49 protein-coding genes (2 of these 49 cut by a window edge) are annotated in these 57671 nt (G+C 63.9%); 25 read left to right on the top strand and 24 right to left on the bottom strand.

Annotated features, from left to right (window positions below; genetic code table 11):
- Positions 1-301 carry the end of a malate synthase G gene (locus tag NKJ37_RS16370; protein WP_352774345.1) on the top strand. 1868 nt of this gene lie to the left of the window's left edge, so 301 of the gene's 2169 nt are visible here — the last part of the coding sequence; its start codon lies off the left edge, out of view; the stop codon is at positions 299-301.
- Positions 302-418: 117 nt separating this feature from the next.
- On the opposite strand, the gene NKJ37_RS16365 is transcribed toward NKJ37_RS16370, so the two are convergent.
- The 4 genes from NKJ37_RS16365 to gshB form a co-directional block, all read right to left on the bottom strand.
- Positions 419-958 (bottom strand): DnaJ domain-containing protein, encoded by a 540-nt coding sequence (locus NKJ37_RS16365; RefSeq protein ID WP_127296986.1) that lies wholly within the window; start codon positions 956-958, stop codon positions 419-421.
- Between the two features lie 270 nt (positions 959-1228).
- Entirely contained in the window at positions 1229-2761 is a 1533-nt protein-coding gene (locus NKJ37_RS16360) for a YifB family Mg chelatase-like AAA ATPase (RefSeq protein ID WP_127296985.1), read from the bottom strand.
- Between the two features lie 240 nt (positions 2762-3001).
- Positions 3002-3592 (bottom strand): NAD(P)H-dependent oxidoreductase, encoded by a 591-nt coding sequence (locus NKJ37_RS16355; protein ID WP_128305158.1) that lies wholly within the window; start codon positions 3590-3592, stop codon positions 3002-3004.
- A gap of 234 nt (positions 3593-3826) precedes the next feature.
- On the bottom strand, positions 3827-4771 hold the full coding sequence (gene gshB / locus NKJ37_RS16350) for a glutathione synthase (RefSeq protein WP_352442625.1): 945 nt from the start codon (positions 4769-4771) through the stop codon (positions 3827-3829).
- A 230-nt stretch (positions 4772-5001) separates the two neighbouring features.
- On the opposite strand from gshB, the gene NKJ37_RS16345 reads away from it, so the two are divergent.
- From NKJ37_RS16345 to NKJ37_RS16320, 6 genes are all read left to right on the top strand, one after another.
- Complete coding sequence (locus NKJ37_RS16345) at positions 5002-6351, top strand: putative bifunctional diguanylate cyclase/phosphodiesterase (protein WP_023814197.1); 1350 nt, start codon at positions 5002-5004, stop codon at positions 6349-6351.
- 165 nt (positions 6352-6516) lie between these two features.
- Positions 6517-7284, top strand: a complete 768-nt coding sequence (locus tag NKJ37_RS16340; RefSeq protein WP_023814196.1) for an SDR family NAD(P)-dependent oxidoreductase — start codon at positions 6517-6519, stop codon at positions 7282-7284.
- On the top strand, positions 7281-8240 hold the full coding sequence (locus NKJ37_RS16335; protein WP_352442624.1) for a 2-dehydro-3-deoxygalactonokinase: 960 nt from the start codon (positions 7281-7283) through the stop codon (positions 8238-8240). Before NKJ37_RS16340 ends, NKJ37_RS16335 begins: the two co-directional genes overlap by 4 nt.
- Positions 8237-8878 carry a 2-dehydro-3-deoxy-6-phosphogalactonate aldolase gene (locus tag NKJ37_RS16330; RefSeq protein ID WP_352442623.1) on the top strand — a complete coding sequence of 214 codons (642 nt, stop codon included), beginning with the start codon at positions 8237-8239 and terminating at the stop codon, positions 8876-8878. Before NKJ37_RS16335 ends, NKJ37_RS16330 begins: the two co-directional genes overlap by 4 nt.
- Positions 8875-9756 (top strand): SMP-30/gluconolactonase/LRE family protein, encoded by an 882-nt coding sequence (locus NKJ37_RS16325; RefSeq protein WP_352774343.1) that lies wholly within the window; start codon positions 8875-8877, stop codon positions 9754-9756. The genes NKJ37_RS16330 and NKJ37_RS16325 overlap by 4 nt, the downstream gene beginning before the upstream one ends.
- Before the next feature lie 126 nt (positions 9757-9882).
- Positions 9883-10950 carry a D-alanine--D-alanine ligase family protein gene (locus NKJ37_RS16320; RefSeq protein WP_128305151.1) on the top strand — a complete coding sequence of 356 codons (1068 nt, stop codon included), beginning with the start codon at positions 9883-9885 and terminating at the stop codon, positions 10948-10950.
- 36 nt (positions 10951-10986) lie between these two features.
- Here the strand turns inward: NKJ37_RS16320 and NKJ37_RS16315 are convergent, their stop codons facing one another.
- The 9 genes from NKJ37_RS16315 to dnaK form a co-directional block, all read right to left on the bottom strand.
- On the bottom strand, positions 10987-11403 hold the full coding sequence (locus NKJ37_RS16315; RefSeq protein ID WP_128305150.1) for a GFA family protein: 417 nt from the start codon (positions 11401-11403) through the stop codon (positions 10987-10989).
- A gap of 2 nt (positions 11404-11405) precedes the next feature.
- Positions 11406-11888 carry an SRPBCC family protein gene (locus NKJ37_RS16310; RefSeq protein ID WP_128305149.1) on the bottom strand — a complete coding sequence of 161 codons (483 nt, stop codon included), beginning with the start codon at positions 11886-11888 and terminating at the stop codon, positions 11406-11408.
- The gene (locus tag NKJ37_RS16305; RefSeq protein ID WP_056592605.1) at positions 11885-12205 is read right to left on the bottom strand and encodes an ArsR/SmtB family transcription factor; all 321 of its coding nucleotides are present in this window, start codon (positions 12203-12205) and stop codon (positions 11885-11887) included. Before NKJ37_RS16305 ends, NKJ37_RS16310 begins: the two co-directional genes overlap by 4 nt.
- A gap of 582 nt (positions 12206-12787) precedes the next feature.
- Entirely contained in the window at positions 12788-13075 is a 288-nt protein-coding gene (locus NKJ37_RS16300; protein WP_023762651.1) for a DUF1330 domain-containing protein, read from the bottom strand.
- 32 nt (positions 13076-13107) lie between these two features.
- Entirely contained in the window at positions 13108-13821 is a 714-nt protein-coding gene (gene pyrF / locus NKJ37_RS16295; RefSeq protein WP_352442646.1) for an orotidine-5'-phosphate decarboxylase, read from the bottom strand.
- An 11-nt stretch (positions 13822-13832) separates the two neighbouring features.
- Entirely contained in the window at positions 13833-14429 is a 597-nt protein-coding gene (locus NKJ37_RS16290) for an NADPH-dependent FMN reductase (RefSeq protein ID WP_023814188.1), read from the bottom strand.
- A gap of 316 nt (positions 14430-14745) precedes the next feature.
- Positions 14746-15351 (bottom strand): phospholipid N-methyltransferase PmtA, encoded by a 606-nt coding sequence (gene pmtA / locus NKJ37_RS16285; protein ID WP_128305147.1) that lies wholly within the window; start codon positions 15349-15351, stop codon positions 14746-14748.
- 166 nt (positions 15352-15517) lie between these two features.
- A complete protein-coding gene (dnaJ, locus tag NKJ37_RS16280) occupies positions 15518-16648 on the bottom strand; it encodes a molecular chaperone DnaJ (RefSeq protein WP_023810873.1) in 1131 nt (376 codons plus the stop codon).
- Between the two features lie 212 nt (positions 16649-16860).
- On the bottom strand, positions 16861-18777 hold the full coding sequence (dnaK, locus tag NKJ37_RS16275; protein WP_023810872.1) for a molecular chaperone DnaK: 1917 nt from the start codon (positions 18775-18777) through the stop codon (positions 16861-16863).
- 492 nt (positions 18778-19269) lie between these two features.
- On the opposite strand from dnaK, the gene NKJ37_RS16270 reads away from it, so the two are divergent.
- The 5 genes from NKJ37_RS16270 (at position 19270) to NKJ37_RS16250 (ending at position 28853) form a co-directional block, all read left to right on the top strand.
- Positions 19270-21255 carry a hypothetical protein gene (locus tag NKJ37_RS16270; RefSeq protein ID WP_502895373.1) on the top strand — a complete coding sequence of 662 codons (1986 nt, stop codon included), beginning with the start codon at positions 19270-19272 and terminating at the stop codon, positions 21253-21255.
- A gap of 10 nt (positions 21256-21265) precedes the next feature.
- Entirely contained in the window at positions 21266-25117 is a 3852-nt protein-coding gene (locus tag NKJ37_RS16265) for a DUF7929 domain-containing protein (RefSeq protein ID WP_352774339.1), read from the top strand.
- 216 nt (positions 25118-25333) lie between these two features.
- Entirely contained in the window at positions 25334-26011 is a 678-nt protein-coding gene (rpe, locus tag NKJ37_RS16260) for a ribulose-phosphate 3-epimerase (protein WP_023810869.1), read from the top strand.
- 409 nt (positions 26012-26420) lie between these two features.
- The gene (locus NKJ37_RS16255; protein ID WP_128305144.1) at positions 26421-27161 is read left to right on the top strand and encodes a GntR family transcriptional regulator; all 741 of its coding nucleotides are present in this window, start codon (positions 26421-26423) and stop codon (positions 27159-27161) included.
- Positions 27162-27338: 177 nt separating this feature from the next.
- The gene (locus NKJ37_RS16250; protein ID WP_352720939.1) at positions 27339-28853 is read left to right on the top strand and encodes a malonate--CoA ligase; all 1515 of its coding nucleotides are present in this window, start codon (positions 27339-27341) and stop codon (positions 28851-28853) included.
- Between the two features lie 21 nt (positions 28854-28874).
- Here the strand turns inward: NKJ37_RS16250 and NKJ37_RS16245 are convergent, their stop codons facing one another.
- The 5 genes from NKJ37_RS16245 to NKJ37_RS16225 are packed head-to-tail and all read right to left on the bottom strand — an operon-like array spanning position 28875 to position 34859.
- Entirely contained in the window at positions 28875-30914 is a 2040-nt protein-coding gene (locus tag NKJ37_RS16245; RefSeq protein ID WP_352774337.1) for an ABC transporter ATP-binding protein/permease, read from the bottom strand.
- Positions 30915-30947: 33 nt separating this feature from the next.
- Positions 30948-32153 carry an N-acetylglucosamine-6-phosphate deacetylase gene (nagA, locus tag NKJ37_RS16240; protein WP_352774335.1) on the bottom strand — a complete coding sequence of 402 codons (1206 nt, stop codon included), beginning with the start codon at positions 32151-32153 and terminating at the stop codon, positions 30948-30950.
- Complete coding sequence (locus tag NKJ37_RS16235; RefSeq protein ID WP_352774334.1) at positions 32150-33202, bottom strand: SIS domain-containing protein; 1053 nt, start codon at positions 33200-33202, stop codon at positions 32150-32152. Before NKJ37_RS16235 ends, nagA begins: the two co-directional genes overlap by 4 nt.
- Positions 33199-33981 (bottom strand): GntR family transcriptional regulator, encoded by a 783-nt coding sequence (locus NKJ37_RS16230; protein ID WP_027040192.1) that lies wholly within the window; start codon positions 33979-33981, stop codon positions 33199-33201. Before NKJ37_RS16230 ends, NKJ37_RS16235 begins: the two co-directional genes overlap by 4 nt.
- Positions 33978-34859 carry a glucosamine kinase nucleotide-binding domain-containing protein gene (locus tag NKJ37_RS16225; RefSeq protein WP_128305138.1) on the bottom strand — a complete coding sequence of 294 codons (882 nt, stop codon included), beginning with the start codon at positions 34857-34859 and terminating at the stop codon, positions 33978-33980. The genes NKJ37_RS16230 and NKJ37_RS16225 overlap by 4 nt, the downstream gene beginning before the upstream one ends.
- Positions 34860-35057: 198 nt before the next feature.
- On the opposite strand from NKJ37_RS16225, the gene NKJ37_RS16220 reads away from it, so the two are divergent.
- From NKJ37_RS16220 to NKJ37_RS16195, 6 genes are all read left to right on the top strand, one after another.
- A complete protein-coding gene (locus NKJ37_RS16220; RefSeq protein ID WP_352440653.1) occupies positions 35058-36017 on the top strand; it encodes an N-acetylmuramic acid 6-phosphate etherase in 960 nt (319 codons plus the stop codon).
- 2 nt (positions 36018-36019) lie between these two features.
- The gene (locus tag NKJ37_RS16215) at positions 36020-37279 is read left to right on the top strand and encodes an ABC transporter substrate-binding protein (RefSeq protein WP_352774332.1); all 1260 of its coding nucleotides are present in this window, start codon (positions 36020-36022) and stop codon (positions 37277-37279) included.
- Between the two features lie 249 nt (positions 37280-37528).
- Positions 37529-38458 (top strand): carbohydrate ABC transporter permease, encoded by a 930-nt coding sequence (locus NKJ37_RS16210; protein WP_352774330.1) that lies wholly within the window; start codon positions 37529-37531, stop codon positions 38456-38458.
- Positions 38459-38681: 223 nt separating this feature from the next.
- Positions 38682-39521 (top strand): carbohydrate ABC transporter permease, encoded by an 840-nt coding sequence (locus tag NKJ37_RS16205; RefSeq protein WP_127380895.1) that lies wholly within the window; start codon positions 38682-38684, stop codon positions 39519-39521.
- A complete protein-coding gene (locus tag NKJ37_RS16200) occupies positions 39518-40579 on the top strand; it encodes a Gfo/Idh/MocA family protein (RefSeq protein WP_352440650.1) in 1062 nt (353 codons plus the stop codon). Before NKJ37_RS16205 ends, NKJ37_RS16200 begins: the two co-directional genes overlap by 4 nt.
- A 58-nt stretch (positions 40580-40637) precedes the next feature.
- Positions 40638-41636: an ABC transporter ATP-binding protein gene (locus NKJ37_RS16195; RefSeq protein WP_352774328.1), complete on the top strand. Its 999-nt coding sequence runs from the start codon at positions 40638-40640 to the stop codon at positions 41634-41636.
- Positions 41637-41784: 148 nt separating this feature from the next.
- Here the strand turns inward: NKJ37_RS16195 and NKJ37_RS16190 are convergent, their stop codons facing one another.
- The 5 genes from NKJ37_RS16190 to NKJ37_RS16170 form a co-directional block, all read right to left on the bottom strand.
- A complete protein-coding gene (locus tag NKJ37_RS16190; protein WP_352440648.1) occupies positions 41785-42630 on the bottom strand; it encodes a fumarylacetoacetate hydrolase family protein in 846 nt (281 codons plus the stop codon).
- A gap of 218 nt (positions 42631-42848) precedes the next feature.
- Positions 42849-43580 (bottom strand): SDR family oxidoreductase, encoded by a 732-nt coding sequence (locus NKJ37_RS16185; protein ID WP_352440647.1) that lies wholly within the window; start codon positions 43578-43580, stop codon positions 42849-42851.
- Between the two features lie 271 nt (positions 43581-43851).
- Positions 43852-46224, bottom strand: coding sequence for an aldehyde dehydrogenase family protein (locus NKJ37_RS16180; protein ID WP_352774326.1), 2373 nt, complete (start codon positions 46222-46224; stop codon positions 43852-43854).
- Positions 46225-46296: 72 nt separating this feature from the next.
- Positions 46297-47346, bottom strand: a complete 1050-nt coding sequence (deoC, locus tag NKJ37_RS16175; protein ID WP_352628937.1) for a deoxyribose-phosphate aldolase — start codon at positions 47344-47346, stop codon at positions 46297-46299.
- Between the two features lie 153 nt (positions 47347-47499).
- Positions 47500-48327, bottom strand: coding sequence for a ferredoxin--NADP reductase (locus tag NKJ37_RS16170; RefSeq protein WP_127294708.1), 828 nt, complete (start codon positions 48325-48327; stop codon positions 47500-47502).
- A gap of 220 nt (positions 48328-48547) precedes the next feature.
- Here NKJ37_RS16170 and NKJ37_RS16165 point away from each other — a divergent pair, with 220 nt between their 5' ends.
- From NKJ37_RS16165 to NKJ37_RS16150, 4 genes are all read left to right on the top strand, one after another.
- On the top strand, positions 48548-50632 hold the full coding sequence (locus NKJ37_RS16165) for a hydantoinase/oxoprolinase family protein (protein WP_352774325.1): 2085 nt from the start codon (positions 48548-48550) through the stop codon (positions 50630-50632).
- A gap of 16 nt (positions 50633-50648) precedes the next feature.
- A complete protein-coding gene (locus NKJ37_RS16160) occupies positions 50649-52391 on the top strand; it encodes a hydantoinase B/oxoprolinase family protein (RefSeq protein WP_352774381.1) in 1743 nt (580 codons plus the stop codon).
- Positions 52392-52515: 124 nt separating this feature from the next.
- The gene (locus NKJ37_RS16155) at positions 52516-53292 is read left to right on the top strand and encodes an ABC transporter substrate-binding protein (protein WP_352553253.1); all 777 of its coding nucleotides are present in this window, start codon (positions 52516-52518) and stop codon (positions 53290-53292) included.
- Positions 53293-53344: 52 nt separating this feature from the next.
- On the top strand, positions 53345-54475 hold the full coding sequence (locus NKJ37_RS16150) for an aminomethyl transferase family protein (protein WP_352553252.1): 1131 nt from the start codon (positions 53345-53347) through the stop codon (positions 54473-54475).
- An 88-nt stretch (positions 54476-54563) separates the two neighbouring features.
- On the opposite strand, the gene hpaR is transcribed toward NKJ37_RS16150, so the two are convergent.
- Positions 54564-54959 carry a homoprotocatechuate degradation operon regulator HpaR gene (gene hpaR, locus NKJ37_RS16145; protein WP_127276380.1) on the bottom strand — a complete coding sequence of 132 codons (396 nt, stop codon included), beginning with the start codon at positions 54957-54959 and terminating at the stop codon, positions 54564-54566.
- Positions 54960-55170: 211 nt separating this feature from the next.
- Between hpaR and NKJ37_RS16140 the strand changes: the two genes are divergently transcribed.
- The 3 genes in view from NKJ37_RS16140 to hpaD are tightly spaced (at most 14 nt apart) and all read left to right on the top strand, a layout consistent with a single transcriptional unit that may run on beyond the window.
- Positions 55171-55557 (top strand): 5-carboxymethyl-2-hydroxymuconate Delta-isomerase, encoded by a 387-nt coding sequence (locus NKJ37_RS16140; protein ID WP_352774323.1) that lies wholly within the window; start codon positions 55171-55173, stop codon positions 55555-55557.
- An 11-nt stretch (positions 55558-55568) separates the two neighbouring features.
- Positions 55569-57086, top strand: coding sequence for a 5-carboxymethyl-2-hydroxymuconate semialdehyde dehydrogenase (hpaE, locus tag NKJ37_RS16135; RefSeq protein WP_352774321.1), 1518 nt, complete (start codon positions 55569-55571; stop codon positions 57084-57086).
- 14 nt (positions 57087-57100) lie between these two features.
- Positions 57101-57671, top strand: partial view of a 3,4-dihydroxyphenylacetate 2,3-dioxygenase gene (gene hpaD, locus NKJ37_RS16130; RefSeq protein WP_352774320.1) — the 5' portion only. The gene runs 410 nt beyond the window's last position; the window shows 571 of its 981 coding nt (coding positions 1-571); it begins with the start codon at positions 57101-57103; its stop codon lies off the right edge, out of view.

Genomic DNA, 57671 nt, shown 5'->3' with positions numbered 1-57671 from the left:
TGTCGGCCTGATGGAAGACCGCGCCACGCTGCGTATTTCCTCACAGCATATCGCCAACTGGCTGCACCACGGCGTGTGCAGCGAGGACCAGGTGATGGCGACGATGAAGCGCATGGCTGACATCGTCGACCGCCAGAACGAGGGCGACCCGCTTTACCAGCCGATGGCGGCCGACTTTGACAAGTCGATAGCCTTCCTCGCCGCCTGCGACCTGGTCTTCAAGGGCCGCGTCCAGCCCAACGGCTACACCGAGCCGGTGCTGCACGCGCGGCGGCTGGAACTGAAGGCGCAGCAAGCCTGAGGCAACGGATCGGTTTTGTCGTATTTCGCTCGACGGTGGTGAAATCGCCAGCGGCGTTGAAGGCGCGTCCGTGACTGGTGCGGCGGATGCTATTTGCTTCCGGCCACAGACAAGGCGTCAGGAAGCCGTATGGTCCAGGAGCCGGATGGTGGGATCGCGACGGTGTTCGGAGTTGACCCGATCGACGCCTTCCACCGTAATCGCGATCGTCCCGTTTTCCACTCTTGCTATCCAGCCCTTCGCTTTCAAATACCAGAGATGAAATTCGAGATGCTCTCGCGGACAGCCTGACAAGCGTTCGAGCTCCACATCTCCGATCCCGGGATTGCTGACGTCGTGCCGGCGCTTCGCGTAAAGCAGCGACAGCAGCCTGGCCTGGATCACGACATCCCGCTCGACGCCCTTGGTGCTGCTGGCTTCCTCGGTCAGCTCGCGGCGAAGGCCGGCATGGTCCTTGTACGCGATGTCGTATTGAGCGCGTTTGACCGGATCCTTGAGCGTGTTGTGGGCTTCCACGATTTCACTGAAGCGGGCTTCATCGCCGGTTTCGCGATTGTCGGGATGATAGCGCATCGCAAAATAGCGAAATATGCGCTCCAGCGTTTCCGAATTGGCGTTCGGGCTAACTTCCAAAACTTCGTAGTAGTCAATGAACATAGCGGGCTCCCCGACCGCAACCATATTCGCATTGTCTAAATAAGGAATGTCCAATGCAGAGACCAAGACTTTGGTCCGGCGTCGATGACATCCACGCTTCTGGAAGAGGAAGAAAATGGCCGGCGCCCGCTCGGTGAGGCCGTTGGGTGGTGAGGACGCCGGCCAAGCGGACAATCAGGTCCGCCGCACCGTGGAGATGATCGATTCGCGGAGGCCGGGTTATGGCGTGATCGCGGAATGCAATGTGGCGAGGCCGGCTTGTCGGCGGACCTACGCCGCCTGCGCCATCCGCTCCGAGCTCATGCGGTAGGAGATCGCTTCGGCCAGATGGATTCGGCCGACGGTTTCGCTGGCGTCGAGATCGGCAAGCGTCCGTGCCACCTTCAGCACACGGTGATAGGCCCGCGCCGAAAAGGCGAGCTTTTCGCTGGCGTCCTTGAGCAGCGACAGGCCGGCGGCGTCCGGCATGGCGATCTCCTCGATGACCGAGGGCGCGCAATGCGCGTTGGTGGTGGCGCGGGTGGCGCCGAGCCGCTCGAAACGTTCGCGCTGGATGGTGCGGGCGCGTGCCACACGCAGCGCCACATCGGCACTTTTCTCCGCCCGATCGGGCCGGATCAAGTCGCTGGCCGACACTGCGGGCACTTCGATCCTGAGATCGATGCGGTCGAGCAGCGGACCCGAAATGCGCGCCTGATAGTCGGTGCGGCAACGCTCGCCGCGCAGGCAGCGATAGCCCGGCTCGCCGGCCATGCCGCAACGGCACGGGTTCATCGCCGCCACCAGCTGGATACGCGCCGGATAGGTGACGCGATGGTTGGCCCGCGCGATCATGCAGTCGCCGGTCTCCAGCGGCTGGCGCAGCGCATCGAGCGTCTGCGGCGTGAACTCGGGAAACTCGTCGAGGAACAGCACGCCGTGGTGGGCAAGCGACACCTCACCCGGCCGTGCGCGGATGCCGCCGCCGACCATCGCCGCCATCGAGGCCGAATGATGCGGGGCGCGGAACGGCCGCCGGTCGGTCAGCTTGCCTTCGCCGAGCTCTCCCGCCACCGAGGCGATCATCGAGACTTCGAGCAATTCCTTCGGCGCCAGCGGCGGCAGGATCGACGGCAGCCGCTGCGCCAGCATCGATTTGCCGGATCCAGGCGGTCCGATCATAAGCAGATTATGACCGCCGGCCGCCGCCACCTCCAGCGCCCGCTTGGCGGTCTCCTGGCCCTTGATGTCGGCGAGGTCAGGCAGATCCAGCGCCGCGGCGTGCATACCGGCCTCGGGGCGCGACAGCACCTGCGTGCCACGAAAATGATTGGCGATGGCAATCAGGCTGCGCGGTGCCAGAATGTCGATATCCTTTCCAGCCCAGGCCGCTTCCGGCCCGCATGCGAACGGGCAGATCAGGCCCTTGCCCTCGGCATTGGCGGCGATCGCCGCCGGCAAGGAGCCGGCGACCGCGGCAATCGTGCCGTCGAGTGACAATTCTCCAAGCACGACATAGCCGGCCAGCATGTCGCCCGGAATGGCGCCCAGCGCGGCCATTAGGCCGAGTGCGATCGGCAGGTCGTAGTGGCTGCCTTCCTTCGGCAGGTCGGCCGGCGCCAGATTGACAGTCACCTTCTTCGACGGCATCGACAGGCCGGAAGCATGCAGTGCGGCCTGCACCCGCTCGCGGCTTTCGGCCACCGCCTTGTCGCCCAGGCCGACGATGTGCATGTTGACCTTGCCGGGCGCGATCATCACCTGCACGTCGACCGGCACGGCCTCGATGCCTTGGAAAGCGACCGTGCGAACCCGCGCCACCATTTTTTGTACCCCCGGACAGTAGTTCGCCCATGCCCTGGCGATCAGGGTGTGAGCGAAGTCAAAGAAGACAACCACAGATTTCGGAGTTAAGCAAGAACATTACGAGAACATATAGCTTCACCACGGTGAGGAATTCTGCCGGCAAGGAGCGTCCATAAGCTAGGCTTTGATCGGAAGCTTGAGCGCCCGCTCCGTCAAAGGCTCGCTGGCATCAAAGATGACATACCCGAGCATAGATGGCTAGAATTTGTCGAACAGGCGCTCCACCTTGCGGGCGAACATTTCCCTCTGGTCATCAGAGATGTTTTCGACGGAATATCTCGTCAGGTAGAGGTGCCTCACGTTGCGGCCGCACATAGTCTTGAGACCGCGCAGCAGCACCTTCCTTCCCGGGTTTTGCATGTACAGTTCAGTATACCACCACGGCGACCCGCATGTGGTAACAACGCCCATCCGCCGGATGTTCAATAGCGCCGGCTTGATCACGCCACCGTCTGCCGGCAACTCGTAAGCCACCCCCGGTCGCCAAACTCGATCAAAATAACCCTTCAAGATTGCGGGCATGCCTGACCACCATGTCGGAAAGCAGAAAACGCATGCCTCCGCCCATCTCAACGCGTCGATGTAAACCTGCAAGTCGCTGGGTGCCTGGGCAGGGTCAAAGTGGCCATGTCTTTCTTCGGCATGCATCACGGGATCGAACTTCATCTGATGGAGATCGAAATCAACGACCTCGTCACCCCTGGCTTTGAGGGTCTGAACGACCCGTTTGTGGAGCGCCGCCTGGTAACTGTCGGCTAGTGGATGCGCGTAGACGACATTGATTTTCATGGCGCGGGCCTTCAGGCTTCGAATTACACGCACATATTAGCCGTCGCGCAACCAAGTGGAAACAGCAAGGTCAGTGGCGGGGAGGGAAGCCCATCGCCGGTGTCGATCCGCAGCGGGCTTATACAATCGCCTGATCAAATGAGGAACATTACAAGAATATGCAGCCGCGCCGGTCGCGGCTGGGTTGTGGCCGGTTGCAGAAACCGGAACATGGTTAAGACAAAGTGAAAACGGTTACGTCCGCCGCTTGTCCTCGACCGCGTCCCAGAACAGGCTGGCGATGTCGGCGCCGCCGAAGCGCTTGACCTCGCGCACGCCGGTCGGCGAGGTCACGTTGATCTCGGTCATGTAGTCGCCGATGACGTCGATACCGACCAGGATGAAGCCGCGCTCTTTCAGCGAGGGCCCGATGCGGGCGCAGATCTCGCGTTCGCGCTCCGTCAGTTCGGTCTTTTCGGCGCGGCCGCCGACATGCATGTTGGAGCGGGAATCGTGTTCGGCCGGCACCCGGTTGATGGCGCCGACCGGCTCGCCGTCGATCAGGATGATGCGCTTGTCGCCCTTGCGCACGTCCTTGAGATAGCGCTGCACGATATAGGGTTCGCGGAACATCTGGCCGAACATTTCCAGCAGCGAGGCAAGGTTGCGGTCGGCCTCCAGCATGTGGAAGATACCGGCGCCGCCATTGCCGTACAGCGGCTTGATGATGATGTCGCCGAACTCCTTGCGGAAGGCGGCAACTTCGAGTGGATCCTTGGTGATCAGCGTGTCCGGCATCAGGTCGGCAAATTCGGTGACGAAGATCTTTTCGGGGCTGTTGCGCACCCATGCCGGGTCGTTGACCACGAGCGTCTTCGGATGGATGCGTTCGAGAATGTGCGTGGTGGTGATGTAGTTCATGTCGAAGGGCGGATCCTGGCGCAGCAGGACGACATCCATTTCCGACAGATCGGTGCGCACCTTCTCGCCCAGCGAATAGTGGCTGCCCTTCTCGTCGCGCACCTGCATCTCCTCGATGCGGGCAAACACCTTGCCGTCGCGCAGCGACAGCCGATCCGGCGTGTAGTGGAACAGCTCATGGCCGCGCCGCTGCGCTTCCAGCGACAGCGCGAATGAGGTGTCACCGGCGATCGACACGGTGGAGATGTGGTCCATCTGGACGGCGATTTTCAGCTTCATGGCGGGTCTCCGGCGGCTCGGATGGACGACTGTCTTGCCTGTACAGGCTCACTGCCCGTCTGCCAATCGCGACATTCCTAGGATTGGCATCCGACACCCGAATGCGCTGCTTTCATCGATCCTTCGAAACAGTCGCGGTTGCCCGTGGAAAATCGATCTCGCGATACGTTTCCTAAAGGGTTTGCTGCCAGTCTGAAAATAAATTCCGACGTCACAAAACAGGGACACCGATGCAAACTTCGTTTGGCACCGGTCAGGCAAACAGGGAGAGCACGGATCTGGCATTCACCGATCCGTTGACCGGGCTTGGCAACCATCGCCGCTTCTTCGACAAGGTCGATCGGCTGATCGCCGATCGTGCCGACGATCCCGCGCCCTTTACCGTCGGCATTCTCGACCTCGACGGCTTCAAGCCGATCAACGATCTGTTCGGCCACAAGGCCGGCGACGACATCCTGATCCAGGTCGCGATGCGGCTGCGCGCCTCGATGGACGGCCATTCCACGGTCTGCCGCATCGGCGCCGACGAATTCGCCTTTCTCTATCCCCTGGTGTTCAGCGAGGATGCAGCGGCCGAAAAGTCCCGCATGCTGATCGAGATCCTGTCGGCGCCCTATGATGTCGGCGAACGCACCGCCAGGCTTTCGGCCTCGGTCGGCTGCTCGCTGTTCTATTCGGGCGACGAGACCACCGAGATCCTCATCAACAAGGCCGAGACGGCGCTCTATCACGCCAAGCGTTCCGGCCGTGGCCGCGTCGTCGTCTACACCCGTGAGATGGAAGAAGCGGCCAAGCGCGTCACCCGCATCGAACAGGCGCTGCGCCGGGCTGTCTCGGCCGGCGAGGTGGAGCCGCATTTCCAGCCCATCGTCGACCTCAACACGCGCCGCACCATCGGCTTCGAGACGCTGGCGCGCTGGACGGATCGCGACCTGGGTTCGGTGCCGCCGACCGTCTTCATTCCCATCGCCGAGGAGCGTGGCATCATCGGCCCGTTGTCGCAGCTGGTGCTGCGCAAGGCGACCGAGGCCGCCAGAAGCTGGCCGAAGGATCTGTTCCTGTCCTTCAACCTGTCGCCCTCGCAGCTCGTCGACCAGAACACCGGCCTGCACATACTGGCGATCCTCGATCGCACCGGCTTCGATCCGCGGCGGCTGGAGATCGAGATCACCGAGACCGGCCTGATGAACGACCCGGCCTCTGCGGCGCAGATCGTCGAGGATCTGCGCCGCGTCGGCATCCGCGTCTCGCTCGACGATTTCGGCACCGGCCAGTCCTCGCTCGGCCGTCTGCGCGAATTCCATTTCGACAAGCTCAAGATCGATCGCGCCTTCGTCTCCTCCATTCTCGACGACCGTCCCTCGGAGCACATCATCCGGGCTATTCTCGCAATGTGCGAGGGGCTCGGCATGGACGTCGTCGCCGAAGGCATCGAGCAGGAAGCGCAGGCCGACCGCCTCGTCCAGTTCGGCTGTGCCGGCGGGCAAGGCTATCTGTTCGGCAAGCCCGTCGATGCCGACGCCACGCTCGGCTATCTCCGTGATTCCTTCCGCGGGGCCCTGCGCGCCAAGGCGATCTGACCGGCGATCTCGAAGCGGTTTGCGATCCTGGTGACTTCACCTCGGGTGTCCAGCGCGGCGTATTGTCGTTTTGTCTGACATAAGCCCTGAAATCCGGCGGTTCGCCCTTGCCCGCGCGCCTTGCGTGGCTAGGATGCGCGCCGATCACGCTGGGAGACAGGAACGATGATGCCATCGGCGCATTTTGCCGACCTCGAAGGAGCCTCGGTGCTGATCACCGGCGGCGGCTCCGGAATAGGTGCTGCACTGACCGAGGGGTTTGTGCGCCAGGGCGCCAATGTCGCCTTCATCGACATCGCCGACGGCCCAAGCACGGCCCTCGCCGACCGCATCGAGAAGGCGTTCGGCAAGCGGCCGCTCTATCTCAAGACCGATTTGCGCGACGTCGAGGCTCTGCGTGCGTCCGCCGCGAAGGCCGCCGAGGCGCATGGCGATGTCACCGTGCTGGTCAACAATGCCGCCTGGGATGAACGCCACGCCGTCGAGGATGTGACGGTCGAGTTCTGGGACAACAACCAAGCCATCAATCTGCGGCCGCATTTCTTCACCGCGCAAGCGGTGGCGCCGGGCATGAAGCGGGCCGGCGGCGGTTCGATCATCAACTTCACCTCGACATCCTATCTCATCAACCACCCTGACATGCCATCCTACACGGCCGCCAAGGCCGGTATCCTCGGCCTGACCAAGGGGCTGGCCGGCAAGCTCGGTGTCGACGGCATCCGCGTCAACGCCATTGCGCCTGGCTGGGTGATCACCGAGCGGCAGAAGGAGCTCTGGGTGACCGAACAGGGGCTTGCCGCCCATGTCGCCAAGCAATGTATCAAGCAGGTGATGCAGCCCGACGACATCGTCGGCACCGTGCTGTTCCTCGCTTCGGACGCGTCGCGCATGCTGACCGCGCAGATGCTGGTCGTCGATGGAGGTTTCCTGTGAGCCAAGGGTTTGCCGGCAACGCACCGGCGGTCGCCGCCGTCGACTGGGGCACGACCCGCATGCGGGTCTGGCTGATCGACGGGCAAGGCAAGGTGCTTGCCGAACGCCGTGGCGATGATGGCCTGATCACGGCGCAGCAGAAGGGCTTTTCGACCATTCTCGAAGGACATCTGGCAGCCATGGGAGCGCCGCAAGCGTTGCCCGTCATCATCTGCGGCATGGCCGGATCCCGCCAGGGCTGGCTCGAAGCGCCCTATGTCACCGTGCCGGCGCCGCTTAGCGCCATCCTTGCTGGTGCTGCCAGCGTGCCCGGCCAGAGCCGCGACATCCGCATCGTTCCGGGCCTTGCCCAGCGGCTGGCCGATGCGCCCGACGTCATGCGCGGCGAGGAAACCCAGCTTGCCGGCGCCGGCCTGCCGCCCAAGGGGCGCCAGCTGGTCTGCATGCCCGGCACCCATTCGAAATGGGTGCTGGTCGAGGACGGTACTGTCACCGGCTTCGGCACCTGGCCGACCGGCGAGCTGTTTTCGGTGCTTGCCGCGCATTCGATCCTGCGCCATTCGCTCGGCGAGCAACCCAAGCCGGTCACATCGGACAATCCGTTCTTCCGCCGCTGGTGCGAAACCGCATTGGCCGATGGTGGCGATGTCACCTCGCGGCTGTTTTCCATCCGCGCCGCCGGCCTGCTGCAGGATTTGAAAGCCGACGATGCCGCCGCCTGCCTGTCCGGCCTTCTGATCGGCGGCGAGATCGCCTCCGCCAGCCGCCGGCATGGCGCCGGCGCCGAACCCGTGGTGCTGATTGCGTCCGGCGCGCTGGAAACGCTGTACAGCGAGGCACTTGGCCTTGCCGGCCTCGAGGTTCGGGCCGTCGACGCCGACGAGGCTGTGCGTGCAGGTCTCGTCGAGGCGGCGCGTGAGAACGGCATGATCGCTAGAATTGGAGCAGCCCGATGAGCCAGACCGCACCGTTTCCAAAACTCAAGCGCGGGCTGGTCGCCATCCTTCGCGGGCTCAAGCCCACCGAGGCGATGGCCATGGGCCAGGCGCTGTTCGACGCCGGCATCGAGGCGATCGAAGTGCCGCTGAACTCACCGCAACCGTTCTCGTCGATCGCCCGCATCGTCCAAGTGCTGCCGAAAACGGCGCTGGTCGGCGCCGGCACAGTGCTGACGCCAGCCGATGTCGATGGTCTGCACAAGGCGGGCGGGCGGCTGCTGGTCAGTCCCAACATCGATGCCGAGGTCATGGCGCGCGCCATGCATTACGGCATGGTGACGATGCCCGGCGTGTTCACGCCGACCGAAGCCTTGCTGGCGATCAAGCTCGGCGCCTCAGCCCTGAAATTTTTCCCGGCGAGCGTGCTGGGTGCCGGCGGCATTTCAGCGATGCGCGCTGTGTTGCCGGCGCAGACGCTGGTCGGTGCCGTCGGCGGCGTCTCCGAAAAAGATTTTGCCGGCTACAAGGCGGCCGGCGTTACCGCCTTTGGACTGGGATCCAGCCTGTTCAAGCCGGGCATGAGCGTCGACGAGGTGGCCGCGCGGGCCGAGGCGGCGGTGACAGCCTGGGATGCGGCGTTCGGAGAAGCAGGATGAGCGAAGCGATCGTTTCGGTTTTTTCCGACCACGTCTGCCAGCTCGGCGAAGGGCCGAGCTACGATCCCGCCACCGATACGCTGTATTGGTTCGACATCGTCAACAGCCAGCTCCTGGAAAAGCGGCTGTCCGGCGGCGCGACCACCGTCCATGAGCTTGGCCAGATGGCGAGCGCCATCGCCGTCATCGACGACAAGCGCCAGCTTATCGCCGCCGAGACCGGCCTTCATGTGCGCGACGTCGCGACCGGCAAACTGACGCTGCACACGCCTGTCGAGGCCGGCAATCCGGTTACGCGCTCCAACGATTCCCGGGTCCACCCCTGCGGCGCCTTGTGGATGGGCACCATGGGCAAGGGCGAGGAAAAGGGTGCGGGTTCGATCTACTGGTTTTTCAGAGGCGAACTGCGCCGGCTGTTTTCGGACATCACCGTCTCCAATTCGATCTGTTTTACCGAGGATGGCGCAATCGCCTACTACACCGACACCTCGACCGGGCTGCTGATGCGCGTCGCCTGCGACCCGGCGACCGGCCTGCCTGCCGGTGAGCCAAAGCTGTTCGTCGATCACCGCTCGGCCAAGGGCTATATTGACGGATCCGTGCTCGACCGCGACGGCATCCTGTGGAACGCCGTCTGGGGCGGCAGCGTCATCGAAGCCTACGGACCCGACGGCAAGCTCGTCCGCACGGTCGCCATGCCGGTGACGCAACCGTCCTGCCCGGCCTTTGTCGGCGCCAAGGCCGACCGGCTGGCGGTCACCTCCGCCTGGTCGGGCAAGGATGAGAAGCAGCGTCTGCTGGATCTGCAGGGCGGCATGACCTTTCTGCTCGACATTCCCGTCAACGGCCGCTTCGAGCCGCGCGTGCTGATCGCCTGAGCGAACTGGATTCTGCGGTTGGACGGTGCGTTGTCACGCAACCGCCCGCGCCATGTCGGTTTCACGAGAGCCTGACGCCTTGACCATGCGATGGTAGGCAATCCTACTGCCGGGGATCGTCATCTCATGCCCAGCCGCAAGCCGAAACTGATCCTCGTCCATGAGCCGGAAAAGGCCTGCCTGGACCGTCTGGTCGCCGACGGTCATGCACCGCAGCGCGCCGGCGAAATCGCGTCCTATCTGGCGCAGTCGACCGACCTCGCCCCCGAATTCGACGTGCTTGGCCGTGCCTGCCAGGCACGCGGCCTGTCGTTCAGGCCGGTGGCGCTGGACGAGGCCACCGGCGTGCTCGCCGGCGAGCATCCCAGCACAACGCTGGTCTGGACGCTGACCGACGGCATCGCCTATTTTCGCGGCGGCGCGGCGCCCGCTCTGGCGCGATTGGGCGGTTTCAAGACGATCGGCGCAGATGATGCGCTGTTCGCGCTCTGCCAGGACAAGTTCCGCTCCGGCGCCGTGCTCGGCGCACTCGGCCTGCCGGTGCCGCAGGCCGGGCTTGCGCGCGACGGCCAATGGCTGGTCGAGCCGCCGGCCTCGCCCGCCGGCTGGTTCGTCAAGCCCAACCGGCTCGGCGCCAAGATCGGCATCTGGCCGGATTCGCGCTGTTGCGATCTCGCCCACGCTTTGGAACTCAGCCGGCGCGTCTTTTCGGCCTATCGCGACGATGTCGTCGTCCAGCCCTATGTCGCCGGCCGCAACGTGCGCGCCAGTTTCCTCGGCCTGGTGCCAGGCGCCGGGGTCGAAGCGCTTGGCGTGGCTTTTGTCGATTCAGGCGCCGATTTCCAGACCATGGCGGACAGCCTGGCGCTCTACGGCGACACCGGCGAGGCAGCGAAGGCGGAGGGACATTACGCCGAACCGGAGCTCGTTGCGGTTGCCGACAGCCAGCCGGCCGCCGACGCCACGATACGTGCGATCGCCGGGCGGCTGATGAGCGGGCTCGGCCTGCGCGATGTGTTTTCCATCGATCTCAGGGTCGAGGCCGACGACACCGTCCACCTCATCGAGTTCGAGGTTTGCCCCGGCCTGCCCTGCTTCGATTTTCGCGCCTATTGCCGCCAGCAATGGGGCCTCGATCTGGCCGACGCCATGGCCGAAACTGCGGCCAGCCGGCTGACCGGTGTCGACCGATAGCTGTGCGCCTTGTGTCGGCGGGCTAACCAGCAGACGCTACCCGCCAGGCATTCGCTCGGCCGCCTGCAAGGACGGATCCATCTTGTCCCAGGCATGGCCGTGGCTCGTGTAGGTCACCATCTGCGGGCTGAACTGTTCCGGATCGTCGAGGCTGGCCGCGTGGACCGCTATGAATTCCGGCATGGCGACGGATATCAAAAAGACCGGCGTTCCGCAGGTTGGACAGAAGGTGTGGATTTTTTCATTGCCGCTGGCGCCCGCCACGCGCCAGGTGCTCACCTCCCCGGTAATTGCCATATCGGTGCGCTGGCCGAAGGTCAGGTAGGATCCGTGGCCGGTGCCTGAGCGCTTCTGGCAATCGCTGCACTGGCAGTGGTTCTGGAAGATCGGCTCGTCATTGGTTTCGTAACGGATCGCGCCGCATGCGCAGCCGCCGGTATAGCGTTTGGTCATCGTTATTCTCCCGCGGCGATCAGGGCTGATTTCGGCTTGGCGAAAATGTCGATGCCGCTGCCGGTTTCGAGGAAGGATTTCATGCTCGACAGCACCGCCGGCCAGCCCTGGCTGACGCCTTTCGCCATGCCGCTACCGGCTTCGAGTTCGTCATGGCTGACGGTCAGCCGCACCATGGTGTCGTATTCCTCGATGGCGAACGTCACCCGGCTCGTTTTTGACGGATCGTCGGCCTGCGAAGCGTTCGCCCAGGTGATGACGAGGCGGGTCGGCGGCGAAACCTCGACGACATTGCCGACGAGTTCGACGGTCCGTTCGTCATTGGCGCGGATATGCTCCCATTTCGAGCCCGGCGTCCATTCGGAGACGTTCTCGTGACCCCAGTAGCGCTTTGCGACATCGGGCTTGATTATGGCCTCGAACACCTTCTGCGGCGTCGAGCGGATATAGGTCACGTAGACAAAGCTGGTCGTTTCCCTGGTCATTGGTCTTCTCCTTCGAGTTCTTGCTTCAGGTCGTGCAGCAGGCTGAGCCGCTGCCGTTCGAATTTCCGTACCCAGCGCTCGTAGACTTCGTGCAAGGGCACGGGATTGATGAAATGCAGCTTTTCGCGGCCGCGCTTGACCGTGCTCACCAGATTGGCCGCCTCCAGCAGATCGAGGTGCTGGGTGGCGGATTGCCTGGCCATGTCCAGGTTTTCGCAAAGCTGACCGAGCGTCTGCCCGTTCTGCTCGCACAGAAGGTCAAGCAGCCTTCTGCGTGTCGGGTCGCCCAGCGCTTTGAAAACCTTGTCGGCGTCCATCTGCCTCACTCTGTTGTAAGGCATAATATGCAGGTAAATACCTGCATGTCAACCTACAGTTCGCCCCGCATCGCAAGACTGGATGCGGCTATTCGGACTCGGACGTTGATTGCGCGATGGGCCGCCCCGGCCATGTACCTGATGTCGGAGCCCTGCTTAGCGGCGCCAAACTGCGGACGTAAACCTGCAGGATTTCGTCTGAAGTCCTGCTACTAGCGCTGCAGCAGGGATTTGACAGGATGCCTATCGACGGCCGAGATTTCATCGTTCGTTGGTGGACCATCCTAAGCGTTCGAGATTGGCCGAAGCCTCCCAACTTCGTCATCCTAGGGCGAAGCAGGAGCGAAGCTCCGTCGCGGAGACTCTGGGATCCATGCCGCGACCTTGGCCGAAGAATGCAGCGGAGCAGAATTCTACACCGCTGCAACGCTTTGAAGTCGCGGCATGGATCCTCGGGTCTGCGCTGCGTCGCTACGCTCCTTGCTTCGCCCGTGGATGACGAAGGCGCTGGGCGTTTGCGGCAATCGCCAAGGTATGCCGTCCGTCACACCCGCGATTCGTCAAAACTGCTCGAGGCGGATTTTAGGCGCCCTCGACCAGAACGATCTCGCCGTCGGCGACCTTCTGACGGATGGCGACGGCGCGCTGGTATTCCGGCGAATGGTAGCAATCATGCGCGGCGGCGAGCGATTCGAACTCTATGATGACATTGCGTGCCCGGCCGGGGCCTTCGGCCTTTTCATGCTCTCCGCCGCGCGCCAGAAACTTCGCGCCGAAGCGCTCGAAGGCAGGCTTGGCGGCGGCGACGTAGTCCTTGTAGCCTTCCGCGTCGCGCACATCGACACGGGCGATCCAGTATCCCTTGGGCATTTTCTTGGTCTCCGAACTTGTTCTTGGAAATCTCAGGCCGAGCGCATCTCGTCGAGGATGGCTTCGGCCGCTTCCCGTTTGTTGGCCGCAGCAATGATAGGCCTGCCGACGACGAGGTGGCTGGCGCCGTTGCGGATCGCCTGGCCCGGCGTCACCACGCGCTTCTGGTCGCCATGATCGCTGCCCGCCGGCCGGATGCCGGGCGTCACCACCGCCATGTCGGGGCCGACGATGCGGCGCACCGCTTCGGCTTCCGCGGCCGAGCAGACGATGCCCCCCATGCCGGCATGCAGCGCCTGTTCCGAGCGCCGCAGCACCAGCGTATGCGGGTCGTACTCATAGCCGACGTCGATCATGTCCTGCTCGTCCATCGAGGTCAGCACGCTGACCGCAAGCAGGCAAAGATCGCTGCCTCTGGCCGCCTCTACGGCGGCCTGCATAGCCTTCGGGTAGGCGTGGATGGTCAGCATGGTCATGCCCATCTTGACGATGTTCTCGACGCCCTTGGCCACCGTGTGGTCGATGTCGAGCAGCTTCATGTCGAGGAAAACCTTGGTGCCGCCGCTGGCCAGTTCCCTGGCGAAATCGAGCCCGCCGGCGAAGGCAAGCTGGTAGCCGATCTTGTAGAAGGAGACGACGCTGTCGAGTTCGCGCACCGCCTGCTCGGCCTCCCTCACGGTCGGGACATCGAGGCCGACTATCAGTCTTTCCTGCATGGATCGTGCCTGTATGGATTGTGCCTGCATCGTCGTTGCGATCACGCCTCGATCCGGGTGGACAGCATGCGCGAGGTTTCGATCAGGGTGCGGCATAGGTGCTCCATCGATTTGTGCAGTCTTTCGTCACGGAAGTTTCCATCCTCGTCGAAGGCGCCGCCGCCGTCGGGCACCGAGCATTCCGGCGTCACCACCTCCATCTGGCAGCGCACCAGCACCGCGCGCAGATGGTTGATGCAGCGGATGCCGGCAAAGTGCCCGCTGGAGGACGAACAGAGGCCGGCGACCTTGCCGGCCAGCGGCCTCACCGGCCGGCCGCCATCCCTGCGCACCCGGCTCACCCAGTCGATCGTGTTCTTGAGCAGCGGCGGAATGGAGCCATTATATTCGGGCGTGGCGATCAGCAGCCCGTCATGGGCGATCACCAGACGGCCAAGTTTCTGGGCGTTTTCAGGAACGCCTTTTTCCTTTTCCAAATCCTCGTCCATGATCGGCAGGGGGTAGTCGGCAAGCGAGATGCGGGTCACCTCGGCGCCCTGCATGGCGAGTTCCTTCTGCGCCACGTCGGCGGTCCTGCCGCTATAGGCGCCGCTGCGAACCGAGCCGGCGAAGACGAGGATTTTCGGGATCACTGCCATTGGCCACCCTTGTTCCCGGACAGGTACAGCCAAGGATCGAGCAAATCAACGCCAACTTCGTCATCCTTGGGCGAAGCAGGAGCGAAGCTCCGTCGTGGAGACCCTGGAATCCATTCCGTGACAGCTATCCAGGAGTGCAGCGGAACAGAATTCTGCGCCGTAGCGGCGCTCGGAAGTCGCGGCATGGATCCTCGGGTCTGCGCTGCGTCGCTGCGCTCCTTGCTCCGCCCGTGGATGACGAAGCGAGGGACGTTCCCGCCATCGCCAAGGTATGCGGTGAGCACTGGCGATCCGCGAACAACCCTGCGCCGAGAAATTAATGCGCTTCGCGGCGGTAGATCCACAGCTGGGTCGGCGGGATGTTGCGGAGGATGAAATCGAAATGCTTGACCGTATAATTGCCACGGCCGGCCGGGATCGGCGACATCGGGCCGTAGGTCAGCTGCACGATCGGCCGTCCGGCCGGGATGCGGTCAAGCAGGCTTTCGATATAGGCAATGCGCTGGGCGACCGGGAAGTTGAGCAGCGGCACGCCGGAAACGACGGAATCGAAGATCATCCCGCTCTTGTCGCCAAGCGTGGCGTTGAGGTTGAAGGCGTCGCCCTCGATGACGTTGACGCCGGGATAGAGTCGCCGCAGGTGACGGACGAAATCCGTGGAATACTCGACCGCGTAGAGGTTCTCGGGCCGCACGCCCTGGGCGAGGATGGCGCGGGTGATGACGCCGGTACCGGGACCGACCTCGAGCACCGGCAGGCCGGATTTAGGATTGACGATCGACGCCATCTTGCGCGCGGTGACCGAACTGGTCGGCACGATCGAACCAACCGCCTTCGGCTTGTCGATCCAGCCCTTGAAGAATTTGAGTTCGTCGTCGAACTTTTCGACAAGCGCCTTCCGCAGTCCAGGGCCACGTGTCATGCAAGCTCTCCTCAGCGCTCCCCGCAAGTTACTTAGCACCTGAGCGGTGCTAGGCAAGGCGCGGCCGGACGCATGTCGTGGATAAGATAATTTTCGTCGCGTCTCAAGGGGTGACGAGATTCAAGGATTTACGCGTTGCAAATCGGCTTGGGCGGGCCAAAGTGCATCAACGTTCGCCGAACGACTCGAAGAAATCCTTCATGCGGGCGAAAAAGCCGCTCGATTGTGGCGAATTGTCCTGCGAGGAGAGCTGTTCGAACTCCTCCAGCAGTTCGCGCTGGCGGCGGGTGAGGTTCTGCGGCGTCTCGACCGCGGTCTGGATGTAGAGGTCGCCGATATTGGGCTGGCGCAGCACAGGCATGCCCTTGCCTTTGAGGCGGAACTGGCGCCCGTTCTGCGTGCCTTCGGTCACCTTGACCTTGGTCTGCGTCCCGTCCAGCGTCGTCACCTCGAAGGAGCCGCCAAGGGCGGCTGTGGTCATCGAGATCGGCACCTTGCAATACAGGTCGGCGCCGTCGCGTTGGAAGAACTCGTGCGGTTTGACCGCCAGGAAAATATAGAGATCGCCCGATGGCCCGCCGCGCAGGCCGGCTTCGCCCTCATTGGCAAGACGGATGCGGGTGCCGTCCTCGATGCCGGCCGGGATGTTGACCGACAGCGAACGCTCCTCGGTGACGCGGCCCTGGCCGGCGCATTTCGGGCACGGATCCTTGATCGTCTGGCCGCGCCCCTGGCATTGCGGGCAGGTCCGCTCGATCGAAAAGAACCCTTGCGTGGCGCGCACCTTGCCGTGGCCGTTGCACATCGAGCAGGTAACAGGCTGGGTGCCGGGCTTGGCGCCGCTGCCCGAACATTCAGAGCAGGAGATCGACGCCGGCACCCGGATCTGCGCGGTCTTGCCGGCAAAAGCCTCTTCCAGGGTGATTTCCATGTTATAACGCAGGTCGGCGCCGCGCTCGCGGCCGCCCGACGAGCGGCGCTGGCGCCCGCCCATCATGTCGCCGAAAATGTCCTCGAAGATATCGGCGAAACCGCCGGCGCCGAAACCTTGCGCGCCGCCATTCATTCCGCCCTGTTCGAAGGCGGCGTGGCCGAAGCGGTCATAGGCCGCGCGCTTCTGCGGGTCCTTCAGCGTCTCGTAGGCTTCGTTGATTTCCTTGAACTTGTGCTCGCAGGAATGATCGCCGGGGTTGCGGTCGGGATGGAACTGCATGGCGAGCTTGCGGAAAGCGCTCTTGAGCTCCTTCTCGTCGGCGCCTTTTTGGACGCCCAGCGTCTCGTAGAAATCAGCTTTCATTTTTTCCCGCTGTCCGGATGCTCAACGTCTTGAAGCATTGTTGCGTCTCTTGCCGGCACTGACGCTTCGATTTAGGTGCGATGGAAGGGGGATGCCAGTGTCGACGCGGCTTTGCCTGCATTTTTTCAGCAAGGCCCGCTGTTTTTCTGCAAGGGGTTGCAAAAAAGCCCGGCCTTCGCCGGGCTTTTCGCTTTATCTTGCCGTCAAACGGTTCAGGCCGACTTCTTCTTGTCGTCGTCCTCGTCGATTTCCTCGAAATCGGCGTCGACAACGTCACTGTCCTTGGCGGCGTCCGCCTTGGCGTCGGCTTCCGCCGCTTCCTTCTGCGAAGCCTCGTACATGGCCTGGCCAAGCTTCATCGAAGCCTCGGCAAGCGCCTGGCTCTTGGCTTCGATGTCGGCCGGGTCGTCGCCTTCGGTCGCGGTCTTAAGCGCCGCGATCGCGTCGGAAATCGCCGTGCGCTCGCCTTCCGAAACCTTGTCGCCATATTCCTTCAGCGACTTCTCCGAGGAATGCAGCAGCGCTTCGGCCTGGTTGCGGGCCTCGACCAGCGCACGCCGCTTCTTGTCGGTCTCGGCATTGGCCTCGGCGTCCTTGACCATCTTCTCGATGTCGGCGTCCGAAAGACCGCCCGATGCCTGGATGCGGATCTGGTGCTCCTTGCCGGTGCCCTTGTCCTTGGCCGAAACGTTGACGATGCCGTTGGCGTCGATATCGAAGGTGACCTCGATCTGCGGCACGCCGCGCGGCGCCGGCGGAATGCCGACCAGGTCGAACTGGCCGAGCGCCTTGTTGTCGGCGGCCATTTCACGCTCACCCTGGAAGACCCGGATGGTCACGGCCGATTGACTATCCTCGGCCGTCGAGAACACCTGGCTCTTCTTGGTCGGGATCGTCGTGTTGCGCTCGATCAGGCGGGTGAACACGCCACCCAGCGTCTCGATGCCGAGCGACAGCGGCGTCACGTCGAGCAACAGCACGTCCTTGACGTCGCCCTGCAGCACGCCGGCCTGGATGGCGGCGCCGAGAGCGACGACCTCATCCGGATTGACGCCCTTGTGCGGCTCCTTGCCGAAGAACTGCTTCACGATCTCCTGGATCTTGGGCATGCGGGTCATGCCGCCGACCAGGACGACTTCGTCGATCTCGCCGGCCTTCAGGCCGGCATCCTTGAGCGCCGCCTTGCAAGGGGCAATCGTGCGCTGGACCAGGTCGTCGACCAGCTGCTCGAACTTGGCGCGCGTCAGCTTCAGCGTCAGGTGCTTCGGCCCGGTCGCGTCGGCGGTGATGAAAGGCAGGTTGATTTCGGTCTGGGTCGTCGACGACAGCTCGATCTTGGCCTTTTCAGCCGCCTCCTTGAGGCGCTGCAGGGCGAGCTTGTCGTTCTTCAGGTCGATGCCCTGTTCCTTCTTGAACTCGGCCGCCAGGTATTCGACCAGGCGCATGTCGAAATCCTCGCCGCCGAGGAAGGTGTCGCCATTGGTCGACTTCACCTCGAACACGCCGTCGCCGATTTCGAGCACCGAAATGTCGAACGTGCCGCCGCCAAGGTCATAGACGGCAATGGTCTTGCCTTCCTTCTTGTCGAGGCCATAGGCAAGCGCTGCCGCGGTCGGCTCGTTGATGATGCGCAGCACTTCGAGGCCGGCGATCTTGCCGGCATCCTTGGTTGCCTGGCGCTGGGCGTCGTTGAAGTAGGCCGGAACGGTGATGACCGCCTTCTCGACCTTCTCGCCGAGATAGGCTTCCGCCGTTTCCTTCATCTTCTGCAGGATCATGGCCGAAATCTGCGAGGGCGACTGCTTCCTGCCGCCGGCCTCGACCCAGGCATCGCCATTGTCGCCCTTGACGATCTTGTAGGGGACAAGCTTCTTGTCCTTCTCCGTCACCGGATCGTCATAGCGGCGGCCGATCAGGCGCTTGACCGCGAAGATGGTGTTTTCAGGATTGGTGACCGCCTGGCGCTTGGCCGGCTGGCCGACAAGACGTTCGTCGTCGCCCGAGATGGCGACGATGGAAGGCGTCGTGCGCGCGCCTTCCGCATTCTCGATTACCTTCGGCTCCTTGCCATCCATGATGGCGATGCAGGAGTTGGTGGTGCCGAGATCGATACCGATTACTTTTGCCATTTTTCTAGTCTCTCCGCTAAGCAGGCTCTCAGGACCCGTACAGGCGTTCCGACGAAAGCCCCTGTTCACAAGAAATCCCGTTCCGGCAACCGGCATTCCGGCGCCGAACGGCTTGGCGCGTATATAAGAACAGGCGGCATCGCGCGCAAGCATTCTGCGCAAGGCTTCCATGAACCTTTCCACCTCCGCCCGCGACTGATCTCCAGGTGCCGCATGGTGCGGCCCGGAAAGGAAGCCCCCATGACCAATAACCCAGAGGCTCTGCGGTCTCCGGGAACAACAGGAGCTCGGCGCGACCACTGCCTTCGGGACGAGGTCGATGCGCTGGGCTTCCCGCTGGTTCCGTTGACCCTGCGTAAGAGCAGGCGTATCGTGATTTTGAGGAAAGCAGACAATTCGATCAGGGAAGAACGAGCCGGACCGCCGCGCCTTGCCCTGATTTGCGCGGCCAGACCCGACGTTCTCCCGTCGACTACGACGGGGGGTAGTGTCATGTCTCGCATCCGCGGCTCGTTCGTGTCGTCTCTTGATGGCGGCTTGCGCCGCGCTGTGCATCCAGGCGGGTTGCTGGCGCTGGCACTCGGCCTGTGGCTGGGCGCCGCCCAGGCGCAGGAAACCCGGATCATCTATCCCGGTTCGATGGCGGTGACTGGATTCTCCGGCACCGTCATTCCCAATTTCGACCCCCCTGATTCCGAAAAAGGGGGCCTGCCGCCCGGCGTCGATCCGGTCGACGAAACCTTCATCGACACCACGCGAGCCACCTTGCGCGTGTTCGACGTCTCGCATCTGGGCGGCCCAGCCTCCGGGCAACTGGTCAACACGCCGCCGCCCCTCGAGGTGACGGCGGAGCAGATCGGCCAGGTGTTCGGCGTCACCTATGATGACGGCGTGCGCGACGGCGTTCCATCGGGCATTCCCAATCTCTATGCCGGCGCCGCCTCGCTGCACGGCATCCGCATCGTCACCCCGGACGCCGATGATGACGGCCGCCCCGAGCGGCAGCGCCGCGGCGCGGCCGGCGCCACCTTCATGGACGGCCAGTTCGGCACCGAAAACGGTGGCGGGCCGGGCACCATCTGGAAAATCGACGGCATCACCGGCCAGGTCTCCAAGTTCGCCGACATCGACACCAACAGCGGTCCCGGTATCGGCAATCTCACCTTCGACGCCGCTCATCGCCAGTTCTTCGCCTCCGACCTCGATACCGGCCTGGTCCATCGCATCGATGCCACCGGTACGCTGATCGACAGCTTCGACCACGGCGTTGCCGGGCGCCCGGCGCATGGGCTAGCTCCGATCGCCGACGATGGTTCGGTGATGGACATACAGGGTGCGGCTTTCGACAGCGAAGACCCCGACAGCTGGGGCTACACGCAGGACGAGCGCCGCATCTGGGCCGTCTCCTATCATGGCGGCCGGCTTTATTATTCGGTCGGTGAAAAGTCTGAAATCTGGTCGGTGGGCATTGCCCGCAACGGCACCTTTGCCGGCGACCCGCGTTGGGAACTGACGGTCAAGGCCGACAAGGACTACGCCGTCACCGACATCGCTTTCGACAACACCGGCTTCATGTACCTGGCCCAGCGCGGCCCGGTCGAGAACCGCTACGATTACAGCCAGTTCGCCGATTCCGGCAAGGGCGAGGTCATCCGCTACTTCCGAGAGAACCCGGACGATCCGGAGACGGAATCGGTCTGGGTCGAAGTGCCGCAGGAATATGCGGTCGGTTTCCCTCAGGGCAACAGGCAGTCGGCCGGCGGTCTCGACCTGCAGTATGGTTATGATTCCGACGGCACTCTCGACACATCGGTCTGCACGCAGACGCTGGTCAACACCGGCGACAAATTGCGCGACAATCCGGCTCTCGCCGAACAGCTCGCCGCCGGCGGGCCGCTCGCCGTGCACGGCGTGCAGATCACGCCGAAAGAGCTGGTCAAGCCGGCCAATGTGCCGCCCTTCGGCTCCTGGTTCGTCGACTTCGACGGCTATTTCGAAGACCCGGAGGTCGAGGGTCATGTCGGCGACGTTGCCGTCTGGCATCCTTGTGAAGGCCGCGCCGGCTATTATGAAGAAATCCCGGGCGGCTACCTGCCCCCCTTCTACCCGCCGGACTTCCCACCGCCCGGCAATCTGCCTCCGTGCATCGATGTCGAGGATATCAGGTATTACTGTACGCCTCGCGGCCTCCAGGCCGATCTCTATCTCCATGACCGTGCCGGCTTCGGCGGCGATTCGATAAAGGCCCAACCTTCGAATGAGACAAAGTCCAGGACGCCAGGCGTCGGGGTGACGTCATTCCAGTCGCATGCGCCCGGCCAGCCTTACACGATCGACATTACCGGCCACTATCCGGGCGACAGAGTGGATGTTGGACTTTGCTTCTACAGGAAGTCCGACAAGGACAAGGGTGGCTACTACCCTTGCTGCAAGATGATCTTGCCGCTCCGAACCCCAGCCGTCAGCTGCGAACGTTGAGGAGGGGAAGATGAAAAATCTCGCACTCTCCCCATTCGCAACCAACACTCAAGAAACCGTCGTGGAGACGATCATGAAACCCCTGTCATACGCCAGGCGCGGCGCGCGCTGGCTGATGGCGGCCGGTATCGCGGTCGCCATGCTAACCCCGGTGCAAGGCTTTGCGGAAGGCGCTGCCCCGATCACCCCGGAGCTGAAGCTCGATCTCGACAGTTCGCGCGTCATCACTCCGAGGCCCGACCGGGTCGTACCCTTCTTCACCAAGAAAGGCACTCAACGAGGCTGCGACTACGTCGTCTATTCGCTGAGCTTCGGCCTGCGCGGCGATCCGCAGGGCCTTGCCGACCCAAGCCTTGAGGCCAGGCTGAAGAAGGTCCGGGTCGACTTCAAGGACCAGCTTCCGCACGGCCTTGAGATCGTCAACGTCAATGTGTCCGGCGACGGCACGGATTCATCCGGCGGACCACTGCCGGGCGCGACGATCAGCACCTCGGCGGGTCCCAACGATACCGCTGTTGTTTCAGACTTCCGCATCTCCACTTCCGATCTCGACGGCGCCGGCGCTCCCAACGAGCGCGTCATCAACTTCAAGATCACGGCCAAGATCGATCATGCGGCATTTCCCGCGCCGACGATCGTCGACAACCACGGGATGATCAAGGTGACCGCCAGACCGGGCACCGGGACCATCATCCCGTCGCAGGATCCGAGCAAGCCCGACGACGGCGACTTCAAGACCGGCGTGAAGACCTCGATCAAGATCGACGTCACCAAGTGCAACCCGCCGCCGCCACCTCCCGGCAAGGAATGCTTCAAGGTGGAGCGCGGCACCGTCGACTGCGTGCCCGGCGGCGGTGCCTTCATCTACCACATGCCGGTCGGCCCGGAGATGGGCGGCAAATGGGTGCAGGTTTCGACGACCACATCAGGCGTCACCGTCATCCCCGACACCCAACTGGTGCCGGCGGGCGGCGGTGTGCTCAACTGGAAGATCGTCGGCGCATCGCCCGGCGACGTCATCCACCTCATCGTCACCGGCATCGAAACCTATGCCGGTCCGAAGGAAGGCTGGGGCCTGTGCTGCACGCAGACCATCGACATCGTCATCCCGCGTGACCAGAGGTGCCCGCCCAAGGACAAGGAGCCGGACCTCAAGGTTGAGAAACGCGCCGACGTGACGCGTTGCACGATGGGCGGCGGCTGCGACTTCACCATCAGGGTCACCAATGTCGGCACCGGTGCCTACCACGGCAAGATCGTGCTCGACGAGGTGACGCTGCCGGCCGGCTCGACACTCGATTCAGGGCCCAATCCGCCCTGGGTCTGCGTACCCGGCACCACCCCTATGATTTGCACCCATCCGGTGACCACGCTCAATCCGGGGGCCTCCGTCGACCTCAAGCTCGGCTTCAAGCCGGCCGGAGGCTGGCAAGGCAGCGTCTTGCGCAACTGCGCCACCTATAATTACGGGGCCAGCGACAAGCCACTGTTCGGCAGCCAGTCGAACGACCGCGGCTGTGCCTCGATCCCGGTCTGCCGGCGTGGCGATCGCGACCGCGACTGCCGGCCGCCGGTCGAAAAGAAGGTCGACCTGATCCTGAAGAAGCGTGCCCGTATCCCGGTCTGCACGGCCGACGGCATCTGCTACTTCGTGATCGACATCATCAACAACGGCAGCGCCACCTACAATGGACCGCTGACGGTCATCGACAATTATCCCGGCGGCGCGCCAGCCTCCTCGACCTTCGGCCCGAGCCCGCCATGGACCTGCGCACCAACCGGCCCCGGGCTGTTCCGCTGCGACAATGCGGGCATCTCGCTGCCTCCGGGCGGCTCGACGCCGATCGTCGTCAAGGCGGTCATGCCGGCCGGCTACCAGTCGGATACTGTCGAGAATTGCGCGACGGTGAAGCCCATCCCCGGTGAAAACGATCTCACCAACAACAAGGCCTGCGCAAAGGAACGCTTCCGTCATCCCAATGGCGGCAAGCCGACCTTGCGCATCGCCAAGGTGTGCAACGGCTCGCTCGCCGGCGCTGCGGTCATCTCTTGCCGCATCACCGTCATCAGCCTTGGCACCGCTGCCCCCACCGGCCCGGTGCGGGTCAACGATGCCGCCACGCTGGTTGCCGGCGGCGCGCCTGTCCAGATCCAGACCGTCACCCCTGACGGTGCGGAATGGGCGTGTGGACCGGTTCCGGCCAACGCGCTGTCGTGCCAGATTCCCGGTGCCGTCATGGTACCTGGAACCAGCCGCCACTTCGACGTGACGGTCTCGGCCAATGGCGCGTTCGAAAACTGCGCGCGCGGCTCCTATGGGCCGGCACCGGGCGACGACGTCGTCTATCCCTTTGGCCAGGCCTGCGCCAAGGGCGGCGGTTCTTCGACCATCCGTGTCGAAAAGACCGGCGACCGTGAATGCAGGCTCGGCCAACCCTGTTCGTTCGAGATCACTATCACCAATGACGGAACGACCCCCTTCTCCGGGCCGGTCCGCATTGGCGATGCGATCGGCGTGGAGGGTCTCGGCAGGCTGGAAGGCGTTGAGATCACGTCGATCGATCCGCCCTTTGGCTGTTCGCCGGAACCGGCAACCTTGCCTGCGTCCTGCATTGCCAACCTGACGCTCGGCGCCGGCGAAAGCCAGGTGCACCATGTCACCGTGGTCATTCCCGACGACGGTCGCCTGGCCAATCTGCAGGGCAATGTCAGCGGCCAGAACTGCGTCGGCGTGCTCTCTCCCGAGACACGGGTGCAAGGCGGTGGCGAGGTGCTCGGCGGCGATCAGACCAATGTGCAGGGCGATCGTGGCAAGGCCTATGCCTGCCATCCCTTCACCATTAGCCAGGAGACGAAGAAGGAATGCTCGCAAGGCTTCGTCATGAACGATGCCGGCCGCTGCGTTTGCCCGGAAGGCACTACCTACCGCAACGGCCAGTGCTCGCCGGGCGGTGGTATCGTGCCGAAGCCGGAACAGCCGAAGCGCTGTGTGCTGCTCGAAGGCCAGATCCGCACCGAGGACGGACGTTGCGTCTGCCCACGCGGAACCGGGCTCGAGAACGGCAGATGTGTCAGGACCGACAAGCCCGAGCAGTGCACCATCCGTGGCCAGGTCCACAATGCGGATGGCGATTGTGTCTGCCCCAGGGGAACCGAGATCAGGGGCAATGCCTGCCGCCCGATCCAGCCAAAGCCTGAGCAGTGCACGATCCGTGGTCAGGTTCACGACGCCGATGGAGACTGCGTCTGCCCGAGAGGGACCGAGGTGCGCAATGGTGCCTGCCGCCCGATCCAGCCGAAGCCTGAGCAGTGCATCATCCGTGGTCAGATCCACGACGCGGATGGCGATTGTGCCTGCCCAAGGGGTACCGAGGTCAGAAACGGCGCCTGCCGTCCGATCCGGCCAAAGCCTGAGCAGTGCACCATCCGTGGTCAGGTCCACGACGCCAACGGCATTTGTGTCTGCCCGAGGGGTACCGAGGTGCGGGGCAATGCCTGCCGGCGCAAGCAGCCGACGCAGGAGCAATGCGACATACGCGGCCAGGTCCACAACAAGCGCGGCGAGTGTGTCTGCCCGCGTGGGACGCAGGTGATCAACGGCGCATGCCGCAAGCCCAGACAGGAGGTGGAATGCGCACCGGGCTCGCAGATGATCAATGGCCAATGCCAGCCGATCATCAGGCGGCGCTGCCCGGAAGGCACGATCGGGCGCTATCCGAACTGCCGGCCCGTCCGCGGACAACCGTCGCTGGAGCTCAACCCCGGCCTGCTGCTGCAGCAGGTATTGCCACGGCGCAGGCCGCAGGTCGAACAGCAACAGGATCCGGTTCCAGACAGAATCCTGAAACTCCAGCAGCAATAACCACTGCTCGACACGAGACCAGAAACCCGCCGGAGCAATTCGGCGGGTTTTTCTTCGTAGCTGTGGGGGCAAGCGGGAATTGGCCGCACGTGATCGGGGATGCTGGCACGTCAGCCTGCGCGGTGCCCGCGCCTGCACCCTCGACAAGTCGGCTGTGGCACATTAGGCAGTCGATAGGGTGGCCGAACGAGAAGGACACTCGGAAAGGCCGCACCCATGAGCAGAAAGACCCTGATTGCACCATCGGTGCTGGCGTCGGATTTTTCCAAACTCGGCGATGAGGTCGAAGCGGTGGCGGCGGCCGGCGCCGACTGGATCCATCTTGATGTTATGGACGGGCATTTCGTGCCCAACATCACCTTTGGCCCGCCGGTGATCAAGGCGATCCGCAACCGCACCAAGGCCTTCTTCGACTGCCATCTGATGATTGCCCCGGCCGACCCCTATCTGGCCGCTTTTGCCGAGGCCGGCTGCGACGGTTTGACCGTCCATGCCGAGGCCGGCCCGCATCTCGACCGCTCGCTGCAGACCATCAGGAACCTTGGCAAGAAGGCCGGTGTGTCGCTCAATCCGGCGACGCCGGAAAGCGTGGTCGAATACGTGCTCGACCGGCTCGACCTGATCCTGATCATGACCGTCAATCCGGGCTTCGGCGGCCAGGCCTTCATCCCGGCGGTCGTCGACAAGGTGAAGCGGGTCAAGGCCCTGATCGGCGGCCGGCCGATCCGCATCGAGATCGACGGCGGTGTTTCAGCCGAGACCGCGCCGCTGGTCACCGCTGCCGGCGCCGACGTGCTGGTGGCGGGCGCCGCCATCTTCAAAGGCGGCAGCGTCGAGGCTTATCGTCAGAACATCCAGGCGATCAGGACGGCAGCCGACAACGCAGCCGGCTGACCGGCGGTGTTCCCGCGGTCGGCCCGACATGCCGGCTAAGGTTCTGGTCCCGGGCGGGGCTTGTGAAGATCTGATGCGCAACGGCATCGGGCTGAGCGGTTGCCTGATTCGGTCTCAAGGTCCGCCGGCCTATGCCCAAAGCAGACAGTTGATCTCGCGCGCATACAAAAGAACAGAAAGACAGATTCTCCTGCGTGCATACAAAACATGTTAAGTTTCCACAGGTTGTGAAAATGCGCGGAATTACAGCATTGAGCTCCGGAATGCCGCATATTCCTTCGTGCTAAAGTACAATAGCGTGATCTTCTGCTTGAGCAGCGAATGCTCGCGCTGTATGGTACAAGTACGAGACGGCGAATGCTTTCAGACTCGAATCGCCCAGGCCAAGTCTTGGGGACAAGGAGTCGCTATGACATACGGAGCTGCCAATCTGAACGACGACGCTGCGGGACCGAAGAGCACGCTTGCGAGTACGGTCTATCAGCAATTGCGGGACGATCTTCTCGGCGGTGTCCTTGAAACCGAGAGCAAACTGCGGGTCGAATGGGTTGTCTCCAAATATGGGGCCGGCGCCTCACCTGTCCGCGAGGCTCTCAATCGCCTCGCCTCGGAAGGACTTCTCGGCCGGCACGACCAGCGCGGCTTCTTCATCATGCCGGTCAGTGCGCCGGAACTCGAAGAGCTGACGCGCACCCGCTGCTGGCTCGAGGAGCGGGCGCTTCGCGAATCCATCGTCCACCGCACCGCCGAATGGGAAGAACAACTCGTGCTGGCGCTGCATCGCCTGGGCCGTGCGTCACGTTTTTCGCCGCAGAACCTCGTCTCGCTCAATCCCGATTGGGAGAGGCTGCATCGCATCTTTCACAGGGTGCTGATTTCGGCCTGCCGGTCGCAATGGCTGGTGGGGTTTTGCGACCAGCTCTCCGATCACGCCTATCGCTACCGGCAAATGGCCAATGATGGCGAAGGCGTCCAGCGCGACGATTTCGGCGAGCATCGCCTGATCGCCGAATGTGCCCTGGACGGCAATGCCGACGGCGCCGTCGAGGCACTGCTCAACCACTACCGGTTGACTGCCGCCATGTGCATGAAGCGCTTCGAGCAGGACGACGAAACGAAGGAACTCGCCGGCAAACGCGCTCGGCGATAGCAGTCGTTTCCTGGCGGGTCTCTTGCGCTCGTTTCTTGCGCTCAGCCTGCGTGGAGAGCGGCCGGCGTGAACCGCTGTCGGCGGGCTTGACGGCGCGGCCAAGAACCGCGAACTCTCGCCGCCGGGGCATGCCGCGACAGGCGCATGCTCAGCGCCGTAGCACCCCAGGAAGTCTTCATGAGCAATCATCTGTTCGATGCGTTCCGGTCCCGGATGCCGGCGCCAGCGCGCTTGCTGATGGAGACCGATGATGGCCGCTTGCTCACCTATGGCGATATGCTGGCCCGCTCTGCGCAGCTTGCGCATGCGCTCTTGCAACTGGATGTCGAACCCGGTGACCGCATTGCCGTGCAGGTCGAGAAGAGCCCGGAAGCGGTCATGCTCTATCTCGCCTGCTTGCGAGCCGGCGCCGTCTTCCTGCCGCTCAACACCGCCTATACGCTGGCCGAGCTGGAGTATTTCTTCGGCGACGCGGAACCACGCCTGGTCGTCTGCGATCCGGCAAGAGCGGCCGATATCGGCGCGCTGGCGGAAAAGACGGGCGCCGTCACCGTCACGCTCGGCCGCGACGGCCGGGGATCGCTGACCGACCAGGCCTCGCGGCTGCCGACGGATTTTCATGACGTGGCGCGCGGGTCGGATGACCTCGCGGCAATCCTCTACACGTCGGGAACCACCGGCCGTTCGAAAGGCGCCATGCTCAGCCACGAGAACCTTGCTTCGAACGCGCGCGTGCTGGTCGAGCACTGGCGTTTCACTGGAGACGACGTGCTGATCCACGCATTGCCGATCTTCCACACGCACGGCCTGTTCGTCGCCACCAATGTCGTCCTGATGGCCGGCGCCTCGATGCTGTTCGAGCAGAAGTTCGATCCGGCCCGCATCGTCTCGCTGATGCCGCGTGCCACGGCCCTGATGGGCGTGCCGACCTTCTACGTGCGCCTGCTGCAGCAGGATGGGCTGGCCCATGAGGCGGCAAAAAACATCCGTGTGTTCATTTCCGGCTCGGCGCCGCTTTTGGCCGAGACGCACAAGGCCTGGCGCGAGCGCACCGGCCACGCGATCCTCGAACGCTACGGCATGACCGAGACCAACATGAACACCTCGAACCCCTATGAGGGCGAGCGGCGCGCCGGTACGGTCGGGTTCCCCTTGCCCGGCGTCACGCTTCGCATCGCCGATCCCGACAGCGGCGCAGCACTTGCGCAGGGTGAGGTCGGCATGATCGAGGTCAAAGGCCCCAACGTCTTCGGCGGCTATTGGCGTATGCCGGAGAAGACCAAGGCGGAATTCCGCGCCGACGGTTTTTTCATCACCGGCGATCTCGGTATGGTCGACGCCGACGGCTACGTCCACATTGTCGGCCGCGGCAAGGACCTGATCATATCGGGCGGCTACAATATCTATCCGAAGGAACTCGAAAGCGAGATCGACGCGCTCGACGGGGTTAGCGAAAGCGCCGTCATCGGCGTTGCCCATCCGGATTTCGGCGAAGGCGTCACCGCCGTCGTCGTGCGTGCGCCGTCATCGCCGATCACCGATGCCGAAATTCTCGGCGCCATCGCCGGGCGGGTGGCGAAATACAAGCACCCGAAGCGGGTGATCTTCGTCGATGAACTGCCGCGCAACACCATGGGCAAGGTACAGAAGAACCTGCTGCGCGACACCTACAAGGACATATACGCATCATAGTTGCGCTGGGGCAGGGGCGCCTTACTCCTTGCGCGGCCTTTCGGCCCGGCTGCCGGAACCCCACAAGGCGCGCTTCAGCAGGTTGCGCTTGCGTGGGGCGAGATTGATGTCGCTGACAAGCTTGGCGCCGCCCTCGCGCCGTTCGAGGGTGATCTTGCGGCTGTGGAAGGCTTCCAGCTCGGCCCGGTGCGCCACGCTGATGATGGTGACATCAGGCAATTCGCGGATCACCGTCGCCATCATGGTGTCCTGGCTCTTCTCGTCGAGCGCCGAGGTTGCTTCATCCAGCACGACGATATCGGGGCGGTGCAGCAGCAGGCGCGCGAAGGCGAGGCGCTGCTTTTCGCCGCCCGACAGCGTCTGGTCCCATGGCGCTTCTTCCTTGATCCTTTCGGCAAGATAGGCAAGGCCGACCTTGTCGAGGGCGGCCTTGATCTGTTTGATCGTCCACTTGTCCGCCGCCGCGGGATAGGCGACCGCGCGGCGAAGCGTGCCCGAGGGGATGTAGGGGCGTTGCGGCAGCATGAACAGTCGCCTGTCGGCGTGGAAATTGACGCTGCCGCCGCCCCATGGCCACAGGCCAGCAACGGCCCGCACCAGCGTCGACTTGCCCGAGCCGGATTCGCCAGCCACCAGCACGCGCTCACCCGGTTCGATCGCAACCTCGGTTTCCTTGACCACGGAGGTGCCGTCGTCGAGCGTGACGGAGAGATCGTCGAGGCTGAGCATCGCACCGTCTTCGGTTTTGCCGTGCTGGATGCGTCCGAGCGCGTCGCTCTGCTCCGCACGCTCGAGCCCGTCGAGCGACATCATCAGCGAGGCGATGCGCCGCGCCGAGGCGTTCCAGTCGGCAAGACGCGGGTAGTTGTCGACCAGCCATCCGAACGCGCCTTGCACGATGCCAAAGGCAGACGCTGCCTGCATCACCTCGCCAAGCGTCATCGAGCCTTCGAGGAATTTTGGCGCGCACAGCAGGATCGGCACGACCGGCGCAAACAGGCTCGATCCCTGCGACACCGCCGCCGTGCGCATGTGCTGGCCCGTCAGCAGCGCCCATTGCCTGAGCACATGGCCGAAATTCCTGTCGATGCCGCTGCGCTCCTCCTCCTCGCCGCCCAGCAAGGCGATGCTCTCGCCGTTTTCGCGCACGCGCGTCAGCGTGTAGCGCAATTCGGCTTCCGCCTGGTTCTTCTGCTCGGAGAGCCGGACGAAATGGCGGCCGATGACCACCATCGAGGTCGAGGTGATGGCGGCATAGATCATCGCGGTGATGACTAGGAAGCCGGGAATGGTAATGCTCTCGCTGCCGATCGGCAGGGTGAGCGCGCCGCCGATGGTCCACAGCACGACGATGAAGGTCGAGGCCGACAGGAACGCGTTGAGGACGCCGGCGATGAAATCGACCGGCGACTCGGTGGCGATGCGCAAATCCTCGGTCATGCGGGCCTCGGGGTTCTGGTGGTCGCCGCCGACGAGGTTCAATTGGTAGTAGCGACCGCTTGCCAGCCAGCGCGCAATGACCGCGGTGGTCAGCCAGGAACGCCAGCGGCGCTGGATCGTCATGCGCAGGTAAACCTGCGCGACGACAAGGCTGCCGCTGCAGATCACCAGCGGTACGAATAGCGCGCTGAGGAAGTAGACGCTGCGGGCGTTGCGCTGCTCGAGCGCATCGAACATCGAGCGGTTCCAGACATTGATGCCATACTGGAAGCCGATATTGATGCAGATTAGAAGCAACACCCCGATCGTGAACGGCCAGGCGAGCCGGTCGCCGCGCCGGCTCCAGTAACCGCGCGCGCTGATCCAGAAACGCCGCAGCAGATATTTCTTGCGCGCCTGCTCGGCCTCTTCGAGCGTCAGTTGCGGATCGGGCTCGACAGCCTCCGGTGGCGGTCCCGGCTGGCCGTCGACCTCGGGGGCAGCTTCGGCGGCCGACGGCTTTTTTTCGCGCAACTTCTCGTGGCGTGGCCTCTGGTCACGCGGCGCTTGCTGTCGCGGCTTCAAGGCATCGCGCGGTTTGATGCCGTCGGCCTGTTTCAATTTGGGTTTCGCCTCGGACATACGCTCCGACAACGACCTCAAAATCAAAAGGTTTCATGACGTCAGCCGACTTGAACCTGAAATCAACGCAGTGGCGGAACCGGCCGCAAAAACCTTTTCGCCGCCGATCCAGACGCCCTTCGTGTCGAGATCGTCCGACAGCGCGACCATGTCCGCGGCCGTGCCGTTGGCGAAGCGGCCGAGCCGGTGCGACTGGCCGATCGCCTGCGCCGGATAGAGCGAGGCCATGCGCAAGGCCTCGGAAAGCTCGACCCCGACTACGCGGTGGATGAAACGCACGGCAGAGATCATGTCGAGATCGGCGCCCGCCAGTGTACCGTCGGCAAGCCGCAGGCTGCCGTCCCTGCGGTAGATGGTGCGGCCGTTCAGCGTGAACGAGGTCATGTCGGTGCCGATCGTCGCCATGGCGTCGCTGACAAGCACGATCTTGCCGGGACTTTGCTTGGCGCGCAGCGCGATCTTGATGGTGGCGGGATCGACATGGATGCCGTCGGCGATGAGACCGGCCGACAACGCGCCGATGTCGATGGCCGCGCCCACCAGCCCGGGCTCGCGATTGCCGATCTGGCTCATCGCGTTGAACAGATGGGTGACCATCGAGGCGCCGGCCTCGGCAAAGGTACTGGCGGTGGCGTAGCCGGTGTCGGAATGGCCAAGGCTGACGACGATGCCGGCCTTGGCGAGTGCCGAGACACGCGCCGGTTCGACGGATTCCGGCGCTATGGTGGTGAGCAGCACCGGCAGCTTTTGCCGCGCCGCGATCAGCATCGCCTGGTCGGCGTCCGTCATCGGCCGGATCAGCGCCGGATCATGCGCGCCCTTGCGCGCGATCGACAGATGCGGGCCTTCGAGATGCAGGCCGAGGAAGCCCGGCACCTTCCGCAGCGCCGCTGCTTCGCCGGCGGCGACGGCGGCGGCGGTGACGCCGGGCGTGTCGGTGATCAGCGTCACAAGCAGCGCCGTCGTGCCGAAGGGCGCATGCGCCTTGCAGATGGTTTCGATCGAGGTGACATCGGGATGGTCGTTGAGCATGACGCCGCCACCGCCATTGACCTGCAGGTCGACGAAGCCCGGCGCCAGCACGCCACCGCCAGTCTCGACGACGCGGATATCCGAGGGGATGGCGCTGGTGGGCAAAATAGCCTCGACGAGGCCGTCGCGCACGACGAGCGCGTGGCCTTCATGCCAGTCGTCCCCGTCGTAAATCCGGGCACCAGTCAGGGCAAAGCGATCGTTCATACTGTCTCCGTCACCTTGCGAAGATTGCGCGGCGTATCCGGATCAAGACCGCGGTGGCGGGCAAAGGCCTCGACGAACATGTAGAAGGACACAATCAGCGTCAGCGGATCGGTCAGCGGGTGCCCGGTGGCGACATGCGGCAGGCGCACGGCGCGTTTGCCAAGTGCGGAGGTGACGAACACCGGCGCGCCCTTGGCCGCCAGGCTGTCGGCGGCCTCGGCGATGGACGGTTCGGACGCATCGCGCGCGGCCAGCGCCAACACCGGAAAATCGGGGCCGATCAGCGCCAGCGGGCCATGCATGACTTCGGCGGCGCTGTAGGCCTCCGCATGAATGCCGCAGGTCTCCTTGAACTTCAGTGCCGCCTCATTGGCCATCGCCGCCGACGGGCCGCGGCCGAGAATGAACAGCGATTTCTGTTTCTCGATCGTTTCGGCCAGCACGCTCATCCAGTCGCAGGCGATCGCCTTGCGGAAATGCTCCGGCAAGCCGGCCAGTGCCACCAGCAGCGCTTCGTCGCCGGTGGCATGCGCCATCAAAGCGAGACCGGCAACGGCGGAATTGATGAAGGTCTTGGTTGCCGCCACGCTGCGCTCGGGGCCGGCCAGTATGTCGATGGCATAGTCCGAGGCACGCGCCAGCGGCGAATCGGCGGTGTTGGTGATGGCGACGGTCAGCGCGCCGCCGGCACGCGCGGTTTCGGCCATGGCGACGATGTCGGGGCTCTTGCCCGACTGCGAGATCGCCAGGCAGGCCGAGCCGGCGAGCCTGAGCTTTCGGCCATAGATCGAGGCGATGGACGGTCCGACCGACGCCACGGCGAGGCCGGCGGTAAGCTCGACGGCATACTTCATGAAAGTGGCGGCATGGTCGGACGAGCCGCGCGCCACGGTGACGACAAACTGCGGGTCGCGTTCGCGGATGCCGCGCCCGGCCTCGGTCAGCATGGTGCCTGAGCCATCGAGCAGACGGGCGACGGCTTGCGGGATCTCCTCGATCTCGCGCCGCATATGGGTCACATCGGTCGACTTGGTTGGCTCTTTACTCATGGTCGGCCCTCTTCGCTCGGCCCTGTCAGCCGCAGTTCGGCGACGAAATCATAGGCGTCGCCCCGGTATATAGAGCGGGTGAATTCGATCACCTTGCCGCTCGCCAGATAAGAAATGCGTTCGATGTGCAGGCCGGCGATGCCTGGCGGCACTTCGAGCAGGCGCGCGTCGCTGTCGCCGAGATTGGCGGCGGAAATGCGCTGCACGGCGCGCACCGGCCGGTTGCCGGTCAATTCCAGCGCCGCATAGAGCGAGGAGCCTATATCGGCCGGGTCGGGCAAGACGCTTGCCGACAGCGAGGCGCGCTCGATCGCCAGCGGCGTGTCGTTGGCGATGCGCAGGCGCGCCACCCGCGCCACCAGTTCGCTCGACGACAGGCCGAGCACCATCATCTCGTCGGGCGAAGGTGCGTAAAGGCCGCGGTCGAGCCATGCCGAACGCACAGCCATGCCGCGCCGCGCCATGTCCTCAGTGAACGAGGTCAGCCGCGACAGCGACTGTTCGACACGCTCCATGCGCGGCGCCACGAAGGTGCCGGAGCCGTGGCGCTGCACCAGGATGCCGCCCTTGACTAGGTCCTGCACCGCCTTGCGCACGGTAACCCGCGAAATATCGGCCTTGGTGGCGATGTCGCGCTCGGAAGGCAGCGCGTCGCCCGGCCCGATCAGGCCGCGATTGACCGCGTCCTCGATGCTCTTGCGAAGCTGCAGATAAAGCGGCGCGCCGCTTTGCGCCTGATGTTTGAGCGTGGCGAAGATCTGGTCGGCGGCCTCGCTCATCGAGTTGCCTCCGCGTGTCCGGCGAAAAGGCGAACCGCCATCTGCACCGCGCCGCCCAGCGCGTCGTCGAGCGGCGGCTTCAGCAGCGCCCGATAGCGGGCAGACAGCCGCGGCGCGTAGAGCGGCGCCAGCCCGCCGAGCAGGCACAGCGGCGCGTCGTCGGCAAGGTCGAGCGCGCCGAGCGAGGCTTCGACGTCGGCGACCACCCTGTCGAGGATCCAGTTGGCGACGCTGTCGCCCTTTTCGGCATGCTCGAACACCTTGGGCGCGAAGCCGCCGAAGTCGCCCGGCTTGGCATTGGTGGTGAATTCGACGACGTCCTCCGGGTTGTTGCGGAAGACGGCCAGCATGCTCTGCGTCAGCGGCGAACCGGCGCGAACGCCGTCATAGGCAAGCAGTGTCTGTTCGAGCAGGTCGCGGCCGATACGGGCGCCGCTGCCCTGGTCGCCAACCTGGAAGCCCCAGCCGCCGATGGCGCGCGATTTGCCTTGTCTGCGCGCCATATAGGCGGTGCCGGTGCCGAGGATCGCCATGGCGCCGTCACCGGAGCCGACGGCGCCTTCCAGTGCGATCTCGGCGTCGGTCTCGACGCGGCTGATGCTGAACGGCAGGATCGCTTCGAGCTGCTGCCGGTAGGTGCCGACATTGGCGCCGGCAAGGCCGAGAATTGCGGGTGTTCGCGGGATCAATTCCGCATCCTGCCCGGCGGCGAGGAACGCCTGCCGCGCGGCCTCGACGATGTTCAAGCGGGCGCCGGTCAGGTCGGTGCGGATGTTGGCGGCGCCGCTTTTGGCGCGGCCGATCACCATGCCGTCCGCCGTTGCCAGGGCGGCCCTGCAGCTGGTGCCGCCGCCATCGATTCCGAGCACGAAATTCACGTGATTTCTCCTCCAGGCGGATAATACCAATAAAATACCAATAGCCAAGGGTTAATTTCCGTTTCAAAAAGATTCAGCCGTATTTTATTGAAAAATCTGCGTATTTCGTCGATTCAGCGATTTCCGACCAGCGAATTCGTTAATGCGTGTGGACAAGTGGTATTTTTTTGGTATTGTTCTGGTATTGGAGGAACCGGGATGGCCGAAACGCGCACCGAAGCGCTTCACAAAAATGCCGAGGGGCTGGATATCCAGGCTCCGGACACCGTCCTTTCCTATTTGGCCGATGCGCAGATCGAAGCCGCCAAGGTCGTGCGCCACGCCATTCCATCCATCGCCAGGGCCGCCGAGATCATTGCCGGCAGGCTGAAGAGCGGCGGCAAGCTCGCCTACGCCGCAGCCGGCAGCTCAGGCCTGATGGCACTGGCCGATGCACTGGAGTTGCCGGGCACCTTCGGCATTCACCGCGACCGCATCGCCATCCTGATCGCCGGCGGCGACGACGCTTTCCGCACGCTGGCCGGAGGGCCGGAAGACGATACCGAGGAGGCTGCGGCAGCGGTTGCCGAGGCAGGCCTCGGCAAGGGCGACTGCCTGATCGCCATTTCCGCCAGTGGCACGACCCCCTATGCGGTGCGGGCCATCGAGGAGGCTGCCCGCCGTGGGGCTGCCACCATCGGCATCGCCAACAACCGGAACTCGGCTCTGCTGCGCCAGGCGCAAACCGCTATCCTGCTCGAAACGCCGCCGGAGCTGATCGCCGGCTCCACGCGCATGGGCGCCGGCACCGCCCAGAAGATCGCGCTCAACATGCTGTCGACGCTGACCGCAATCCATCTCGGCCATGTGCATGACGGCTACATGGTCAATCTCATGGCCGACAACATCAAGCTGCGCGACCGCGCGGCGCGCATCGTCGCCGCCGTCAGCGGGCGCGACACGGACGAGGCGGCCCGCCTGCTCGAGAAGAGCGGCGGCGCGGTCAAGACCGCCATTCTGCTCGCCGCCGGCGCCGACAGCACTGACGCGGCGCAGAAGATACTGGAAGAGGCCGGCCAGAAGCTGCGGCCGGCCCTTTCCGCGATAGAGGGGAGCAAAGGGCGCACTGCCTCCGTTCTCATCAAAACCGAACCTGAAAAAGGTCAACAGGGAGACTGAGCATGACAACGAAACTACTGACGGCACTGCTTTTGGGCACCAGCATTCTCGGCTCGGCCGGGGTTGCTTCTGCCGCAGACGTAACGCTCAACATCGAAAGCTGGCGCGGTGACGACCTTGCCATCTGGAAGGACAAGCTGATCCCGGCCTTCGAAGCCAAGAACCCGGGCATCAAGGTGGTGTTCGCGCCGTCGGCTCCGACCGAATATGACGCGGCGCTGGGCGCCAAGCTCGCCGCCGGTTCGGCGGGCGACCTGATCACCTGCCGCCCATTCGACAAGTCGCTCGAGCTGTTCAAGAAGGGCAACCTTGCCGACCTCTCGGCATTACCCGGCATGGAGAACTTCTCACCCGTCGCCAAATCCGCCTGGCAGACCGACGACGGCAAGGCGAGCTTCTGCGTGCCGATGGCCTCGGTCATCCACGGCTTCATCTACAACAAGGACGCCTTCGACAAGCTCGGCATCAAGGTGCCGGAGACCCGCGACGAGTTCTTCGCCGCGCTCGACAAGATCAAGGCCGACGGCACCTACATCCCGATGGCGATGGGCACCAAGGATCTCTGGGAAGCCGCGACCATGGGCTACCAGAACATCGGCCCCAACTACTGGAAGGGCGAGGACGGCCGCGCGGCGCTGATCAAGGGCGAGCAGAAGCTGACCGACAAGGACTGGGTCGCGCCCTATGAGGAACTGGCCAAGTGGAAGCCTTATCTCGGCGATGGCTTCGAGGCGCAGACCTATCCGGATAGCCAGAACCTGTTCACGCTCGGCCGCGCAGCCATCTTTCCGGCCGGCTCGTGGGAAATCGGCCTGTTCAACACCCAGGCGCAGTTCAAGATGGGCGCCTTCCCGCCGCCGGTCGAGAAGGCCGGCGACACCTGCTACATCTCCGACCATACCGATATCGGCATGGGCCTCAATGCGGCTTCGAAGAATGCCGATGCGGCCAAGACCTTCCTGTCCTGGGTCGCTTCGCCGGATTTCGCCACCATCTACGCCAACGCGCTGCCGGGCTTCTTCAGCCTGAACTCCTCGCCGGTGAAGATGGCAGACCCGCTGGCGCAGGAATTCGTCTCCTGGCGCGCCAAGTGCAAGCCTACGATCCGTTCGACCTACCAGATCCTGTCGCGCGGCACGCCGAACCTCGAGAACGAGACCTGGGTCGAATCGGCCAACGTCATCAACGGCACCGATACGCCGGAAGCTGCCGCCAAGAAGCTGCAGACCGGCCTCGACAGCTGGTACAAGCCGGCGAAGTAAGAGCTCAGGCAACGGAGCCGGCCGGGCGCACGCCTGGCCGGTTCCGGACCACCTCATTCACAGTGCACCTATTCAGATTGCGATTGTCGGCACCGCCTCCCGGCCTTACCCTCACTGTTGTGGGGAAGGCTAGCTGATCAGTCGCAGGCCTTTGTTCTTGCCGCATCGGGCAAGAGTGTTCGGGCCGTGCATCGAGGCATCATCTAGATCGATACCCTTTGGAACCGAGAGACGGCGGGGACCGAACTCATGGCCGCAGATATCAGACCGAAAAGACCGTTCCGCTGGCACATCGGCATCTTCTTGGCGCCGGCCGTGCTTGTCTACACGGCGATCATGATCCTGCCGCTCGCCGGCACGCTGCAGCTGTCGCTGTTCCGCAACATCGAGCAGCACCAGGTCTTCGTTGGGCTGCAAAACTTCCGCACCCTGTTCGGCGACCCCAACTGGTCGGTGGGTTTCTGGAACGCGCTCAGGAACAACACCTGGTTCTTCATCATCCACATGATCGTGCAAAACCCGATCGGCGTCATGCTGGCGGCGCTTCTGTCCAGCCCGAAACTCAGATTCGCGGCCTTCTACCGCACCGCGATCTTCGTTCCGACCATCCTGTCCTTCGTCATCGTCGGTTTCGCCTGGAAGCTGATCTTGTCGCCGCTGTGGGGCGTGGCGCCGCATCTGATGGATCTCGTCGGCCTCAAAGGCCTGTTCACGCCGTGGCTCGGCAAGGAGCAATATGCACTGACCGCACTCAGCCTGATCTCGGTGTGGCAGTTCGTCGGCATCCCGATGATGCTGATCTATGCCGCCCTGCTGTCGATCCCCGAAGAGGTGATCGAGGCCGCCGAATGCGATGGGATTACCGGCCTTTCACAGTTCTGGAAGATCAAGCTGCCGCTGATCCTGCCGTCGATCGGCATTATCTCGATCCTCACCTTCGTCGGCAATTTCAACGCCTTCGACCTGATCTACACCGCGCAAGGCGCGCTCGCCGGGCCGAACTATTCGACCGACATTCTCGGCACCTTCCTCTACCGCGCCTTCTTCGGCTTCCAGCTGCAGACCGGCGACCCCAATATGGGCGCGGCGATTGCCACGATGATGTTCCTGATCATCCTCGGCGGCGTCTGCGTCTACCTCTTCCTCGTCCAGACGCGCCTGCGTCGCTACCAGTTCTGAGGGGCGAGATGTCGAGCTTGAACACCCCCCTCTGGCCTGCCGGCCATCTCCCCCGCAAGGGGGGAGATTGGCAGCGTTGGCCTTGCCGGCCATCTTGCTGCGTTGGTGATTGGCGAAAGCAGTCGCGACATCCGATCTCCCCCCTTGCGGGGGAGATGTCCGGCAGGACAGAGGGGGGTGCCTTGGCGCCATTCCTTGGAAGTGTGCGTCAGGAGACCTCCCAATGAGCACCGCCACCCGTTCCGTGCCCCGCACCATCGGCGCCCACGCGATCCTGTTGACCTACACGGCGATCGCGCTGTTTCCGGTGATCCTCGTCATCATGAACTCGTTCAAGTCGCGCGCGGGCATCTTCGGCGCGCCGCTGACGCCGCCGACGCCCAAAACCTTCGACCTGATCGGCTACACGACGGTGATCGGCCAGGGCGACTTCATCCACTATTTCCAGAACAGCCTCGTCGTCACCGTCGCCTCGCTGTTCTTCGTGCTGTTGTTCGGCGCCATGGCGGCGTTCGCGCTGTCGGAATACCGCTTCCGCGGCAACTCGCTGATGGGGCTTTATCTGGCGCTCGGCATCATGATCCCGATCCGGCTGGGCACCGTCGCCATCCTGCAACTGATGGTGGCGAGCGGGCTGGTCAACACGCTGACGGCGCTGATCCTGGTCTACACCGCGCAGGGCCTGCCGCTTGCCGTCTTCATCCTGTCGGAATTCATGAAGCAGGTGTCCGACGATCTGAAGAATGCCGGCCGCATCGACGGCCTGTCGGAATACACCATCTTCTTCCGGCTGGTGCTGCCACTGGTCAGGCCCTCGATGGCGACCGTCGCCGTTTTCACCATGATCCCGATCTGGAACGATCTGTGGTTCCCGCTGATCCTGGCGCCGTCTGAAGAAACCAAGACGGTGACGCTCGGCGCGCAGCTGTTCCTCGGCCAGTTCGTCACCAATTGGAACGCCATCCTGGCAGCCCTGTCGCTGGCGATCATGCCGGTGCTGATCCTCTACGTCATCTTCTCGCGGCAGCTGATCCGCGGCATCACGTCCGGAGCCGTCAAGTGAACTCTGAAACACCTCTTCGCGTCGTCGTCGCCGGCCTCGGCAATATGGGCCGCAGCCATGCGCTGGCCTATCATAGCAATCCGGGCTTCCAGATCGCGGCGCTGATCAACCGCTCGGACGTGCCGTTGCCGGACGGGCTGTCGGGCTATGCCATCAGGCGCTCCTTCGACGAGGCGCTGCGCGACGAAAAGCCTGATGTCGCTTGCATCGCCACCTATTCCGACAGCCATGCCGACTATGCGGTGAGGGCGTTCGAAGCCGGTTGCCATGTCTTCGTCGAGAAGCCGCTGGCAACGACCGTGGCCGATGCCAAGCGCGTCGTCGCGGCGGCCAAGGCCAATGGCAAGAAGCTGGTGATCGGCTACATCCTGCGCCATCACCCGTCCTGGATCAGGCTGATCGCCGAAGCGCGCAAGCTCGGCGGCCCCTACGTCTTCCGCATGAACCTCAACCAGCAATCCTCAGGCCACACCTGGGAGACGCACAAGCAGTTGATGCAGACGACGTCGCCGATCGTCGATTGCGGCGTGCACTATCTCGACGTCATGCTGCAGATCACCGACGCCAGGCCGGTCGAGGTGCGCGGCATGGGCGTGCGGCTGACCGAGGAGGTGGCGGCCTCGATGTACAATTACGGCCATTTGCAGGTGCTGTTCGACGACGGCTCGGTCGGCTGGTACGAAGCCGGCTGGGGGCCGATGATTTCGGAAACGGCGTTCTTTGTGAAGGACGTCATCTCGCCCAATGGCTGCGTGTCGATCGTCATGAAGGAAGGTGTGAAGTCCGACGACATCGACACCCACACCAAGACCTCGACCATTCGCCTGCACAGCGCCGCGACCGGCGCGGACGGCAAGTTTCTCAAGGCCGACGAAATGCTGTCGATGGAAGGCGAGCCCGGCCACCAGGACCTCTGCGACCTCGAACAGGCCTTCATGCTGAAGGCGATCCGCGAGGATCTGGATCTCACCAAACACATGGACGACGCGGTCAGATCGCTCGCGGTCTGCCTTGCAGCCGACGAGAGCGTGCGCAGTGGAAAGGCGGTGCGATTGTGACCGCAGAATTGTCGTCAGGGGGTGCCCTGGCGCCCACATTCCAATTTGGAGGACTGCCGTGGGCTCGCTGAACATTGAGAACGTGAAGAAGGCCTTCGGGCCGGTCGAGGTGCTGAAGGGCATCAACCTCGAAGTGAACGACGGCGAGTTCGTCGTCTTCGTCGGCCCGTCCGGCTGCGGCAAGTCGACCTTGCTCAGAGTCATTGCCGGACTGGAGGATTCGACCTCGGGCCGTGTGGTGATCGACGGCGCGGACGTCTCCGCCACGCCGCCGGCCAAGCGCGGCATCGCCATGGTGTTCCAGACCTATGCGCTCTACCCGCATCTGACGGTGAAGAACAATATGGGCCTTGGCCTCAAGCAGGCAGGAACGCCGGCGGCCGAAATCGAGCGCCGCATTGGCATCGCCTCCTCGATGCTGTCGCTGGAGCCCTATCTCGCGAGGCGGCCGGCCGAACTGTCCGGCGGCCAGCGCCAACGCGTCGCCATCGGCCGCGCCGTGGTGCGCGAGCCAAAGCTTTTTCTCTTCGACGAGCCGCTTTCGAACCTCGATGCGGCACTGCGCGTCAACACGCGGCTGGAGATCGCGCAGCTGCATCGCCGGCTGAAGGCGACGATGATCTACGTCACCCACGACCAGGTCGAGGCGATGACGCTGGCCGACAAGATCGTGGTGCTCAACGCAGGGAAAATCGAGCAGATCGGTGGCCCGATGGAGCTCTACAATTCGCCGGAAAATGAGTTTGTCGCCGGGTTCATCGGCTCACCGAAAATGAATTTCGTCGACGGCGCCAGGCTTGGCGAAACCGCCAAGACCATCGGCGTGCGGCCGGAACATTTGACCGTCGATCCGAAGTCAGGCGCCTGGAAGGGAACGGTGGTGCACGCCGAGCACCTCGGCGCCGACACCAATCTGTATCTCGATTGCGAGAAGGCGGGGCTGATTACCGTGCGCATTTTCGGCGTCTATGATGCAGAGCCGGGTGCGACGCTCTATGCGACGCCGGATCCGGCGAAGACATATAGGTTTGGGGCTGATGGGAAGGTGCTAAAGTAGGCGGGCGCAGCCCCCTCACCCAGCCTCCACTTCGCTCGGCTGACCTCTCCCCGAGGGGAGAGGAGATTGTCAGCGCCGACGCTCACTTCTTCTCCCCAGCGGGGAGAAGGTGGCCGCGAAGCGGCCGGATGAGGGGGCAGCGCAACCTCTATACGTCCGCCTTGAACGTCTGCTTTTGCTGGCCCAGCCCTTCGATGCCCAGTGCAACCACATCGCCTGCCTTCAGGAACACCGGCGGCTTCATGCCGAGGCCGACGCCGGGCGGCGTGCCGGTGGAGATGATGTCGCCGGGGTGCAGCGACATGAACTGGCTGAGATAGGAAACCAGATACTTGACGCCATAGACCATGGTCTTGGTCGAGCCGTTCTGCATCGTCTTGCCGTTGACGGTCAGCCACATTTTGAGGTTCTGCGGGTCGGCTACCTCGTCCTTGGTCACCAGCCATGGGCCGGTCGGGCCGAACGTGTCGCAGGACTTGCCTTTGGTCCACTGGCCCTGGCGCTCGGCCTGGAAGGCGCGTTCGGAGACGTCGTGGGCAACGCTATAGCCGGCAACATAGTCGAGCGCATCGGCCTCGCTGACATATTTGGCGGTTTTGCCGATGATCACGGCCAGTTCGACTTCCCAGTCGGTCTTCTCCGAGCCGCGGGGGATCAACACGTCGTCATCCGGCCCGACAATGGCCGAGCTTGCCTTCATGAAAATGATCGGCTCCGGCGGCACGGTGGCGCCGGTTTCGGCGGCATGGTCGGAATAGTTGAGGCCGATGCAGATGAACTTGCCGGTGCCGGCAACGCAGGCGCCGAGGCGCGGGCTGCCGGAAACCGCTGGCAGCGACTTCGGATCGAGCTTGGCGAGTGCCGCCAGCGATGCCGGATCGAGCGTCTTGCCGCCGATATCGGTAACGTGAGCGGAGAGATCACGGATCGTTCCATCCGCATCGAGCAGGCCGGGACGTTCGCTTCCCACCTCGCCATAGCGCAGCAGTTTCATCTAAATTCTTCTCCTGATTGCGGCCTCGTGGCCTTTTGCAAACTTTCCGCCAAGGCGATTGCGCCTTCGCGGAACCGGCGGACCGTACCCATCGACCTGACTACGGACAAGCGCGATCGCCATGCAAGATAGCGGCGCGCGGGATTTTCAGACTCTTCGATCCCCTGTCAAACGCCGGGAAAGGGCCAAATCGTCCGGCTCGCGCAAGATTTCCGCAGTCAGATCGACCAGCCGCCGTCGATATTGTACGCCTGCCCTGACGTATAGGTGGCGCCGGCCAGATAGACGGCGAGATCCGCGATCTCCTCCGGCGTGCCAAGCCGGCCCATCGGCTGGCGGGCGATGAAGGCGGCGCGGGCGGCATCGTAGTCGCCTTGCGCGTGCATGCGGTCCTGCAGCGACGGGCTCTCGACCGTGCCGGGGCAAATGGCGTTGCAGCGTATGCCCTTGCCAACATAGTCGGCGGCGATCGCCTTGGTCAGGCCGATGACGGCGGCCTTGGTCAGGCCGTAGACGAAGCGGTTGGGCACGCCCTTGGTCGAACTGGCCAGCGAGGCCATGTTGATGATCGATCCGTCGCCGCGTTCCAGCATGCCGGGCAGCACGGCCCGGCTGGTGCGGATCATGGCGCGAACATTGAGGTTCAGCGCGAAATCGAGGTCGCCGTCCTTCATCTCAAGGATCGAGCCCGAATGGACAAAACCGGCGCAGTTGAACAGCACGTCGACGACACCGATCTCGGCGAAGGCGGCGTTGACGGCTTCGTCGTTGAGTACGTCCAGCTTGCGGGTCTTGATCCCCGGCGTCTTGGCGAGCTCCGCCAGCAGTGCCTCGTTGATGTCGGTGGCGTAGACGGTGGCGCCAGCTTTTGCGAAAGCCAGCGCGCTCGCCTTGCCGATGCCTTGCGCCGCTGCCGTGACGACAACGACCTTGCCTGCCAGATCAGCCATACTGTTCTCCTCGTCCGCTAGGGATAGTCCGGGTCTAATCCGCGGCTGGCCAAGGCGTCATGTGCCAGTCGCGCATGATCGTGCAGCCTGCGCCGTTGATCGTTCACTGATAAAGATGTTTTTTCTCGTTAAAGAACATCTGTCCATGCGTCAACCCCGAACACGATCTCTACCGCGCCGGGGGGAGATCAAAGCGCGCGACGCGCTTTGGCTCTTTGCCTTTATATATGTCGTTGCCCCAAAACCGCTGCGCACTTTTGGGCGACATACATTAATCGCCGTAAGGCACCCAGACATTCTTGACCTCGACGGCGCGGCGCAGGAAGGCGTCGCCGGCGGCTTCGTCGGATGCCCAGTCGATGCCGCGGCCATTGCCGCTCCAGACGCGCTTGAGGTTGCCGATGGACTCGGCCTCCGCCTTGGCGCAGGTCTCTGCATCGGCGAACACCCAGAGCCCGTCGACATCGTCATGCTTGGCCAGCACGCCGGCGAGTTCGGAGCTGCGGCCGGTGACGATGTTGATGGCGCCTGAGGGAATGTCGGAATATTCGATGACCTGGTAGAGATCGGTGGCCAGCAGCGGATAGCGCTCCGAAGGCACCGCGACCACGGTGTTGCCCATGGCCAGCGCCGGTGCGACCAGCGAGATCAGGCCGAGCAGCGGCGAGCTGTCGGGGGCGACGATGCCGACGACGCCGACCGGTTCATGAAGCGCCAGCGTCACGGCACGCGCCGGCGGCTGGTGCACGCGGCCCTCGAACTTGTCGGCTAGGCCGGCATAGAGGAACAGCCGTTCGATGGATTGTTCTACCTCTTCCCGCGCGGCCTTGGGCGTAGCGCCGGTCAATTCGGTGAGACGGGCGGCGAACTCGCCGGCACGGCCGGAAAGATTCTCGGCCAAATAATAGAGCACCTGGGACCTGTTATAGGCGGTCGCCTCCGGCCAGGCCTTGGCACCGCGGGCGGCAGAGACGGCATCGCGGATATCCTTGCGGCTGCCGAGCCCAACCTCGCCGGCAAGCTTGCCCTTGGCGGTGGCGACAGCCAGCGAATAATTGCCGTCCGGCCGTACCTGCTTGCCGCCGATGAACAGCTTAGCCGTGCGGTCGATTGCCGAGCCGTCGGCCTGCTCGACCGGCTGTGCGGAGGTCGTCGCCGGCTTGATGATCTGGCCGAGCGGCAGCTTCGCCGTGAGATATTCGAACATGCCCTCGCGCCCGCCTTCGCGACCGAAACCGCTCTCGCGGTAGCCGCCGAAGCCACAGGCGGCGTCGAACATGTTGGTGCCGTTGACCCAGACCACGCCGGCCTTCAATTGCGGCGCGACGTGCAGGGCAAGGTTGACGTTCTCGCTCCACACCGAGGCGGCGAGGCCATAGCGCGTGTTGTTGGCAAGCTCGATCGCTTCCTCGGTGTTGCGGAAGGTCATGGTCGCCAGAACAGGGCCGAACACCTCTTCTTGCGCCAATATGTTAGCCGGCGAAACACCTGTGGCGAGCGTCGGCAGATGGTAGTAGCCGGAAGACGGCAGCGCCGCATCCGGCTGCCAGCAGACGGCGCCCTGCCTGGCACCTTCGGCGACCAGGCCCTTGACGCGCTCGAGCTGTGTGGCGTCGACCAGCGGGCCGATATCGGTGTTCTTGTCGAGCGGGCTGCCGACGCGCAGCCGGCTCATCCGCGTCTTGACCTTGGCGATCAGGGCGTCGGCGATGCCTTCCTGGACCAGCAGTCGCGAACCGGCGCAGCAGACCTGGCCCTGGTTGAACCAGATACCGTCGACCAGGCCTTCGACGGCGCTGTCGAGATCGGCATCCTCGAAGACGATGAAGGCCGACTTGCCACCAAGCTCCAGCGACAGTTTCTTGCCCGAGCCGGCGGTCGCCTTGCGAATGATCTTGCCGACCTCGGAAGAGCCGGTGAAAGCGATCTTCTGGATGCCGGGGTGGTTGACGATGGCCGCACCAGCCCCAGGCCCGCCCTGGACGATGTTGACGACGCCTTTCGGTACGCCGGCGCGCTCACAGATCTCGGCGAACAGGATTGATGTCAGCGGTGTGAACTCGGCTGGTTTCAGCACCACGGTGCAACCTGCGGCGAGGGCCGGCGCGATCTTCCAGGCAAGCATCAGCAGCGGAAAATTCCACGGAATGATCTGGCCGACCACGCCGACACCCTTGTGGCCGGGGAAATCCCTGTCCAGCGCCTGCGCCCAACCGGCATGGTGGATGAAATGGCGGATGGCCAGCGGCACGTCGATGTCGCGGCTTTCGCGGATCGGCTTGCCATTGTCGATTGTCTCAAGCACCGCGAACAGGCGCTGGTGGCGCTGCATGGCGCGGCCGATGGCATAAAGCACCTTGGCGCGCTGATAGCCCGAGGCTGCCGACCACTTCGGCAGCGCCTTGGTGGCCGCCGCAACCGCCGCGTCGATGTCGACGGCATTGGCGTCGGATATCTTGGCCAGCAGCTTGCCGGAAGACGGCTCGCTGGTTTCGAAAGTCTTGCCGCCGGACGCGGCTTTCCAGTCGCCGCCGATGAACAGCGCCTTGGAGAAGTCGCGCGCGGCAAGCCACGCATCGGCCTCGTTGCGGGCTTCCGGCGCCGGGCCGTATTCCATGGCGTGGTAGCGGTCGAGAATGTTCATTGGGCGCCTCCTTCACCCCTCCCACTTGTGGGAGGGTCGATCGGCTTGCCGATCGGGGTGGGGGTAAATCTCTCAAGCCATCGCGTGGCGATGATTGGCCGAATAGTGTCCGGTCAGATGGTGCTCGAGCTGGCGCTCGATGTCGGTCAAGAGGCTCGACGCACCGAAGCGGAACAGGTCCGGCTCCAGCCATGGGCGGCCGAGTTCTTCCTTCATCAGCACCAGCCAGTCGAGTGAGGCCTTGGCCGTGGAAATGCCGCCGGCCGGCTTGAAGCCGATGAGATAGCCGGTTTCCTCGAAATAGGCCCTGATGGCGCGCACCATGGCGAGGCCGACGGGCAGCGTCGCATTGACGCTTTCCTTGCCGGTCGAGGTCTTGATGAAGTCGGCGCCTGCCATCATCGCTACCATCGAGGCCAGCATGACATTGCGCAGCGTGGCGAGGTCGCCGGTGCCGAGGATGACCTTCAGATGCGCGTCACCGCAAGCGGCGCGCATCGAGACGATCTCATTGTATAGCTCGCGCCATTTGGCGCCGAACACCAGCCCGCGTGGAATGACCACGTCGATCTCGTCGGCGCCGTCGCGGACCGAGGCTTCGATTTCCTGCAGGCGGGTCGACAGGGGTGCCAGACCATGCGGGAAGGCGGTGGAGACGGCGGCGACATGGATGCCGGCGCCGCGCACGGCATCGACGGCGGTGGTGACGAAGGGATGGTAGACGCAGACGGCGGCCGGGCGGATGGTTTCACCTGATATGCCCAGGCCCTCGACGATGTCGCGGCGGAACGGATTGATCGCCTTGGCGCAGAGCCGGCGCACGCGCTCCTCGGTGTCGTTGGAATTCAGCGTCGTCAGATCCATGCAGGAGACGGCCTTTAGCAGCCAGGCGGCCTGGTTGTCGGCCTTGATCGAGCGCCGCTTGGTCAGGCTGGCGACGCGCCGTTCCAGCGCCGAGCGGTTGACGCTGCGCACCGATTCCATGAAGCCGAGATCGAGCTTCATGCCGGGATTGCGCGCAATGCGATGGTCCGGTGGAACGGCTGTGTTGGCGGCGGCACGCGCCGGCAGCGGCGTCACCTTGGACGAGCCGATATCGGCTTCTCGGATTGTGCTGCTCATCTACTGCCCTTTCATTCAGCGACGTGTGCCGAAGATAGCCCGCGAAGTCGTACTTCACGAGTCCTGCAGACGGTGATAGCCGAAAAAGGCGGCGAAAGCAGCAGTTTTTGACCGCGCGGTCAAAAACGCAGACTTCGAGATGTTAGGTGCGGCTCAGCCGACGAAAGCGCGCTCGACCACGAAGGTCGCCGGGTGGCTCAGCGAACCTTCCTCGAAGCCGAGGCTTTCGGCCAGTTCCTTGACGTCCTTCAGCATATGCATCGAGCCGCAGATCATGATGCGGTCGGTTTCCGGGCTGAGCTTGTCGATGCCGAGATCGCTGTAGAACTTGCCGGAGCCGATCAGCGCGGTGATGCGGCCCATGCGTGCCGACTCTTCGCGGGTCGTCGAATTGTAGAGCGTGACGCGCCCAGTGGTCAGTTCACCGATCAGCGGGTCGCTTTCCAACGCCGCGACCAGCTCCTGGCCGTAGGTGAGTTCCGCATTGTCGCGGCAGGTATGGGTCAGGACCAGCTGATCGAATTTGTCGTAGGTATCAGGGTCGCGCAGCAGGCTGGCGAAAGGCGCGATGCCGGTGCCGGTCGAGATCATGAACAGCCGCTTGGCCGGCGTCAGCGCGTCGACCACCAGCGTGCCGGTCGACTTCTGGCGCATGATGACCGTGTCGCCGACCTGGATCTTCTGCAGCTCGGAGGTCAGCGGACCGTCCGGCACCTTGATCGAGAAGAATTCCAGCTCCTCGTCCCAGGCCGGGCTTGCCACCGAATAGGCGCGGTACACCGGCTTCTCGGCATTGGGCAGGCCGATCATGACGAACTCGCCGGAACGGAAGCGCAGCGACTGCGGACGGGTGATGCGGAACGAGAACAGCCGGTCGGTATAGTGCTTCACCGAGACGACGGTTTCGGCATAGACGTTGGCCGGAATCGGGAACTGCAGCGGTCGGGCGCCGACGGTGTTGAGAGCGGATGTGGTGTTCATCAAATCCAACCTTCTGGCCCAACCGTGGACGCGGGCGCCAAACTTTCACCTGCACGCCCGGACCATTCAGATCCCGGCGGGCTGTTCGCACACTCCAAAGCGGCAAGCTCTTGTGTCCGGAATTTATTAGTATACAAACGATATTTGCGTCAAGATGCTCCCTTAAAACAGCTTTCCAAACTGGCGCATATCCGTAGTCCGCGCATTTCGGGTTTCGACGATGGAAGAGAATATTTCGGCGCAAGCGAGCAATTCCCGGGGAAATGTCGTCGCCGGTATCGATGTCGGTGGCACCTTCACCGACCTGCTCCTGATCGACGGAAGCGACGGCGGCCGGGTGTATCTGGCCAAGACGCCGACCACGGTGGACAACCAGGCTTTCGGTGTCGTTTCGGCACTCGGCGCCACCGGATTTGCCATCGATAGCATCGACCTCATCGTGCATGGCACGACCACCACCACCAATGCGGTGCTGGAACGCCGGTTGGCGAAAACCGGCATGATCACCACGCGCGGCTTTCGCGACGTGATCGAGCTGGGCCGGCGCACGCGGCCGCAGGCCTATGGCATGACCGGCAGCTTCGTACCGATCATTCCGCGCAATCTCAGGCTCGAAGTCTCGGAGCGTGTCGAAGCGTCGGGCGCGGTGCGCACGCCGCTCGACGAGGCCGAGATGCGCGACGCCGTGCAGACGCTGATCGCGGCCGGTTGCGAATCCCTCGTCATTCATTTCCTGCATTCCTACGCCAATCCGGCGCATGAGCGGCGCGCCGCCGAAATTGCCGCCGAGCTCTGGCCGAACCGCTACATCACGGCAGGCCACGCGCTGCTGTCGGAAGCGCGCGAATTCGAACGCGGCGTGACCGCTTCGGTCAACGCCTCCGTGCAGCCGATCCTCGAGCGCTACGTCGAGCGGCTGCGCAAGGAATTGGGCGCGAAAGGCTATGCCCGCGACTTCCTGATCATGAATGGCAATGGCGGCATGATCTCGGCCCGCTTCGTCACACGTGAATCGGCCAAGACGGTTATGTCCGGCCCGGCCTCCGGCGTCATCGCCGCCGCCTATACCGGAAAACGCGCCGGCTTCGAAAACCTCGTCACCTATGACATGGGCGGCACCTCGACCGACGTGGCGCTGATCCGCAATGCCGAGCCGGCAGTCTCGAACGAGATCGAGATCGAATATGCGATGCCGATCCATGTGCCGATGGTGGCGGTGCACACGGTCGGCGCCGGCGGCGGCTCGATCGCCCGCGTCGATGCGGCCGGCCTGATCCAGATCGGTCCGGAAAGTGCCGGCGCCAATCCCGGCCCGATCTGCTACGGACGTGGCGGCCTCGAGCCAACCATTACCGACGCCAATCTGGTGCTCGGCCGGCTGGCGCCGAAGAAGCTGCTGGCGGTCCAAAATCCCGTCACATCAGAGCGCGTCACCAGCATTTTCGAGGACAAGATCGGCAAGGCGACCGGCCTGTCCGGCGTCGAGGCGGCGGGCGCGGTGCTGCGGCTCGGCAACATGAAGATGGCCGGCGCCATCCGCATGGTCTCGGTGTCGCGCGGCCATGACCCTCGTGATTTCGCGCTGTTCGCCTTTGGCGGCGCCGGCCCGCTGCATGCGACCGCCCTGGCGCGCGAACTCGGCCTGCCCAAGGTGCTGGTGCCGGCGCGTCCGGGCATCACCAACGCACTCGGCTGCGTCGTCGCCGACCTGCGCCATGACTTCGTCAACACCATCAACCAGCCGGTGGCGGTGCTCGACGAAAAACAGCTTCATACTGTATTGGAACGCCACCGAAACGAAGGTGAAGAGCTGATCGGCAAGGAAGCGGTGAAGCCGGAGACGATCCGCGTTACCCACTCCGCCGACATGCAGTTCGTCGGTCAGACCCACATCATCAACGTGCCGCTGCCGTCCTCATCGGTGACGCGGGCAACACTGCAGCAGCTTTTCGAAAAGGCCTATTTCGCCCGCTTCAAGGTCGAACTGCCGGAAATCCGCGCCAACCTCGTCAATCTCAACACGTCGGTGACCGGCGTGCGTCCGGCGATCGATCTGTCGCGGCTGATCGATCCGGCGGGGCGCGCAACAACGCTGGATGAGGCAAGGCGCGAAATCCGGCCGGTCTGGTATGGCGGGCGCTGGCACGACACGCCGGTATATGCGCGCGAAAAACTGCCGCTTGACGCTGAAATCGAAGGGCCGGCGATCCTCGAACAGATGGACGCCACCACCGTGCTCGAGCCCGGCGACCGCGCACGCTGCGACGCCGACGGCAACATCATCATCGACATCGGCGAGGCCTGAGATGTCTGACATTGACATGGCAAAACTCGACGCCATCACGCTTTCGGTTCTCCAGGCCGCCTTGCAGCAGGTCTGCGACGAGATGGACCTTACGTTCTCTCGCGCCGCTTTCTCGCCTGTCATCGCCGAGGCCAACGACCGTTCCGACGGCATCTATTCGGCTGTCGATGGTTCGCTGATCGCGCAAGGCTCGCAGGGCCTGCCGGTATTTGTCGGCGTCATGCAATATTCGACCAGGACGGTGATCGAGATGATCGCCGACGGCCGTTGCCTGCCGCCGGAACCAGGCGACATCTACATCGTCAACGACCCCTATCTCGGCGGCACCCATCTGATGGATGTGCGCTTCGCCATGCCGGTCTACCGGGCGGGAAAAATCTTCTGCTGGCTGTCCAACACCGGCCACTGGCCAGACATTGGCGGCTCGGTGCCGGGCGGGTTTTCGGCCTCCGCGACCGCAGTCGAGCAGGAAGGTCTGCGGCTGCCGCCGGTAAAACTGTTCAAGAAGGGCGTGCTCGATCCGGAGATCTACGCCATCATCTGCTCCAACATCCGTGTCGCCGACCAGCGCATCGGCGACATCAGGGCCCAGGCCGCCGCACTGCTGATCGGCCAGGACCGGCTTAACGGAATCCTGGATCGTTACGGTGACGAAACCGTTGTCGAGGCGATCGCCGAACTGCGCCGCCGCGCGGCCGAGCAGATGCGCGCCAACATCTCAGCCATTCCCGACGGCACTTACCATTCCAAGGCGTTTGTCGATTCCGACGGGGTGGTCAACGAGCCGCTGACCATTGCGCTCGCCGTCGAGAAAAAAGGCAATACGCTGACCTTCGATTTCACCGGCTCGTCCAAGCCGTGCGCCGGGCCGATGAACAGCGTGCTGGCGACGACTTTGTCCTCGGTCTATCTCGCCATGCGCCACATTTTCCCCGATGTGCCGATCAGCGCCGGCGCGTTCGAACCGCTTGAAGTCAAGCGGCCGGAAGGCACTTTCCTCGACGCCAGATATCCGCGACCGGTCTCGGGTTGCGCGGCCGAAGTGTCGCAGCGCATCGCCGAGGCGGTGTTCGCGGCGATGGTGCAGGCGCTGCCCGACAAGGTGACGGCGGCGCCCGCCGGCTCCAGCGGCAATTTCGCGCTCGGCGGCAATGACCCGGCGCGCGGCCGCGATTACGTCATGTACCAGATCTCCGGCGGCGGTTACGGCGGCAATTCAGGCCATGACGGGCTGACCAATGGCTGCTCGACCATCGGCATTTCTAAATCGCCGCCGGTCGAGATCATGGAACAGGCATTCCCGGTGCTCTACCGTCATTATGCCCTGCGCGAAGGCTCAGGCGGCGCCGGCAAGCATCGCGGCGGTTTCGGCCTCGCCTATGAGGTTGAAATCCTGCGCGGCGACGCCCGTGCTTCTTTCGTCATGGATCACGGCCGTTTCGGCCCCCAAGGCGCACTCGGCGGCAAGGACGGCGCGGTCAACATGGTGACCGTCTTCCGCAATGGCGAGGAACATGTGCCGCTGCACCTTTCGAAGGAGCAGGACATTGCGCTCAAGGCCGGCGACCGCGTGCGCGTCGGCACGCCGGGCGGCGGCGGCTACGGCGATCCGCTGCAGCGCGATCCGGATCTGGTGCTGCGCGACGTGGCGCTGGGGTACTACACATCAGAGGAAGCCACCGAAAAGTTTGGCGTTGTCCTCTCGGCCGGGGAGTTGGCCATCGACCGGGCGGCGACCAACAAGCAGCGCGCCGGGTAACGCACCACCGATCGCCTGGCCTGGATCGCCCGCCGCGCCGCGATCGCCGCAGCGCATGTCGTTTCCGTCTCCGCCACACGCCCGGAAGACCGTAGACTTCCCGCTTTCAACGGGGAACTCGAACATGCGTCTTTCCGGTCGTTTCGTGCTTGCCGCTTCCGTCGCCCTCACCCTTGCCACGGGCGCCGCCTCCGCCCAGGACAAAAAACTCAGGATCGGTACCGAGGGCGCCTATCCGCCCTTCAATTACGCCAGTGCCGACGGCACGCTGGGTGGCTTCGACATCGACTTGGGGAAGGCGCTGTGCGCCGAGATGAAGGCCGAGTGTGAGTTCAGCGTGCAGGATTTCGATGGTTCCATACCGGCGCTGCAGGCCGGCAAGTTCGACGCCATCATCAACATCACCATCACGCCCGAGCGGGCCGAGAAGGTCGAGTTCACCCACAAATACTACCAGACGCCGCCGGCCATCGCCGTACCGAAGGATTCGACCATATCAGGCACCTCGCCGGACGACCTGAAAGGCAAGGCGCTCGGCGTGCAGACCGCGACCATCCACCAGAAATTCGCCGACCAGAAATATGCTGACTCGACGGTCAAGGCCTATCCGACCGGCGACGACGCCCGCACCGACATGGCCAATGGCCGCCTCGACGCGATGATGGACGGCTCGATCATCTTGACCGAGTGGCTGAAGAAGCCCGACGGCGCCTGCTGCAAGCTGCTCGGCACTCTGACGGCCGATCCGGCCATTCACGGCCCCGGCGTCGGCATCGCGCTGCAGAAGGGCAACAAGGAACTGGCCGACAAGCTCAATGCGGCCATCGACGCGCTGCGCGCCAACGGAAAATACAAGGAAATCAACGACAAATATTTCTCGTTCGACGTCTACGGCGGCTGATCCTGACGCAATCACCTTCGGCAGCGCCGCCTGGCGCTGCCGTTTTTCTTGGATGATGGAGACTTCCTTGGCTGAGCGGCGTTCCCCTTTCTACAGCAGCATCGTCGGGCTGGGCGCGACCATGGGTCGTGTCGGCGGCGATTTCATCTCGGCCAAAACTTATTCCGGCATTGCCGACGAGCACCTGAACACCCGCAAAAACGTCGGCGTGCAGGATCTCAGCACGATGGGCAAGATGGACGTCAAGGGGCCGGACGCCGAGGCGCTGGTCAACCATGTCATCGTCAATAATGCCGCCGCCATGAAGCCGGGCCAGGTCCGCTATTCCACGGTCTGCCGCGACGATGGCGGCATCATGGACGACCTCACCGTGTTTCGGTTGGGCCCGGAGCACTTCATGCTGGTGACCGGCTCGGTCAACCGCCTGAAGATGCTGCCCTGGCTGCATCATCACGCCCAGGGCCGCAAGGCCTATGTCACCGACATCACGGCGGCCATCGCCTTCCCGACCATCCAGGGTCCGCGCTCGCGCGAACTGCTGAAAGCGTTGATTGCGGATGCCGATCTGGATGGACTGAAGCGCTGGTCGTTCACGTCGGGCCATATCAACGGCACGCGGGTGCTGATCTCGCGCACCGGCGTGACCGGCGAACTCGGCTTCGAATTGTTCGTGCCGGCCGACGAGGCGGCCTCGCTCTGGGACGCGCTGATGCGCACCGGCCGTGACTTTGGCCTGAAACCCTATGGCGTGCTGGCGATGTTCACGCTGGGCCTGGAAAAGGCCTACCCGGCGCACGGCATCGACATGGACGAGAGCCGCACCCCGTTCCATGTCGGCCTCGACCGCTGGATCAAGTTCGACAAGGGCGATTTCGTCGGCCGCGAGGCGCTTCTCAAGGTCCGCGACACCGGCCTCGACGAGCAATGGGTCGGACTGATCCTCGACGGCGACAAGCCGGCCGCGACCGATGCCAAGGTTCTGGCCGATGGCGAGGACGCCGGCATCGTCACCTACAGCGACCACGGCTATTCCCTCGGCAAGGTGCTGGCCACCGCGCATCTGCGGCTGCCCTTCACGGCTGTCGGCACCGAATTGAACATTGATATCGGTGGTCAGCCGACGCGTGCGGTCGTGGCGCCGATACCGTTCTTCGATCCGGAAGGGGTGAGGTTGCGAGGTTAACTGACCCCCATCGGGTGTTTCGGCCTTTCCAAGGTATGCGGGCCGTCAACCCGAGCGACCGTCGAAACTTCTGCGGTAGCCGGAACGATCAGCTTTCGCCATCGATCAGCGTCTCCAGCAAATCGAGCAACTGCTCGAGCTTTTCGTGGCCGAAGCGCTGTTCGATGTCGTCATAAATGACGCGACGCTCGGGCGACAGGGCGTCGATCAAGGCGGAACCGGCGGGCGCAATGGTTAGAACGACGCGGCGGCCGTCGCCTTCGGCCTTGTTGCGGGTGATGAATTTGCGTCCCTCGAGCGCCTTGATGATGCGCGTCAGGCTGGGCGGCAAAACCGAGGCGCGGTCGGCGAGTTCCGTCGCCTCGACCGGGCCGGCTTCGCTCAGCACGCGCAGCACGCGCCATTGCTGTTCGGTCACGTCATGCGCGGCAAGCATCGGCCGAAACCGCGCCATCACCGCTTCGCGGGCATGAAGCAGCGCCATCGGCAGAGAACGACGGGTTTCAGGCAGCAAGAAAAGAGCCTCCCACGCTTGCGAGCGAAACAGGCCTCCCTCGGCCGAATCCGCCTGCCAGGGCCCGTTCCCGCCTTCCCGTATCGTTGCGCCAAGGCCGATGCAAGGCTTGACTTCGCGCATGCTGCATGTAATTAACGCGTTAACTACAACAAGGCAATAACCCAGGGAACGAAACGCCGTGCCTCACTTCTCCATCGAGTATTCGGCCAATCTCGATGCCAAGGTCGATATGGGCGAACTGTGCGCTCTGGTGTTGCGCACAGTGCTGGACACCGGGCTGTTCGAAACCGGCGCCGTGCGGGTGCGGGCGTTTCGCGCCGAGACCTACGCGATGGCCGACAGGCTGCCGGAAAACGCCTTTCTCGACATGTCGTTTCGCATCGGCACCGGCCGCAGCGCCGACGACAAGAAGCGGACTGGCGAGGCTGTCTTCGCGGCGGTGAGCGAATACCTTGGCACGCTGTTCGAGACCCCGCATTTCGCCCTGTCGCTCGAAATCCGGGAAATCGACCCGGTGCTCAGCTGGAAGAGAAACGCAATCCACCCGCGACTGCGCGGCAAGTGACGGAACCCGACATGTCCGACCTGCAAGGCAATCTGAACAAGGCCGAGGCCTATCTGGCCCGCTTCAAGCGCGATGGCGTGTTGAACCAGATCGGCGGCGAGGCGGTTCCCGCCATCGACGGCACTGCGTTCGAGAGCATTTCGCCGATTGACCTCAAGCCACTGGCCAAGGTCGCGCGCGGCGGCGCCGCCGACATCGACCGCGCCGCCAAGGCGGCCAAGGCGGCATTCCCGGCCTGGGCCGCCATGCCGGGCGAGGCACGCAAAAAGCTGCTGCACAAAATAGCCGACGCGATCGAGGCGCGAGCCGAGGAGATCGCCTTCGTCGAATGCATGGATACCGGCCAGGCGCTGAAGTTCATGGCCAAGGCGGCACTGCGCGGGGCCGAGAATTTCCGCTTCTTTGCCGACCGCGCGCCGGAAGCCCGCGATGGTGAGACGCTGCGGACGACAGGCCAGGTCAACATCACCACGCGCGTGCCGATCGGCCCGGTCGGCATCATCACGCCGTGGAATACGCCGTTCATGCTGTCGACCTGGAAGATCGCGCCGGCGCTGGCGGCTGGGTGCACCGTCGTTCATAAGCCGGCTGAATTCTCGCCGCTGACCGCCCGCCTGCTGGTCGAGATTGCCGAGGAGGCCGGCCTGCCGAAAGGCGTGTGGAATCTCGTCAACGGTTTTGGCGAGGACGCCGGCAAGGCGCTGACCGAGCACCCTGCCATCAAGGCGATCGGCTTCGTCGGCGAGAGCCGTACCGGCTCGATGATCATGCGCCAAGGCGCCGACACGCTGAAGCGCGTGCATTTCGAGCTTGGCGGCAAGAACCCGGTGATCGTCTTTGCCGACGCCGATCTCGAGCGCGCCGCCGACGCCGCCGTGTTCATGATCTATTCGCTGAATGGCGAACGCTGCACCTCGTCCTCGCGCCTGCTGGTCGAAGCCTCGATCTATGAGAGCTTCACCGCCAGAATCGCGGAGAGGGCGAGGCGCATCGTCGTCGGCCACCCGCTCGATCCGAAAACGGTGGTTGGGCCGCTGATCCATCCGGTGCATGAAAAGAAAGTTTTGTCCTATATCGACATCGGCAAATCGGAGGGTGCGACGCTCGCGGCCGGCGGCGGCAAGGTCGATGGGCCGGGCGGTGGCTGCTATGTCGGCCCGACCCTGTTCACCAACGTCACCAACCGCATGCGCATCGCGCAGGAGGAGATCTTTGGGCCGGTGCTGAGCGCCATTCCGTTCGCCGACGAGACGGAAGCGCTGGCTCTGGCCAACGACACGCAATACGGCCTGACCGGCTATCTCTGGACCTCGGACGTCACCCGAGCGTTTCGCTTCACCGATGCGCTCGATGCCGGCATGATCTGGGTCAATTCCGAGAATGTGCGCCATTTGCCGACACCGTTCGGCGGCGTCAAGAATTCCGGCATCGGCCGCGACGGCGGCGACCATTCCTTCGACTTCTACATGGAGACGAAGAACGTAGCCTTCGCGACGACCGCGCACGCGATCCAGAAACTCGGCGGCTGACCGGAGGAAATCAGATGCCCTTGCCCAAGCCCAATCTCTATCCCGCCTTCAACATCGTGCGCCTCAGCCATGTCGAGCTGGCCGTCACCGACCTCGCCAAATCCCGTGCGTTCTATGTCGATACGCTCGGCCTCCAGGTCACCGACGAGACTTCGGACACCATCTATCTCAGGGCGCTGGAGGAGCGCGGGCACCATTGTATCGTGCTGAAGAAGGGGGCCACGGCCGAAGCCCGCGACCTCGGCTTCAAGGTCTTCTCGGACGAGGATCTCGACAAAGCGGTGCATTTCTTCAAGGGAAAAGGCCTGCCGGTGGAATGGGTCGAGCGACCCTACCAGTCGCGAACCTTCCGCACCCGCGATCCGCACGGCATTCCGCTCGAATTCTACGCTGAGATGGAGCGGCTGCCGCCGATACACCAGAAATACGCGCTGTACAAGGGCGTCAAGCCGCTGCGCATCGACCACTTCAACTGCTTCTCGCCCAATGTCGACGAGTCCGTCGCCTTCTACAACGAGCTCGGCTTCCGGGTGACCGAGTATACCGAGGACGCCAGCAGCGGAAGACTGTGGGCGGCGTGGACGC

It is taken from the genome of Mesorhizobium sp. M0140 (assembly GCF_040322475.1).
Lineage (GTDB): Bacteria > Pseudomonadota > Alphaproteobacteria > Rhizobiales > Rhizobiaceae > Mesorhizobium.
The sequence above is the reverse complement of the archived record's forward strand: the minus strand, read 5'-3'. Positions and strand labels throughout refer to the sequence as shown.

Coding starts and splice junctions, on each gene's coding strand:
- gshB (WP_352442625.1), bottom strand. CDS start 4,771: ATGAAGCTGAAAATCGCCGTCCAGATGGACCACATCTCCACCGTGTCG.
- NKJ37_RS16155 (WP_352553253.1), top strand. CDS start 52,516: ATGCGTCTTTCCGGTCGTTTCGTGCTTGCCGCTTCCGTCGCCCTCACC.
- NKJ37_RS16290 (WP_023814188.1), bottom strand. CDS start 14,429: ATGGCAGTGATCCCGAAAATCCTCGTCTTCGCCGGCTCGGTTCGCAGC.
- deoC (WP_352628937.1), bottom strand. CDS start 47,346: ATGAGCAGCACAATCCGAGAAGCCGATATCGGCTCGTCCAAGGTGACG.
- NKJ37_RS16170 (WP_127294708.1), bottom strand. CDS start 48,327: ATGAACACCACATCCGCTCTCAACACCGTCGGCGCCCGACCGCTGCAG.
- NKJ37_RS16235 (WP_352774334.1), bottom strand. CDS start 33,202: ATGAGTAAAGAGCCAACCAAGTCGACCGATGTGACCCATATGCGGCGC.
- rpe (WP_023810869.1), top strand. CDS start 25,334: ATGAGCAGAAAGACCCTGATTGCACCATCGGTGCTGGCGTCGGATTTT.
- NKJ37_RS16210 (WP_352774330.1), top strand. CDS start 37,529: ATGGCCGCAGATATCAGACCGAAAAGACCGTTCCGCTGGCACATCGGC.
- NKJ37_RS16160 (WP_352774381.1), top strand. CDS start 50,649: ATGGCAAAACTCGACGCCATCACGCTTTCGGTTCTCCAGGCCGCCTTG.
- NKJ37_RS16305 (WP_056592605.1), bottom strand. CDS start 12,205: ATGGACGCCGACAAGGTTTTCAAAGCGCTGGGCGACCCGACACGCAGA.
- NKJ37_RS16310 (WP_128305149.1), bottom strand. CDS start 11,888: ATGACCAGGGAAACGACCAGCTTTGTCTACGTGACCTATATCCGCTCG.
- NKJ37_RS16315 (WP_128305150.1), bottom strand. CDS start 11,403: ATGACCAAACGCTATACCGGCGGCTGCGCATGCGGCGCGATCCGTTAC.
- NKJ37_RS16300 (WP_023762651.1), bottom strand. CDS start 13,075: ATGCCCAAGGGATACTGGATCGCCCGTGTCGATGTGCGCGACGCGGAA.
- dnaJ (WP_023810873.1), bottom strand. CDS start 16,648: ATGAAAGCTGATTTCTACGAGACGCTGGGCGTCCAAAAAGGCGCCGAC.
- NKJ37_RS16250 (WP_352720939.1), top strand. CDS start 27,339: ATGAGCAATCATCTGTTCGATGCGTTCCGGTCCCGGATGCCGGCGCCA.
- NKJ37_RS16220 (WP_352440653.1), top strand. CDS start 35,058: ATGGCCGAAACGCGCACCGAAGCGCTTCACAAAAATGCCGAGGGGCTG.
- nagA (WP_352774335.1), bottom strand. CDS start 32,153: ATGAACGATCGCTTTGCCCTGACTGGTGCCCGGATTTACGACGGGGAC.
- NKJ37_RS16205 (WP_127380895.1), top strand. CDS start 38,682: ATGAGCACCGCCACCCGTTCCGTGCCCCGCACCATCGGCGCCCACGCG.
- NKJ37_RS16245 (WP_352774337.1), bottom strand. CDS start 30,914: ATGTCCGAGGCGAAACCCAAATTGAAACAGGCCGACGGCATCAAACCG.
- NKJ37_RS16355 (WP_128305158.1), bottom strand. CDS start 3,592: ATGAAAATCAATGTCGTCTACGCGCATCCACTAGCCGACAGTTACCAG.
- hpaE (WP_352774321.1), top strand. CDS start 55,569: ATGTCCGACCTGCAAGGCAATCTGAACAAGGCCGAGGCCTATCTGGCC.
- NKJ37_RS16320 (WP_128305151.1), top strand. CDS start 9,883: ATGCCCAGCCGCAAGCCGAAACTGATCCTCGTCCATGAGCCGGAAAAG.
- NKJ37_RS16340 (WP_023814196.1), top strand. CDS start 6,517: ATGATGCCATCGGCGCATTTTGCCGACCTCGAAGGAGCCTCGGTGCTG.
- pyrF (WP_352442646.1), bottom strand. CDS start 13,821: ATGCAGGCACAATCCATACAGGCACGATCCATGCAGGAAAGACTGATA.
- NKJ37_RS16190 (WP_352440648.1), bottom strand. CDS start 42,630: ATGAAACTGCTGCGCTATGGCGAGGTGGGAAGCGAACGTCCCGGCCTG.
- NKJ37_RS16230 (WP_027040192.1), bottom strand. CDS start 33,981: ATGAGCGAGGCCGCCGACCAGATCTTCGCCACGCTCAAACATCAGGCG.
- dnaK (WP_023810872.1), bottom strand. CDS start 18,777: ATGGCAAAAGTAATCGGTATCGATCTCGGCACCACCAACTCCTGCATC.
- NKJ37_RS16150 (WP_352553252.1), top strand. CDS start 53,345: ATGATGGAGACTTCCTTGGCTGAGCGGCGTTCCCCTTTCTACAGCAGC.
- NKJ37_RS16365 (WP_127296986.1), bottom strand. CDS start 958: ATGTTCATTGACTACTACGAAGTTTTGGAAGTTAGCCCGAACGCCAAT.
- NKJ37_RS16345 (WP_023814197.1), top strand. CDS start 5,002: ATGCAAACTTCGTTTGGCACCGGTCAGGCAAACAGGGAGAGCACGGAT.
- NKJ37_RS16270 (WP_502895373.1), top strand. CDS start 19,270: ATGTCTCGCATCCGCGGCTCGTTCGTGTCGTCTCTTGATGGCGGCTTG.
- NKJ37_RS16360 (WP_127296985.1), bottom strand. CDS start 2,761: ATGGTGGCGCGGGTTCGCACGGTCGCTTTCCAAGGCATCGAGGCCGTG.
- hpaR (WP_127276380.1), bottom strand. CDS start 54,959: ATGGCGCTGCTTCATGCCCGCGAAGCGGTGATGGCGCGGTTTCGGCCG.
- NKJ37_RS16330 (WP_352442623.1), top strand. CDS start 8,237: ATGAGCCAGACCGCACCGTTTCCAAAACTCAAGCGCGGGCTGGTCGCC.
- NKJ37_RS16325 (WP_352774343.1), top strand. CDS start 8,875: ATGAGCGAAGCGATCGTTTCGGTTTTTTCCGACCACGTCTGCCAGCTC.
- NKJ37_RS16265 (WP_352774339.1), top strand. CDS start 21,266: ATGAAAAATCTCGCACTCTCCCCATTCGCAACCAACACTCAAGAAACC.
- NKJ37_RS16255 (WP_128305144.1), top strand. CDS start 26,421: ATGACATACGGAGCTGCCAATCTGAACGACGACGCTGCGGGACCGAAG.
- NKJ37_RS16215 (WP_352774332.1), top strand. CDS start 36,020: ATGACAACGAAACTACTGACGGCACTGCTTTTGGGCACCAGCATTCTC.
- pmtA (WP_128305147.1), bottom strand. CDS start 15,351: ATGACACGTGGCCCTGGACTGCGGAAGGCGCTTGTCGAAAAGTTCGAC.
- NKJ37_RS16185 (WP_352440647.1), bottom strand. CDS start 43,580: ATGGCTGATCTGGCAGGCAAGGTCGTTGTCGTCACGGCAGCGGCGCAA.
- NKJ37_RS16165 (WP_352774325.1), top strand. CDS start 48,548: ATGGAAGAGAATATTTCGGCGCAAGCGAGCAATTCCCGGGGAAATGTC.
- NKJ37_RS16180 (WP_352774326.1), bottom strand. CDS start 46,224: ATGAACATTCTCGACCGCTACCACGCCATGGAATACGGCCCGGCGCCG.